The 57,671-nt window shown below is 43.3% G+C and carries 54 protein-coding genes, 5 tRNA genes and 1 riboswitch (2 of these 60 running past the window's edge); of the genes, 16 read left to right on the forward strand and 43 right to left on the reverse strand.

Annotation, left to right across the window (positions count from 1 at the left end; genetic code table 11):
* From cysZ to acuI, 3 genes are all read left to right on the forward strand, one after another.
* Window positions 1–545, forward strand: partial view of a sulfate transporter CysZ gene (gene cysZ, locus B143_RS0107695; RefSeq protein ID WP_018122836.1) — the 3' portion only. The gene continues 214 nt to the left of window position 1, outside the view; 545 of the gene's 759 nt are visible here — the last part of the coding sequence; its start codon lies beyond the left edge, outside the window; its stop codon occupies window positions 543–545.
* A 62-nt stretch (window positions 546–607) separates the two neighbouring features.
* Window positions 608–1,183 carry an RNA pyrophosphohydrolase gene (locus B143_RS0107700; RefSeq protein ID WP_018122837.1) on the forward strand — a complete coding sequence of 192 codons (576 nt, stop codon included), beginning with the start codon at window positions 608–610 and terminating at the stop codon, window positions 1,181–1,183.
* Between the two features lie 107 nt (window positions 1,184–1,290).
* Window positions 1,291–2,274 carry an acrylyl-CoA reductase (NADPH) gene (gene acuI / locus B143_RS0107705; RefSeq protein ID WP_018122838.1) on the forward strand — a complete coding sequence of 328 codons (984 nt, stop codon included), beginning with the start codon at window positions 1,291–1,293 and terminating at the stop codon, window positions 2,272–2,274.
* Window positions 2,275–2,325: 51 nt separating this feature from the next.
* On the opposite strand, the gene B143_RS09985 is transcribed toward acuI, so the two are convergent.
* The 9 genes from B143_RS09985 to gmk form a co-directional block, all read right to left on the reverse strand.
* The gene (locus B143_RS09985) at window positions 2,326–2,499 is read right to left on the reverse strand and encodes a hypothetical protein (protein ID WP_018122839.1); all 174 of its coding nucleotides are present in this window, start codon (window positions 2,497–2,499) and stop codon (window positions 2,326–2,328) included.
* 119 nt (window positions 2,500–2,618) lie between these two features.
* Complete coding sequence (gene pnp / locus B143_RS0107715) at window positions 2,619–4,718, reverse strand: polyribonucleotide nucleotidyltransferase (RefSeq protein WP_018122840.1); 2,100 nt, start codon at window positions 4,716–4,718, stop codon at window positions 2,619–2,621.
* 181 nt (window positions 4,719–4,899) lie between these two features.
* Window positions 4,900–5,166, reverse strand: coding sequence for a 30S ribosomal protein S15 (gene rpsO, locus B143_RS0107720; RefSeq protein WP_008315610.1), 267 nt, complete (start codon window positions 5,164–5,166; stop codon window positions 4,900–4,902).
* 94 nt (window positions 5,167–5,260) lie between these two features.
* Window positions 5,261–5,782, reverse strand: coding sequence for a DUF192 domain-containing protein (locus tag B143_RS0107725; protein ID WP_248647516.1), 522 nt, complete (start codon window positions 5,780–5,782; stop codon window positions 5,261–5,263).
* Window positions 5,736–6,953 carry a ribosomal protein uL16 3-hydroxylase gene (locus B143_RS09755; RefSeq protein ID WP_008315614.1) on the reverse strand — a complete coding sequence of 406 codons (1,218 nt, stop codon included), beginning with the start codon at window positions 6,951–6,953 and terminating at the stop codon, window positions 5,736–5,738. Before B143_RS09755 ends, B143_RS0107725 begins: the two co-directional genes overlap by 47 nt.
* The gene (locus B143_RS0107735) at window positions 6,950–9,307 is read right to left on the reverse strand and encodes a CHASE2 domain-containing protein (protein ID WP_248647517.1); all 2,358 of its coding nucleotides are present in this window, start codon (window positions 9,305–9,307) and stop codon (window positions 6,950–6,952) included. The genes B143_RS09755 and B143_RS0107735 overlap by 4 nt, the downstream gene beginning before the upstream one ends.
* Window positions 9,282–11,480, reverse strand: a complete 2,199-nt coding sequence (locus B143_RS0107740) for a RelA/SpoT family protein (protein ID WP_008315616.1) — start codon at window positions 11,478–11,480, stop codon at window positions 9,282–9,284. The genes B143_RS0107735 and B143_RS0107740 overlap by 26 nt, the downstream gene beginning before the upstream one ends.
* A gap of 18 nt (window positions 11,481–11,498) precedes the next feature.
* Window positions 11,499–11,759 (reverse strand): DNA-directed RNA polymerase subunit omega, encoded by a 261-nt coding sequence (gene rpoZ, locus B143_RS0107745; protein WP_008315617.1) that lies wholly within the window; start codon window positions 11,757–11,759, stop codon window positions 11,499–11,501.
* 77 nt (window positions 11,760–11,836) lie between these two features.
* Window positions 11,837–12,469, reverse strand: a complete 633-nt coding sequence (gene gmk, locus B143_RS0107750) for a guanylate kinase (RefSeq protein ID WP_018122843.1) — start codon at window positions 12,467–12,469, stop codon at window positions 11,837–11,839.
* 182 nt (window positions 12,470–12,651) lie between these two features.
* Here gmk and B143_RS0107755 point away from each other — a divergent pair, with 182 nt between their 5' ends.
* Entirely contained in the window at window positions 12,652–13,293 is a 642-nt protein-coding gene (locus B143_RS0107755) for an invasion associated locus B family protein (protein ID WP_008315619.1), read from the forward strand.
* Window positions 13,294–13,340: 47 nt separating this feature from the next.
* On the opposite strand, the gene B143_RS0107760 is transcribed toward B143_RS0107755, so the two are convergent.
* From B143_RS0107760 to B143_RS0107840, 17 genes are all read right to left on the reverse strand, one after another.
* Window positions 13,341–14,081 (reverse strand): tRNA threonylcarbamoyladenosine dehydratase, encoded by a 741-nt coding sequence (locus B143_RS0107760; RefSeq protein WP_018122844.1) that lies wholly within the window; start codon window positions 14,079–14,081, stop codon window positions 13,341–13,343.
* Between the two features lie 62 nt (window positions 14,082–14,143).
* Window positions 14,144–15,262 carry a PilT/PilU family type 4a pilus ATPase gene (locus B143_RS0107765; protein WP_018122845.1) on the reverse strand — a complete coding sequence of 373 codons (1,119 nt, stop codon included), beginning with the start codon at window positions 15,260–15,262 and terminating at the stop codon, window positions 14,144–14,146.
* Window positions 15,263–15,297: 35 nt separating this feature from the next.
* Entirely contained in the window at window positions 15,298–15,729 is a 432-nt protein-coding gene (nusB, locus tag B143_RS0107770; RefSeq protein WP_018122846.1) for a transcription antitermination factor NusB, read from the reverse strand.
* A 69-nt stretch (window positions 15,730–15,798) separates the two neighbouring features.
* Window positions 15,799–19,956 (reverse strand): DNA-directed RNA polymerase subunit beta', encoded by a 4,158-nt coding sequence (gene rpoC / locus B143_RS0107775; RefSeq protein WP_018122847.1) that lies wholly within the window; start codon window positions 19,954–19,956, stop codon window positions 15,799–15,801.
* Window positions 19,957–20,006: 50 nt separating this feature from the next.
* Entirely contained in the window at window positions 20,007–24,128 is a 4,122-nt protein-coding gene (gene rpoB, locus B143_RS0107780) for a DNA-directed RNA polymerase subunit beta (RefSeq protein ID WP_026165769.1), read from the reverse strand.
* Window positions 24,129–24,343: 215 nt separating this feature from the next.
* Complete coding sequence (rplL, locus tag B143_RS0107785) at window positions 24,344–24,712, reverse strand: 50S ribosomal protein L7/L12 (RefSeq protein ID WP_008315629.1); 369 nt, start codon at window positions 24,710–24,712, stop codon at window positions 24,344–24,346.
* Window positions 24,713–24,769: 57 nt separating this feature from the next.
* The gene (rplJ, locus tag B143_RS0107790) at window positions 24,770–25,273 is read right to left on the reverse strand and encodes a 50S ribosomal protein L10 (RefSeq protein ID WP_008315630.1); all 504 of its coding nucleotides are present in this window, start codon (window positions 25,271–25,273) and stop codon (window positions 24,770–24,772) included.
* A 146-nt stretch (window positions 25,274–25,419) separates the two neighbouring features.
* On the reverse strand, window positions 25,420–26,112 hold the full coding sequence (gene rplA, locus B143_RS0107795; RefSeq protein ID WP_008315631.1) for a 50S ribosomal protein L1: 693 nt from the start codon (window positions 26,110–26,112) through the stop codon (window positions 25,420–25,422).
* The gene (gene rplK / locus B143_RS0107800) at window positions 26,112–26,543 is read right to left on the reverse strand and encodes a 50S ribosomal protein L11 (protein ID WP_008315632.1); all 432 of its coding nucleotides are present in this window, start codon (window positions 26,541–26,543) and stop codon (window positions 26,112–26,114) included. The genes rplA and rplK overlap by 1 nt, the downstream gene beginning before the upstream one ends.
* A gap of 104 nt (window positions 26,544–26,647) precedes the next feature.
* Entirely contained in the window at window positions 26,648–27,175 is a 528-nt protein-coding gene (gene nusG / locus B143_RS0107805; protein ID WP_008315633.1) for a transcription termination/antitermination protein NusG, read from the reverse strand.
* A 2-nt stretch (window positions 27,176–27,177) separates the two neighbouring features.
* Window positions 27,178–27,570 carry a preprotein translocase subunit SecE gene (gene secE / locus B143_RS0107810; protein WP_008315634.1) on the reverse strand — a complete coding sequence of 131 codons (393 nt, stop codon included), beginning with the start codon at window positions 27,568–27,570 and terminating at the stop codon, window positions 27,178–27,180.
* A gap of 82 nt (window positions 27,571–27,652) precedes the next feature.
* Window positions 27,653–27,728 (reverse strand) — tRNA-Trp (locus B143_RS0107815).
* 12 nt (window positions 27,729–27,740) lie between these two features.
* Window positions 27,741–28,931 carry an elongation factor Tu gene (gene tuf / locus B143_RS0107820; RefSeq protein WP_026165770.1) on the reverse strand — a complete coding sequence of 397 codons (1,191 nt, stop codon included), beginning with the start codon at window positions 28,929–28,931 and terminating at the stop codon, window positions 27,741–27,743.
* 33 nt (window positions 28,932–28,964) lie between these two features.
* Window positions 28,965–29,040: transfer RNA gene (locus B143_RS0107825), tRNA-Thr, on the reverse strand.
* A gap of 11 nt (window positions 29,041–29,051) precedes the next feature.
* Window positions 29,052–29,125, reverse strand: a tRNA-Gly gene (locus B143_RS0107830).
* Between the two features lie 19 nt (window positions 29,126–29,144).
* Window positions 29,145–29,229: transfer RNA gene (locus B143_RS0107835), tRNA-Tyr, on the reverse strand.
* A 48-nt stretch (window positions 29,230–29,277) separates the two neighbouring features.
* Window positions 29,278–30,912 (reverse strand): L,D-transpeptidase family protein, encoded by a 1,635-nt coding sequence (locus B143_RS0107840; protein ID WP_018122849.1) that lies wholly within the window; start codon window positions 30,910–30,912, stop codon window positions 29,278–29,280.
* An 87-nt stretch (window positions 30,913–30,999) separates the two neighbouring features.
* Here B143_RS0107840 and B143_RS0107845 point away from each other — a divergent pair, with 87 nt between their 5' ends.
* The 3 genes from B143_RS0107845 to B143_RS0107855 all read left to right on the forward strand — a co-directional run bounded on the left by B143_RS0107845 (window position 31,000) and on the right by B143_RS0107855 (window position 32,669).
* Entirely contained in the window at window positions 31,000–31,521 is a 522-nt protein-coding gene (locus B143_RS0107845; RefSeq protein ID WP_026165771.1) for an RDD family protein, read from the forward strand.
* Window positions 31,522–31,622: 101 nt separating this feature from the next.
* Window positions 31,623–32,237: a superoxide dismutase gene (locus B143_RS0107850; RefSeq protein WP_008316682.1), complete on the forward strand. Its 615-nt coding sequence runs from the start codon at window positions 31,623–31,625 to the stop codon at window positions 32,235–32,237.
* Window positions 32,238–32,360: 123 nt separating this feature from the next.
* A complete protein-coding gene (locus B143_RS0107855) occupies window positions 32,361–32,669 on the forward strand; it encodes a hypothetical protein (protein WP_018122851.1) in 309 nt (102 codons plus the stop codon).
* On the opposite strand, the gene pdxY is transcribed toward B143_RS0107855, so the two are convergent.
* Window positions 32,643–33,521, reverse strand: a complete 879-nt coding sequence (gene pdxY, locus B143_RS0107860) for a pyridoxal kinase (RefSeq protein ID WP_018122852.1) — start codon at window positions 33,519–33,521, stop codon at window positions 32,643–32,645. The two genes, B143_RS0107855 and pdxY, sit on opposite strands and share 27 nt — an antisense overlap.
* A 77-nt stretch (window positions 33,522–33,598) precedes the next feature.
* Between pdxY and B143_RS0107865 the strand changes: the two genes are divergently transcribed.
* The gene (locus B143_RS0107865; RefSeq protein WP_018122853.1) at window positions 33,599–35,230 is read left to right on the forward strand and encodes an amidohydrolase; all 1,632 of its coding nucleotides are present in this window, start codon (window positions 33,599–33,601) and stop codon (window positions 35,228–35,230) included.
* Window positions 35,231–35,280: 50 nt separating this feature from the next.
* Window positions 35,281–35,366, forward strand: a tRNA-Leu gene (locus B143_RS0107870).
* 740 nt (window positions 35,367–36,106) lie between these two features.
* Here B143_RS0107870 and B143_RS09760 read toward each other — a convergent pair.
* Entirely contained in the window at window positions 36,107–37,162 is a 1,056-nt protein-coding gene (locus tag B143_RS09760; protein ID WP_018122854.1) for an HNH endonuclease, read from the reverse strand.
* Between the two features lie 86 nt (window positions 37,163–37,248).
* On the opposite strand from B143_RS09760, the gene B143_RS0107880 reads away from it, so the two are divergent.
* Together B143_RS0107880 and B143_RS0107885 are read left to right on the forward strand one after the other, a co-directional pair.
* Window positions 37,249–37,839, forward strand: a complete 591-nt coding sequence (locus B143_RS0107880) for a class I SAM-dependent methyltransferase (protein ID WP_018122855.1) — start codon at window positions 37,249–37,251, stop codon at window positions 37,837–37,839.
* Between the two features lie 145 nt (window positions 37,840–37,984).
* On the forward strand, window positions 37,985–38,296 hold the full coding sequence (locus B143_RS0107885) for a hypothetical protein (protein ID WP_008316645.1): 312 nt from the start codon (window positions 37,985–37,987) through the stop codon (window positions 38,294–38,296).
* A 64-nt stretch (window positions 38,297–38,360) separates the two neighbouring features.
* On the opposite strand, the gene B143_RS0107890 is transcribed toward B143_RS0107885, so the two are convergent.
* Together B143_RS0107890 and B143_RS0107895 are read right to left on the reverse strand one after the other, a co-directional pair.
* The gene (locus B143_RS0107890; RefSeq protein ID WP_038196245.1) at window positions 38,361–39,446 is read right to left on the reverse strand and encodes a GTP pyrophosphokinase; all 1,086 of its coding nucleotides are present in this window, start codon (window positions 39,444–39,446) and stop codon (window positions 38,361–38,363) included.
* 95 nt (window positions 39,447–39,541) lie between these two features.
* The gene (locus B143_RS0107895) at window positions 39,542–40,243 is read right to left on the reverse strand and encodes a fumarylacetoacetate hydrolase family protein (RefSeq protein WP_018122857.1); all 702 of its coding nucleotides are present in this window, start codon (window positions 40,241–40,243) and stop codon (window positions 39,542–39,544) included.
* 197 nt (window positions 40,244–40,440) lie between these two features.
* On the opposite strand from B143_RS0107895, the gene B143_RS0107900 reads away from it, so the two are divergent.
* Window positions 40,441–40,737 carry an HAD family hydrolase gene (locus tag B143_RS0107900; RefSeq protein WP_018122858.1) on the forward strand — a complete coding sequence of 99 codons (297 nt, stop codon included), beginning with the start codon at window positions 40,441–40,443 and terminating at the stop codon, window positions 40,735–40,737.
* A gap of 72 nt (window positions 40,738–40,809) precedes the next feature.
* A complete protein-coding gene (locus B143_RS0107905) occupies window positions 40,810–41,481 on the forward strand; it encodes an alpha/beta hydrolase (RefSeq protein WP_018122859.1) in 672 nt (223 codons plus the stop codon).
* On the opposite strand, the gene B143_RS0107910 is transcribed toward B143_RS0107905, so the two are convergent.
* The 5 genes from B143_RS0107910 to prpB form a co-directional block, all read right to left on the reverse strand.
* On the reverse strand, window positions 41,461–42,477 hold the full coding sequence (locus B143_RS0107910) for a PTS sugar transporter subunit IIC (RefSeq protein WP_018122860.1): 1,017 nt from the start codon (window positions 42,475–42,477) through the stop codon (window positions 41,461–41,463). The two genes, B143_RS0107905 and B143_RS0107910, sit on opposite strands and share 21 nt — an antisense overlap.
* A gap of 170 nt (window positions 42,478–42,647) precedes the next feature.
* On the reverse strand, window positions 42,648–43,664 hold the full coding sequence (locus B143_RS0107915) for a mechanosensitive ion channel family protein (RefSeq protein WP_008316639.1): 1,017 nt from the start codon (window positions 43,662–43,664) through the stop codon (window positions 42,648–42,650).
* A 100-nt stretch (window positions 43,665–43,764) separates the two neighbouring features.
* Complete coding sequence (locus B143_RS0107920; RefSeq protein ID WP_018122861.1) at window positions 43,765–45,192, reverse strand: bifunctional 2-methylcitrate dehydratase/aconitate hydratase; 1,428 nt, start codon at window positions 45,190–45,192, stop codon at window positions 43,765–43,767.
* 49 nt (window positions 45,193–45,241) lie between these two features.
* The gene (gene prpC, locus B143_RS0107925; protein ID WP_018122862.1) at window positions 45,242–46,402 is read right to left on the reverse strand and encodes a bifunctional 2-methylcitrate synthase/citrate synthase; all 1,161 of its coding nucleotides are present in this window, start codon (window positions 46,400–46,402) and stop codon (window positions 45,242–45,244) included.
* A gap of 34 nt (window positions 46,403–46,436) precedes the next feature.
* Window positions 46,437–47,324: a methylisocitrate lyase gene (gene prpB, locus B143_RS0107930; protein ID WP_008316635.1), complete on the reverse strand. Its 888-nt coding sequence runs from the start codon at window positions 47,322–47,324 to the stop codon at window positions 46,437–46,439.
* A 235-nt stretch (window positions 47,325–47,559) separates the two neighbouring features.
* On the opposite strand from prpB, the gene prpR reads away from it, so the two are divergent.
* Window positions 47,560–49,188: a propionate catabolism operon regulatory protein PrpR gene (gene prpR / locus B143_RS0107935; protein ID WP_018122863.1), complete on the forward strand. Its 1,629-nt coding sequence runs from the start codon at window positions 47,560–47,562 to the stop codon at window positions 49,186–49,188.
* 37 nt (window positions 49,189–49,225) lie between these two features.
* Here prpR and B143_RS0107940 read toward each other — a convergent pair whose 3' ends face one another.
* The 7 genes from B143_RS0107940 to lolA all read right to left on the reverse strand — a co-directional run bounded on the left by B143_RS0107940 (window position 49,226) and on the right by lolA (window position 55,596).
* On the reverse strand, window positions 49,226–50,704 hold the full coding sequence (locus tag B143_RS0107940; protein ID WP_008316631.1) for a DASS family sodium-coupled anion symporter: 1,479 nt from the start codon (window positions 50,702–50,704) through the stop codon (window positions 49,226–49,228).
* Between the two features lie 175 nt (window positions 50,705–50,879).
* On the reverse strand, window positions 50,880–51,902 hold the full coding sequence (locus B143_RS0107945; protein ID WP_026165772.1) for a ThiF family adenylyltransferase: 1,023 nt from the start codon (window positions 51,900–51,902) through the stop codon (window positions 50,880–50,882).
* A gap of 5 nt (window positions 51,903–51,907) precedes the next feature.
* Window positions 51,908–52,675, reverse strand: coding sequence for a thiazole synthase (locus tag B143_RS0107950; protein WP_018122865.1), 768 nt, complete (start codon window positions 52,673–52,675; stop codon window positions 51,908–51,910).
* Between the two features lie 2 nt (window positions 52,676–52,677).
* Window positions 52,678–52,884 carry a sulfur carrier protein ThiS gene (gene thiS, locus B143_RS0107955; protein WP_008316626.1) on the reverse strand — a complete coding sequence of 69 codons (207 nt, stop codon included), beginning with the start codon at window positions 52,882–52,884 and terminating at the stop codon, window positions 52,678–52,680.
* Entirely contained in the window at window positions 52,874–53,506 is a 633-nt protein-coding gene (locus B143_RS0107960; RefSeq protein WP_018122866.1) for a thiamine phosphate synthase, read from the reverse strand. The genes thiS and B143_RS0107960 overlap by 11 nt, the downstream gene beginning before the upstream one ends.
* 21 nt (window positions 53,507–53,527) lie before the next feature.
* Window positions 53,528–53,635, reverse strand: a riboswitch (TPP riboswitch).
* 40 nt (window positions 53,636–53,675) lie between these two features.
* Window positions 53,676–54,992: a replication-associated recombination protein A gene (locus B143_RS0107965; RefSeq protein ID WP_018122867.1), complete on the reverse strand. Its 1,317-nt coding sequence runs from the start codon at window positions 54,990–54,992 to the stop codon at window positions 53,676–53,678.
* On the reverse strand, window positions 54,979–55,596 hold the full coding sequence (lolA, locus tag B143_RS0107970; RefSeq protein WP_018122868.1) for an outer membrane lipoprotein periplasmic chaperone LolA: 618 nt from the start codon (window positions 55,594–55,596) through the stop codon (window positions 54,979–54,981). The genes B143_RS0107965 and lolA overlap by 14 nt, the downstream gene beginning before the upstream one ends.
* Before the next feature lie 243 nt (window positions 55,597–55,839).
* Here lolA and B143_RS0107975 point away from each other — a divergent pair, with 243 nt between their 5' ends.
* Complete coding sequence (locus tag B143_RS0107975) at window positions 55,840–56,160, forward strand: DUF3870 domain-containing protein (RefSeq protein WP_008316621.1); 321 nt, start codon at window positions 55,840–55,842, stop codon at window positions 56,158–56,160.
* A gap of 275 nt (window positions 56,161–56,435) precedes the next feature.
* Window positions 56,436–57,353 carry a glutarate dioxygenase GlaH gene (gene glaH / locus B143_RS0107980; protein ID WP_018122869.1) on the forward strand — a complete coding sequence of 306 codons (918 nt, stop codon included), beginning with the start codon at window positions 56,436–56,438 and terminating at the stop codon, window positions 57,351–57,353.
* Between the two features lie 45 nt (window positions 57,354–57,398).
* On the opposite strand, the gene cadR is transcribed toward glaH, so the two are convergent.
* Window positions 57,399–57,671, reverse strand: partial view of a Cd(II)/Pb(II)-responsive transcriptional regulator gene (gene cadR / locus B143_RS0107985; protein WP_018122870.1) — the 3' portion only. The gene runs 156 nt beyond the window's last position; 273 of the gene's 429 nt are visible here — the last part of the coding sequence; its start codon lies off the right edge, out of view; it ends in the stop codon at window positions 57,399–57,401.

Here is a 57,671-nt window from a genome sequence, read left to right on the forward strand (position 1 = left end):
GGCTGAGCTACCTCATTTGGCCGATTGCTCTATTGTCGATTGTGGCGTTTTTTGGTTACTTCTTTAGCACCTTAGCGAACATCATCGCGGCGCCCTTTAACTCAATGCTTGCGGCGAAAGTTGAGATCATGCTCACAGGACATACGCCAAGCGATGATTCATGGATGAGTTTAGCCAAAGATGTCGGGCGATCCCTTCAGCGCGAGATGCAAAACTTGGCTTATTATCTGCCGCGCCTGATTGGCATTTTACTGCTCTTTTTAGTGCCTGTGATTGGCACCTTCATCGCGCCGATTGTGCTGTTTGCCTTTAACGCATGGATGATGGCGATTCAATATAATGATTACAGTTTTGACAACAACAAAGTGAGTTTTCCCACCATGCGCGCCCGCTTAATGCAGGATCGCACAGATAATTTCATCTTTGGCGCGTTGGTGAATTTAGTGACCATGATTCCCATCATCAATCTCTTCATCATGCCGGCTGCAGTTTGTGGTGGCACCCTACAATGGGTTGAAAAATATCGCCGCGATTTCGTCAAATAAATTTGGTTTTACGTAGCCTTTGTGGAACAATAGAGCCATTAAATTTATTCAAGGTTTACATTATGATTGACAATGACGGCTACCGCGCGAACGTTGGCATCATCTTGTGTAATCGGGACAAAAAACTTTTTTGGGGTCATAGAATAGGGCATTTAGATTCATGGCAATTTCCTCAAGGTGGGATCGATGATAACGAAACTCCCGAAGAGGCAATGTATCGAGAATTGAAGGAAGAGGTAGGTCTCTCTTCTGATGATGTAAAAATTTTAGGAAAAACTAAAAGCTGGTTAAGGTACCGTTTACCACAACGACTGATTCGCAAAAATAACTCTCCGCGCTGTATTGGACAAAAACAGATTTGGTTTCTGTTAGAACTGACGGCGGATGAAGATGCCATTGATTTGGCATTTTTTGACACGCCAGAGTTTGACCATTGGAAATGGGTGGAATATTGGCATCCCATCAATGAAGTCATTTATTTTAAGCGTAAAGTTTACAATCGTGCGCTCGTTGAGTTAGCGCCAGCGCTCTTTAAAGGCATGCCAATTCCTGAAAAGCCTCTGTATGAGAAGCGTTCAGAGTTTCGACCGAAGCAACGCGTGCGCCGCTCTCTCTTTCGTATGAGAAGCAGAAGCTAATTTGATCACTAAACCTGTGCAATGCATGGGTTTTTTTATATGCCCTTGCCCGCAATATTGCTACACTGTATCCATTCAGCTTCAACCATAAAACATAAGGAGTGACCATGACTCATCGCGCCATTGTGATTGATAAAAACCCTGATTATACCGCCACACTCATGACATTAGAGGAAGATGCCTTGCCAGAAGGCGATGTGGCAGTGGATGTATTGGCATCAACCCTCAATTATAAAGATGCCCTAGTCATCACCAATCGTAGCCCGGTGGTGCGTACATTTCCCTTAACACCTGGCATTGATTTAGTGGGCAAAGTGACAACCAGCCACTCAAGCCGTTTTAAAGCAGGCGATTTAGTCTTGCTCAATGGCTTTGGCGTGGGCGAATTGTATTCAGGGGGATTTTCAGAAAAAGCCGTTTTAAAGTCTGAATGGCTCATTCCCTTACCCACTCAATTTAGCGCCATTGATGCCATGACCATTGGCACCGCAGGCTATACTGCCATGCTCTCCATCATTGCACTTGAACAACATGGCATTAAACCTGAATCTGGGAAAATTTTGGTGACCGGCGCAACCGGTGGCGTTGGCAGCTTTGCCGTCTATCTGTTGGCAAAATTGGGTTATCACGTCATTGCAGTGACGGGTAAAGAGCGTGCGCATGATTATTTATATGCCCTTGGCGCAAAAGAAATGATTGCCCGCTCAGAGCTCAGTGAGCCCGGTAAACCCCTTCAAAAAATGCGTTGGATGGGGGCGATTGATACAGTGGGCAGCCATACATTGGTCAATGTGCTTGCCGGCACAGAATATGGCGGCTGCGTTGCCGCGTGCGGCTTAGCTCAAGGCTATGATCTTCCGGGGACAGTGATGCCTTTTATTCTTCGCAATGTCACCCTACGCGGCATTGACAGCGTCATGCGTCCATTGCCTGATCGCATTGAAGCCTGGGATCATTTAGCCACATTGATTCAACCCGGTGCCCTTGAGCACATTCGCACCCTCATCAGTCTTGATGACGTCATAGATGCTGCGCATGAACTCATCGATGGGAAAATCACAGGCCGCCTCGTGGTGGATTTATCCCGCTAACACAAAAAAGCCCTGATCACTCAGGGCTTTTTTTACATCGTTTGATCAAGCTTACAAGGTGCAAGCGCCGCCTGCGCAGCCTTTATCTTCCACTTCTTCATATGCATGTTTTTTTGTGCTTTCGATCGTGATGCGATCATTGGCACAAAAAATGCAATCGTCCCCTGATTGCGCATTAAAGTAAGCTTCCATCAACTCTTTCTCACACGTATGACATTTTTTCATCGCTTGCCTCGATCACTCAAATGATTAGAAAAAATAGATTATACGCGCTCTACAATTTTCAGCACGCAATAAAAAAGCCGAAATCACTTCGGCTTTTGTAACTCATTCAATTGAATGGATTATTCAGCGGCTGCATCTACATCTTTCATGGTTAAGCGAATGCGGCCTTGTTTATCAATTTCCAAGACTTTAACGCGAACCACTTGACCGACTTGAACGTAATCAGAAACGTTTTGAATGCGCTCTTCAGAAGGGATTTGTGATACGTGAACCATACCATCGCGCCCTGGCATCAAGTTGACAAATGCACCAAAGTCCATGATGCGCACAACAGGTGCTTCATACACTGTACCGACTTCGATGTCAGCGGTAATTTCTTCAATGCGTTTTCTTGCTTCTGCTGCTTGATCTGCATTCGATGCTGCAATTTTGATGGTACCATCATCTTCGATTTCAATCACAGCGCCTGTTTCTTCAGTGATGCCACGAATTGTTACGCCACCTTTACCAATGACATCACGGATTTTATCTGGGTTGATGCGGAACACTGTGAAGCGTGGCGCAAATTCAGAGATTTCAGGACGCGCAGTGTTCAACGTTGCACTCATTTCATCAATGATGTGTAAACGCGCAACTTTGGCTTGTGCCAATGCTTGTTCCATGATTTCTTTCGTAATACCTGTGATTTTGATGTCCATTTGAAGGGCAGAAATACCATCCGTTGTACCTGCCACTTTAAAGTCCATGTCACCTAAGTGATCTTCATCACCTAAGATGTCTGTTAAGACAGCAAAGCGTTCACCTTCTTTGATCAAGCCCATTGCAATACCTGCCACTGGCGCTTTTAAAGGAACACCTGCATCCATCAAGGATAAAGATGCACCGCACACAGAAGCCATAGAGCTTGAACCGTTTGATTCAGTGATTTCTGACACAACACGCACTGTGTATGGATATTCATCCATGCTTGGCAATACCGCTTGTACGCCACGTTTTGCTAAACGGCCATGACCAATTTCACGACGCTTAGGTGAACCGACCATGCCAGTTTCGCCCACAGAATATGGAGGGAAGTTGTAATGGAACAAGAATTTATCTTTGTATTCGCCATCTAATGCATCGATGATTTGCGCATCGCGGTCTGTGCCTAATGTGGTCACAACCAATGCTTGTGTTTCACCACGTGTGAACAATGCAGAACCATGTGTGCGTGGTAAAACACCAACGCGTGAATTGATTGGGCGAACGGTTGTTGTGTCACGGCCATCAATGCGTGGTTTACCATCTAAGATGTGGTCACGCACTAAACGATAGCTCATTTCATCAATCACAGCATTGATGGCATCTTTTGTGTAGCCATTGTCTTCTGTGATCAATGTTTCAACAGCTTCTGCTTTCAATGCATCGATTGCAGCATAACGATCTGCTTTCACAGAGATGCTGTAAGCTGCTTCTAATTTATCAGCTGCAAATGCTTTCACTGCTGCTTCTAATTCAGCGTCTTTTTCAACCGTTTGATATTCAAATGTTGTCACGCCCACTTCTGCACACAATGCATTAATGTTTTCAATCACCACTTGCATTGCATCGTGACCGAACATTACAGCGCCAAGCATCACATCTTCGCTCAACAATTCTGCTTCTGATTCAACCATCAATACAGCATCTTTCGTACCTGCAACCACTAAATCTAATTTAGATGTTGCCAATTGTTCTTTCGATGGGTTTAAGAGGTATTCGCCATTTTCATAGCCAACACGTGCAGCACCTAATGGACCTGCAAATGGTAAACCCGCCAAAGAAACCGCAGCAGAAGCACCGATCATCGCAGGGATGTCAGGATTCACTTCAGGATTGATGGAAACAACGGTTGCGATCACTTGTGTTTCGTTCGTAAAACCTTCAGCAAATAACGGACGAAGTGGACGGTCGATCAAACGTGCGATCAATGTTTCACCTTCGGAAGGACGACCTTCACGACGGAAGAAACCGCCCGGGATTTTACCCGCTGCATACGTACGTTCTTGGTAGTTCACAGTGAGTGGGAAAAAGTCACGCGATGGATCAAATTTAGTGGATGCCACACATGTGACAAATACAACCGTACCGTCAACATCAACTTTAACGGCCGCATTCGCTTGACGAGCCATTTCGCCGACTTCTAATACAACCTTTTGGTTGCCATACATAAATTCTTTTTGAATTGCTTTTAATTCCATAATTACCTCAAAATTAAACATTTGCGGTAAAAGCTTTTGATCCAAGGGAGCTGACAAAACATTCTACATAAAACGCTTTATCAGAACCCTTCAAAACACTTTTACCAATGACAAAAGCCCTCACAGCACAACTGCAAGGGCTCGCTAAACTACATAATCATCTGCATCATGTGTGTGCTGATTAACGACGTAATTGTAAACGCTCAATCAAAGTTTGATAACGCGCTAAATCTTTACGTTTTAAGTAGTCTAACAACTTACGACGTTGGTTAACCATTTGTAATAAACCACGACGTGAGTGATGATCTTTTTTGTGTTCATCAAAGTGAGCACGAAGCGCATTGATGTTGTTTGTTAAAAGCGCAACTTGTACTTCAGGAGAACCTGTATCGTTTTCGCCGCGAGCAAATTCAGCAACAATGGCTGCTTTTTTTTCAGTTGTTAACATAAAAAATAAAACTCCAAATAAAATTAATTGTTGTCAATGGCGATGACAGCATAATTGTGGGTGATTATACCGAGAAATTTACCAAAACAAAAGTTTAATCTACTTTTTTCAGGCGATCCCCGATGTTAATTCCCAATCGTGCGCGCTCGCCTTTGCCAATCTCTAAAACATATTGCCCTGGGGCTTTTGATGGATAAGAGGGACAAGGATCCTCAAGACACGGAACGGCTTCAGCATAATCGACGAGCACGCCTTCATTGTCAAAATAGAGAATGTCTAAAGGGATTTTCGTATTCTTCATCCAAAAGCTCAACGGCTGCATTTTATCAAACACAAACAGCATCCCTTGATTTTCCGGAAGAATATAGCGATGCATCAAGCCATACGCCTGGGCGCGCGGTTTTGTTGCCAATTCCACACGAATGGGTTGATCATTGATGGTAACCGTTGCCAATGCTAAGTGCGATTGCGGATGCACTTCATCGAGCGGCTGCCAAAAACTCTGCGACATCGCGCTTGGCAGCAATGCCATTGCCCCAAGCAATGGCATCACCGTTTTAAAGATGCGCTTAGTGATCATGATCGCACTCATCATCACAATCATGGTCGTGATCATCACCATCAAAGAAAGCGAGTAAACCTTGATTCACTAAATCCACAATGAATTCTGCCGCCACTTCATCACGCAAGAACTGCTTCATTTTGCCTGGGCTGTATTGACGGTTTTCACATAAGAATTGCACCAATTTGGTATATTTTTTATCCAATGCAAAGCACTCGCCATTGGCATAGAGCACCACATCATCCAATGTTTCGCGGAAATAAAAGGCAACACTTGGCACGCGCTCAATGTCTGCACCATCTTCTAATAAGCCTAACACTTCATCAGCACTGAATTCTTCTTCAAGCATTTCAGGCTCCTGCCCTTCTTTGCTCTCGCTCATAAAGCGCCCAAACCAATCTGCCACTAGATCACGATTGTGATGCAAACCTTCTTCGATCACTTTCATCACGCGATCAATGTCATCATCATTGAGCTCAGCTGAGAATTCACGCGGTGCTAAATCAGGATCAGAATAACGGGCATCTGCTGCTGTAAATTGTACGATGTCTTCCACAAAATCATGGATCATTTCGCGGTGTTTAGGCGCACGAAAACCCACGGACCATGTCATGCTCTCGCCAATCGCCACACCAAAGTGACCAATGCGCGGCGGCAAATACAATAAATCACCAGGTTCAACAATCCACTCTTCGCTGACGTTAAAGTTTTCAATCAAACGAATGGGTAAACCTTCCACAAAATCATTTTCAGACACTTCATCATAACTGATCTGCCAACGCTTTTTACCCATGCCCTGGATTAAAAATACATCATAATCATCCCAATGCGCGCCCACCGTGCCTTGATCCACCGCATAGCTCACTTGAACGTCATCTAAACGCCATTCCGGAATGAATTTAAATGGATCACTCAAGACACGCATTTGTGGCATGAATTTTTCCACATCATTGACGAGCAATACCCATTTTGTATCCGGTAAATTGGCAAAATCTTTTTCTGCAAACGGGCCACATTTTAATTCCCAGTTGCGCTCTTCAAACACAAAGCGCGAAGGTACACCCTCTTCACAGCTTAAACCGGCCACTTCGTCGGCCGTCATTGGGTCCATAAAATCTTGGAATGCATTTTTCACAAACAATGGTTTTTTTTGCCAATACTCTGCTAAAAATTGCTCAATCGTGAGTCCGCCTAAAAAACGGACGGGCTTATTTGCCTTCATCATAAAAACATATCCTTTTTCGCTTTCTGATCCGAAATATAATTGTTCACCTCTTCCATCGAAGCAAGTGGCAAATAGAAATAAAAGAGCGTGCCGACATTCTCTTGCGACTCATAATGAATCGTGCCGCGCATGCGCTCAATGAATGCTTTAGAAATGCTTAAGCCTAGCCCGGTTCCTTTTGAACGATGCTTTGCATCATCGGCTTGGGCAAACTTCATAAAGACTTTATCTGAAAAACTGTCAGGAATCCCGACGCCATAATCCTCAACATCCACTCGCACGCATTTGCCATCTAGCATCACACGCACATCAACACGGCTGTCTGGCTTTGAAAATTTCGCGGCATTCGATAAAAGGTTACTCATGATCTGTGCTAAGCGATCTGAATCGCCCATCACATAAATGGGATACGAGGGCAAGTGCCCAACAATCGTCACCCCTAAATTTTGTGCATACAACTCATTGACCTCAATCGATTGGCGCACTACGCTCACAATATCGATGGTTTTGAGATGAAAATCAAGGGTGCCGAGCTGAATCTTCTGAATGTCTAAGATATCATTGACCAGACTCAATAACCGGTCACTGTTGCGGGTGGCCAATTCCAATAATTTTTGAGCCTTTTGAGGAATCTCACCGGCAATCCCACTGTTCATTAAACCTAATGAACCTTTAATGGAGGTGATCGGTGTGCGAAGCTCATGAGACACCGTTGCCACAAACTCTTGAGTGATGAATTCTGCACGCTTTTGATCACTGATGTCACGAATGATGCAGGCAAAATTCACCTCACGCTCAGAAGATGCGCTCAAACGGGACAATAAAAGCGATGTCGGAATGCCATTAAAGCGCGGATTACTCGATGCTAACACACATTCGACCTGCGTCGAATCATTGACATCCATTAGGGTTTTAAACAGCTCTCGCGTGCTGATTTTACCACCACCATGGGCAATGTCGAACTGAAAGTATTGATCCAAGCTTTTTGCATTCTCAACGCTGTCTAAATCAAAAAATTCCAGCGCCGTCACATTTGCGGTGATGAGCTCACCATGTTGATCTGTGGACACAATGCCAATTTGTAAACCATCGAGCAAAGCTTTGAGCTGCTCTTCACTGTTACGCAAATCCGCCCAAATTTTCTCTTTCTCATTCATCTCTTGGGCTAAACGTAAGTTTGAGATCACCAATTTTTTGGTGCGGTCAGCAACGTTTAAGTTCAGCGTACGGTTTGCCTCTTTTAAGCTCAAATGAATGCGCACAATGGTGTAGACAAAAATCACACTGATCATGGCAAATGAGAGTGCAATCGGTGAATACCAATAATCATAAAAATAAAACAGCAAGAAAGTCACAGCGGTTAAAAAACCGATGTACAGCAGTAACAGCGCCACCGTCATCACGGGCGTTGCAAAAATCGCCACAATCGTCATGCCCACAACAGAGCTCACCATTGCCAAGGTATTAAACGCTGTGCCAGCATATTCCGTCACCGCATGGGTGCGAAGCGCCTCAAAAATTGAGGCCTGAATCTCAACCCCTGTTTTAAACGTACTGTTTTTTAACGATGAACTGCGCATGCGCTCACCAATGCCAGAGGCACTGACCCCCACAAATACCACTTTATCTTTAAATTCAGACGGCGCAATTTTCCCCATAAATACATCAGAAAATGAGTAGATCGGATAATTGCGATCCAATGAATAGACAAAACGGATGGGATCTTCTAATTCATCACGATAAAGATGTTGTGCGGTGGGCAAGCGATCATCTTTTTGTGCCAAAACATCTAAAATGGCAAATGAGAAACTTCGCATCCCATCTAAATAGGGATCAATCGACCGCACAATCCCATCGCCATCAATGTTGACATCCACATGACCAAAGTGCGCCACATCATTAAAAGGAATCACGCCATCTGAGGATAAAAACAGTGGCTTTGGCAACACCACTGCCCCATGCTGCTCAATGGCTTTAGATAGCAAGGCATCGCCTGAACTGCTTTCGGTGAACAAAATGTCATAGGCGATCACTTTTGCCCCCATTTTCGTGAGCTCACGAATGAGCCCGGCATGATATGCCCTTGGCCATGGCCAAATTTTTTCAAGCGTGCGAATGCTTTTATCATCAATCACAATCATCACAATGTCACTCTCTGCACTCAGCGCTTGTGATTTTTTATCGATGAAATAGTCATACAGCGAATACGATAAATTACTGGTGACGGCGGAAGATTTAAAAAAGAAAAACATCCCCGTCATTGAGAGCATCAAAATGACGGCGATGATGATCAGTCTAAATCGCCCTGTGGTTTGGCCATTTTGGCCATTAACCAACGATTTGGGCCTCATCATTTTGTCGACCGATGCGCACAACGTTTTCAAGTTTTTTCAGGTTACGGAAAACATTAGCTAAAAATTGACGATCCGACACATGAATCACCATCCATAAACGGCTGTAACCTTCATTGATGGTTTGCGAACGCAGATCATTGATATTGATCTCCATATTCATCAATTCATTGGTGATCTGGGCGATCACACCGCGGCGGTTACGAATGATGAAAGAGAGTTGAACAGGGAAAATGCCTTTTTCTTGATGCTTCCATGCCAATGGATAACAGCGTTCCGGATGTTTAGTGGCAGCCTCAATGGCATTGCGGCACTCAATGCGGTGCACCTCTAACTCTCCTAAACGGGGCTGCCAATAGCCCACAATGTTGTCACCAGGAATTGGGTAACAACACTCTGCAAAGACTGTTTTCTTCCCTTGCGCCCCTTCGATGGTTTGCGCATTGTCTGTGGTGTGATGCGAGTGTCGATACTCTTGCGTCACATCTAAGCCATGTGCTTCTAAGCGATTGATGATGAATGATGCAGGACGTTTGCCTGAACCAATTTCAGCATACATATCTTGCACAGACTCAATGCGTAGCTCTTTAGCCAACTTATTGAGAATCTCTTCAGAGAGTTTCGCCACCGGTATATTTTTCTGCTTCATGGCGTTTTCAAGAAGATTTTCCCCGATCACCACGGCATCTTCATAACTCAATTTACTCAAGTAACTGCGAATGGCAGAACGCGCTTTAGCTGTGCGCACAAACTCTAACCACATAGGATTGGGCTGTGCACTTTGGGAGGTTTGAATCTCCACCGTTTGCCCCGTCACCAAAACTTGTGCAACCGGTGCAAATTTTGCATCAATTTTTGTCGAGATGCAGTGATTGCCAATGTCCGAGTGAATTGCATAAGCAAAGTCCACCGCTGTACTGCCTTTTGGCAATTCAATGATGCGACCATTTGGGGTGAAGACATAAATTTCTGATGGGAAGAGATCTTCCTTCATCGACGCCATGAACTCCTCAGAGGAGAGCATGCTGTTTTGTAATTCTGTGACAGAATCTAACCATTCACGCGTTTTATTTTTCGTGTAATTTTGCTCGCGATACACCTCACCATAGCGCCAATGGGCAGCTGCGCCCGCTTCTGCGATGATGTGCATCTCTTTGGTGCGAATCTGTACTTCAACAGGCAACATATTTGCCCCAAACACCACGGTGTGTAAGCTTTGATAACCATTGACCTTAGGGATGGCAATGAAATCTTTAAAGCGACCAATGATGGGCTTATTGAGGCTGTGGACAATCCCTAACACGCGATAACATTCATCCACACTATTGACGATGACGCGAATGGAGAAAATGTCCGACAGTTGCGACAATGAGCCGCGTTTTTTAAGTTTACGATACAAGCTCCATGCGTGCTTTTCACGGATTGCAATGCGGGCAGAAATACCAACGCTTGAGACTTTTTCCTGAATGGCATCACGAATGGCTTGTAAGGTTGGGCCTTGCGAGATGCGTTTTTTATTCACAAACTCTAACAACACACGATGGCGCATCGGATAGATGTTCTCAAAACAGAGGTTTTCAAGCTCCGTTTGTAAGGCAAACATCCCTAAGCGTGCCGCAATCGGTGTATAAATGTCTAAGGTATCTTTTGCAATGCGGCGCTTTTTATAAGGTGCTAAAGCCCCAAGGGTGCGCATATTATGCAAGCGATCGGCCAATTTGACCATAATGACGCGCAGGTCTTTGGTCATCGCTAAAATCATTTTGCGGAAGTTTTCAGCTTTTGCTTCTAACTTTGAGCTGAAACGGATCTTCGTTAATTTACTGACGCCATCAACAATGATGGCCGTTTCGCGGCCAAACTTTTGCGCGATCTCTTCAAACGTGATGTCTGTATCTTCAATCACATCGTGTAGCACAGCGCCCACGATGGAGTCCACATCAAGTTGCACCAATGTTAAGATCAGTGCAACTTCGATGGGATGGAAAATATAGGGTTCGCCAGAACTCCTCGATTGTCCTTGATGCGCCCACGCACCGAAAAAGCAAGCCTCTTTAACCAAAGCAACTTCTGCTTTAGTCATATAACGGCTAACGCATAACTCTAACTCTGCAACTTTGGCAAAAAATGCCTCGTTCCAAAGTGCCATTTCTTCAGGTAGCTTAATCGGTTCCATGTTCACATCCACATTCAATTAAAATTCGAATGCTGTTTCTGGTTTGAAGCTTTCAACGATGACGGGTTTTGGCTTCACATTCAATTTTTTAATCTCATCAATCGTAATGAGTTCTTCGGCAATTTCACGCAACGCTTGAACCGTCACTTTTTCAGTGGAAGGTGGCAATTTTGTTTCTGCACCTAACGCTAACTGATGCGCGCGACGAGAGGCTAACAACACCAATTGGAAACGGTTTTCTACTTTGTCTAAACAATCTTCTACGGTCACACGTGCCATAAACTAAAACTCCTAATATTCTTACAAAAATAACTACATCAATAATAACCAAAATATCGGTTCAGCGTACTGAAATCTTATTGCTCAAGCAAAGAGCTAATCAATAATTTGTGACGCTCTTTTTGTGGGGCTGTTTTTAAACGCTCTGCCATAATGATAGAACGTAAATTTGCCAATGCGAGATCAAAGTCATCATTCACCACTAAATAATCAAAATCTTTATAGTGACTGATCTGATTGCTCGCATCTTTCATGCGATTTTCCACCACTGCAATGCTGTCTTCATTGCGAGCAAATAAACGGGCGCGCAGCGTTTCTAAAGACGGCGGCAAGATGAAAATGCTGATCGCATCCGGATGGCTGATGCGCACTTGCTCAGCGCCTTGCCAATCGATCACGAGCACCACATCCATACCGTGTCTGAGTTTGCTTTTCACCTCTTTCCAAGAAGTGCCGTATTGTGCATTGAACACACGCGCTGTTTCCACAAAGCCGCCTTCTGCTTTTAAGGCTTCAAAGGCTTCATCGGTCACAAAGTGGTAATGCATCCCATCTTTTTCGTTCGGTCTTGCTGCACGAGTGGTATGGGTCACAACACGACAAATATCAGGTGTACATTCAAGTAATTGGCTCACCAATGTTGTTTTACCGCCACCCGATGGCGACGAAATAACATAGAGATTGCCCAAAAACTTTTCGCGCTCACACATTTTTTTCACTCACTTTTATTTGTCTTTTAAGGGGGTGTCATTATACAAAATTTACCTTTCCTTTGTCTGATTAAAACACTGTTATACATACAAGTTGCCACGGATTCACCTTGATTTCGGCCTAAATCTGCGTAAAATAAACAAAGCACAATATTGTCAACTTCATATTCAATGAGGATTTTATGTTTAAAAAAGTACTGGCTGCATCATTATTAACATCATCACTTCTAGTGGCAGCAAATGCTCAACAAGGTCCCGATTCCATCTATAAAAAGAAACATCAAGATTGGACAGTTGAATGCTTTGCGGCACCTAACAATGCAAAAGAGTGCCAAATGTTTCAACAAATCACCATGGTGGCACCTGCGGACGCAAAATTACCAAAAGATCAACAACGCCAAGTGCCGATTTTAAGAACATCTGTGACACTGTTTGACAAACAACCTGTGATGATCTTTGCTGCACCTTTAGACGTTCAATTGAGCGAAGGTTTGCAATTGCGTTTAAACAGCAACAACAACGATGGCAAAATCTTCATCACAGTGAAAGGTCAAGATGACGCAGGTAAAGCGAAAGACATCGATACAGACATCGCACAAATCAACTTTGAGCGCTGCTCTACGTTTGGTTGTATCGCAGCCTTACCGATGGATGTGGATGTGAGTGGTAAATTGATGAGCAAATTCCAAAAAGGTACTAATCTTTTTGTGAACTTCACTTTTGATTCTAATGCTGATAAAAACAGCCCTGCGCACATCAAAGCACAAGTGCCATTAAAAGGCTTCACCGCAGCTTATGATGATTTATTAGAACAATCTAAATAATTTTCAATCTGCTTTAAGAAAACCTGATCAACCTTGATCAGGTTTTTTTATGCCTTCAATAATTTATTGATGACATAACCTGCCATCATCATGCCCATTGTGGCTGTCATCGTGACAATCGATCCGTAACCGGCACAATTTAAACCACCGCTGCCTTTGTGGCTGCCTTGCATATTTTCTGTGGAAAACACCACTGGCACACCAAATTTTGCACCATTTTTTCCAAGTCCATGCTGCTTTTTAAGGTTGGCCTTTAAGCTTGCGCACAAAGGATCATGATAGGTTTTTGATAAATCATCAATCATAAACGATTGCGCATCGATTTTACCACCCGCAGCGCCACTGACAATGATCTTCAATTTACGGCGCTTTGCCCATGCAATCAGGGCTGCTTTGACTTTTACGCTGTCAATGGCATCCACAATCCATGTGCGTTCTGCCGTTAAATGTCCAAGCAGTGCATCCATATTTTCTTCAGATAAAAAATCATCGATCAACGTCACGTTGCAATTTCGATTGATCTCTAAAATGCGATCGGCCATCACACCAATTTTTGATTCGCCAAGGGTGGAGCTCATCGCCGGCAATTGTCGATTGATGTTGCTTTCTGCCACCACATCTAAATCAATCAATGTCAAATGCCCAATCCCTGAGCGTGCCAACGCTTCCACGCACCAAGAGCCCACACCGCCAACGCCAATGACCACCACATGACACTGCGCCAATTGCGCCATGGCATCGGTTTGATATAAACGATCTAATCCTGAAAAACGACGCTCTAAATCCACGGTTAAATTGTCCCCATAAAAAAAGCACTAACTCAATTAGTGCTTTGATTCATTGATTTGCACTAATACTGTTTTAACTCAAACTTCGCCTCGCCGCGAATGTCATCACGCGTCACCGCTCGATTTTCACCCATACGAATGCGAAGAGAGACGTTGTTTTTCGAGTCAGCGTTGTTGATCGCTTCTTCCGCCGAGATCAATCCCTCACGATACAACTCATACAATGCCTGATCAAAAGTACGCATGCCCGTTGTACCGCCATTTTCCATCGCTTCTGGCACAGTGTCTAACTTCCCTTTCATGATGAGCTCTTGCACATAAGGCGTATTGAGCATCACTTCAACGGCGGGCACCAATTTGCCATCTAAACCTTTGACCAAACGCTGAGAAACAATCGCTTTAATGTTTAACGACAGATCCACCAATAACTGCGCACGAGCAGATTCAGGGAAAAAGTTCACGATACGGTCAAGCGCACCCACAGCATTGTTCGCATGCAATGTGGTTAAACATAAGTGACCGGTAATGGAGAAGTTGATCACCGCTTTCATGATCTCGGTGCTGCGCACTTCCCCCACTAAAATCACATCAGGCGCTTCACGCATCGCAGATTGCAATGCATTTTCGTAACTATGAGTATCTAAGCCCACTTCACGCTGCCCGATGATGGATTTTTTGTGTTGATACACAAATTCAATCGGATCTTCCACCGTTAAGATGTGCCCGGGTGAATGAGAGGCACGATAATCAATCATGGAGGCTAAGCTTGTGGATTTACCACTACCGGTTGAACCCACCACCAACACCAAACCGCGCTTTTCCATGATGATCTGTTTAAAGACCTCAGGCACGCGCAGATCTTCCATTTTCGGAATCACAGATTTGATGTAACGAATCACCATGCCATATTCGCCGCGCTGCTTGAAGATATTGACACGAAAACGTGACCCATCTTCTAACTTAATGGCAAAGTTCAACTCTAACTGATGTACGAACTCTTCAGCTTGTGCCTCACTGAGCAGACCAAAAATGGCTGCTTTAACCGTTTCAGCCGACAACACATCACGGCTTAACGGGTGCACCACACCACTGAGTTTGACGCACACAGGGGCATTCGGATACATAAATAAATCCGAACCATTCTTTTGCACCATAAAGCGCAGAAAAGGCGAAATATCCATGATTACTCTCTCATCTCTTATGTTGTTATGATCGCTTAATGATAATCGATTCTCACTTTTTCAGCGACTTTATCTAAGATGCCGTTGATGAATTTATAGCTTTGGTTTGCACCAAATTTTTTCGCTAAATTCACCGATTCATTGATCACCACTTTGTAAGGAATTTCAGGGTGCTCTAACAACTCAAAGCCACCTAACCACAATACTGCACGCTCAACTAAATCTAATTGTTCAATCGGGCGATCGAGTAATGGTGTGATGAGTTCATTCACTTGGCCTTGTGTGCGAATCGAACCGCGCAACAAGTTAGAGAATGCTTCTGTATTTGCTTTCACAAATTCAGGGTTTTCCGCAAAGCCACGCTCGATTTGATCAACCTGCGTTTGAGAGACTTGCCATTCATATAAGCCTTGTAATGCGAAGCGTCTTGCCCACATCATGCGCTCAAATTCACGTTTATTTGACATACTATTTCCTCATAAACAATAAAAGCATCTATGAATAGATGCTTTTATTAAACATTATTAATTTAAGAATTACTCTGCACTGATGAAAAGTTCAGTGCCTTCATGTTCGCGTTCTTTCTCTAAGCGACGCTCATCATGATAGGCTAAACCTGTACCAGCAGGGATCAAACGACCCACAATAACGTTCTCTTTCAAGCCACGTAATTCATCACGTAAACCGCGAACAGATGCTTCTGTCAATACGCGTGTGGTTTCTTGGAACGATGCGGCTGAAATGAAGCTTTCAGTTGCCAATGATGCTTTTGTGATACCCAATAATACAGGTTCATAAGTCGCTGGCACTTTGCCTTCTTTGATCAAGCGTACATTTTCACGAAGCAATTGAGTTTTCTCAACTTGTTCACCTTTGATGAACTCAGAATCGTTCGCTTCCACGATTTCCACTTTACGAAGCATTTGACGCACGATCACTTCAATGTGTTTATCAGAGATCTTAACACCTTGTAAACGGTAAACGTCTTGGATTTCTTTCACTAAGTAAGCTGCCAACTCTTTCACACCTAAGAGGCGTAAAATGTCGTGTGAACTCATTTCACCATCGACGATGATTTCACCTTTCTCAACGCTTTCACCTTCGAATACGTTGATGTGACGCCATTTAGGAATCAATGCTTCATACGTCTGACCTTCACGATCCGTGATGATTAAACGTTGCTTACCTTTGGTTTCCTTACCAAAGCTCACGATGCCTGAGATTTCTGCAAGGATTGCAGCTTCTTTCGGACGACGCGCTTCAAATAAGTCGGCAACGCGTGGCAAACCACCCGTGATGTCGCGTGTTTTTGAAGATTCTTGTGGAATACGTGCTAATACGTCACCTAATGATACCGGTGCATTGTCAGACAAGGAGATGATCGCACCCGCTGGCAATGTGTAGATTGCAGCAATGTCCGTACCTGGCAATGTTAATGGATCACCATTGGCATCCACAACATGAATCGCAGGACGCTTATCTTTACCAGAAGAGCCACGAGATTTAGAATCTAACACGATCAAATGCGTTAAACCTGTAATTTCATCTGTTTGTTTCTGAACGTTGATGCCTTCATCGAAGTCTTCAAATTTCGCGAAACCAGTCACCTCAACGATGACAGGGTAAGTATGCGGATCCCATGTGGCAACGATGTCACCCACGTTCACTGGCTCGCCTTCACCCACAGACAAGATCGCACCATATGGTACTTTATAGCGTTCACGGTTACGGCCGAATTCATCCGTGATGATGATTTCACCAGAACGTGACGTAGATACCAATTGGTTATCCTTGTTCTTCACAGTTTTCATTTTCACAAGTTTGAGCAAACCTTTGGTTTTCACTTGTACGCTTGAAACTGCGGCTGTACTCGATGCCGTACCACCGATGTGGAACGTACGCATTGTTAACTGTGTACCTGGCTCACCGATGGATTGTGCAGCGATAACGCCCACAGACTCACCAGGATTGACCAAGTGACCACGACCAAGATCGCGACCGTAACATTTCGCACACAAGCCATGTAAGTTTTCACATGTGATGGCAGAGCGAACGATCATTTCATCCACACCTTTTTCATCGAGGATTTCAGCGGCGGCTTCATCGATCAATGTACCCGCTGGGAACAATACTTCATCGCTGCCTGGAATGAATACATCTTGTGCAGTCACTAAACCTAATACGCGCTCACTTAAACGCTCGATCACATCACCACCTTCTACGGTTGGTGTCATGAGTAAGCCGTCTGTTGTGCCACAATCTTCATTGATGACCACTAAGTCTTGTGCAACGTCTACTAAACGACGGGTTAAGTAACCTGAGTTCGCTGTTTTCAACGCCGTATCCGCCAAACCTTTACGAGCACCATGCGTGGATACGAAGTATTGAAGAACGTCTAGACCTTCACGGAAGTTCGCTGTGATTGGCGTTTCGATGATCGAACCATCTGGTTTTGCCATCAAACCACGCATACCCGCTAACTGACGAATCTGTGCGGCACTACCACGCGCACCGGAGTCGGCCATCATAAAGATTGAGTTGAATGAATCTTCTAAGATTTCATTGCCATTCTCATCAATGTGACGATCTTTACTCAAGTTTTTCATCATCACTTTGGCCACTTCTTCGTTTGTACGAGACCAAATATCGATGACTTTGTTGTAACGCTCACCGTTTGTCACCAAACCTTGTGCGTATTGTTCTTGAACTTCTTTCACTTCTGCTTCTGCAGCATGAATGATGCCAGCTTTTTCAGCAGGGATCACCATGTCTTCATAACCCACAGAAGAACCAGAACGCATCGCGTAGTAGAAGCCTGTATACATCAAGCGATCGGCAAAGATCACGGTGTCTTTCAAGCCTAAACGACGATAAGATTGGTTGATCAAGTTAGAGATCGCTTTTTTCGTCAAAGCACGATCAATGAACGCAAATGGGAAACCTTTTGGCAAGATGTCAGACAACAAGACACGGCCAACGGTTGTTTCTACGCGGCGCAATACTTCGCCTTCTTTCATGTCTTCGAACATGTGCGCAGGTAAACGCACTTGAATGCGCGCATGTACGCCCACTTCTTTGTTCAAATATGCACGAAGCACTTCAGCGTAATCAGCGAAGATCATGCCTTCACCTTTCGCACGTGCGCGATCACGCGTCATGTAGTACAAGCCTAATACAACGTCCTGAGATGGCACGATGATTGGCTCACCATTTGCAGGTGATAAGATGTTGTTTGAAGACATCATCAATGCACGCGCTTCTAACTGTGCTTCGATGGACAATGGAACGTGTACCGCCATTTGGTCACCATCGAAGTCGGCGTTGAACGCTGTACATACGAGTGGATGCAACTGAATCGCTTTACCTTCAATCAAGATCGGTTCAAATGCTTGAATACCCAATCTATGCAATGTCGGTGCACGGTTCAATAATACTGGATGCTCAGAGATCACCTCTTCTAAAACGTCCCAAACTTCAGGCGCTTCACGCTCAACCATTTTCTTCGCTGCTTTGATTTTCACAGCGATGCCGCGAGAGATCAATTTAGAGAAAATGAATGGTTTGAAGAGTTCTAAAGCCATTTTCTTCGGTAAACCACATTGGTGTAAACGCAATGTTGGTCCAACCACGATCACAGAACGACCAGAGTAGTCAACACGCTTACCTAATAAGTTCTGACGGAAACGACCTTGTTTACCTTTGATCATGTCTGCTAAAGATTTCAATGGACGCTTGTTCGTGCCAGTGATCGCGCGACCACGACGACCGTTGTCTAACAATGAATCCACAGCTTCTTGCAACATACGTTTTTCGTTACGTACGATGATGTCAGGTGCGCTTAACTCTAACAAACGTCTTAAACGGTTGTTACGGTTAATAACGCGACGATACAAGTCATTTAAGTCAGACGTTGCAAAGCGGCCGCCATCCAATGCAACCAATGGACGTAAATCTGGTGGCAACACAGGCAATACTGTGAGGATCATCCACTCTGGTTTATTACCAGACTGAATGAAAGATTCAATCAATTTTAAACGCTTCGATAAACGTTTAAATTTAGTTTCAGAACCTGTTTCTGCCAATTCTTCACGTAAACGTGAGACTTCTTGTTCTAAATCAAGGGCTCTTAACAACTCTAAAATGGCTTCTGCACCCATTTTAGCGTCGAATTCATCACCGTGTTCTTCGATGATGTCTAAGTATTCTTCATCCGTTAAGATTTGACCTTGTTCTAAAGGCGTCATCCCTGGATCGGTCACCACGAAAGATTCAAAGTAGAGAATCTTTTCGATGTCACGCAATGTCATGTCTAATAACAAACCGATGCGGCTTGGCAATGATTTCAAATACCAAATGTGTGCCACAGGTGAAGCCAATTCGATGTGACCCATGCGCTCACGACGCACTTTAGCCACTGTCACTTCTACGCCACACTTTTCACACACCACGCCGCGGTGTTTCAAACGCTTATACTTACCGCATAAGCATTCATAATCCTTCACTGGCCCGAAGATACGAGCACAGAACAGACCATCACGTTCTGGTCTGAATGTACGGTAGTTGATGGTCTCTGGCTTTTTCACTTCACCAAATGACCATGAACGGATCATTTCAGGAGACGCTAAGCCGATTTTAATCGCATCAAAGTTCTTAACGTTGTCCGAATTTTTAAATAAATTCATTAAATCTTTCATTGTTCAATAGTTCCTATGTTTAGAGAGAAGTAGTTGTTAGTAATCGACAATTACTCACCATCTAACTCTACATTGATACCAAGAGAACGGATCTCTTTGACGAGAACGTTGAATGATTCTGGCATTCCTGTATCCATTCGATGCTCTCCATTCACAATACTCTTATAAACTTCCGTACGACCGACAACGTCATCCGATTTCACTGTCAACATTTCTTGAAGTGTATAGGATGCACCATAAGCTTCCAGTGCCCACACCTCCATCTCACCAAAGCGCTGACCACCAAATTGTGCTTTACCACCCAATGGTTGTTGCGTCACTAATGAGTAAGGACCTGTTGAACGCGCATGCATTTTGTCATCCACTAAGTGGTTCAATTTAAGCATGTACATGTAACCGATGGTTACTGGACGGTCAAACGCATCACCTGTGCGACCATCGTAAAGCGTGATTTGACCAGATTCTGGCAAGTCCGCTAAACGGAGCATACGACGCATCTCCTCTTCAGAGGCACCATCAAATACTGGTGTTGCCATTGGCACACCTTTCTTCAAGTTGTGACACAACTCTAAGAACTCATTGTCAGAGAATTCAGCTAAATCAACTTTTTGTGCACTTTCATCTTTGTTATAGATTTCGTCCACAAAGCTGCGAAGATCACTCATTGCTGATTTTTCTTCCAACATGCGTTGAATCTTGTTACCTAAGCCTTTTGCTGCCCAACCTAAGTGAGTTTCTAAAATCTGACCGATGTTCATACGTGATGGAACGCCCAGTGGATTCAAACAGATGTCCACAGGTGTACCATCTTCCATGTATGGCATGTCTTCTTCAGGAACGATCATGGACACAACACCTTTGTTACCATGACGACCGGCCATTTTATCACCCGGTTGAATGCGACGTTTAACGGCTAAGTAAACTTTAACCATTTTCAATACGCCCGGCGCTAATTCATCGCTTTGCGTTAATTTTTCGCGTTTCTCTTCAAATTGCTTATCAAACTCTTTGCGTTGTTGTGATAACAATTCTTTCAATTGCGCTAAATCATTGGCAGCATCTTCTTCTTTCAATGCTAAGTTCAACCAATCTTCACGATCTAAACTCATTAAGTAGTCTTCTGTGAAGTTTGCACCGGCTTTGAAACCTTTGTTGCCAGAAGCCGCAGCATTGGCCATCAATAAGCGCTGTGCACGGTCAAATAAGTCATCTTCTAAGATGCGCAATTGATCGTTCAAATCTTTACGGATGCGTTTTAATTCAGCCGCTTCGATTTCACGTGTACGGCTATCTTTTTCGATGCCATCACGAGTAAATACGCGAACGTCAATCACCGTACCATCCATACCTGTTGGCACACGTAAAGAGGTATCTTTAACATCTGACGCTTTATCACCAAAGATTGCGCGCAATAATTTTTCTTCAGGGGTTAATTGTGTTTCACCTTTTGGCGAAACTTTACCCACTAAGATGTCACCGGCTTTCACTTCAGCACCGATGAACGCCATACCAGCTTCATCTAATTTTGTTAATGCAGCTTCTGATACATTTGGAATGTCAGAGGTGATTTCTTCAGGCCCTAACTTCGTATCACGCGCCACACATGTTAATTCTTCAATGTGAATGGTTGTGAAACGATCTTCACGCACCACACGCTCAGAGATTAAGATGGAATCTTCGTAGTTATAACCATTCCATGGCATGAACGCCACTAAGATGTTTTGACCCAATGCCAATTCACCTAAGTCAGTGGAAGGACCATCCGCCATCACGTCTTTTGCAGAGACACGATCACCCACACGCACCAATGTACGTTGGTTGATACATGTACTTTGGTTAGAACGCATGTATTTCGTTAAGTTATAAATGTCAACGCCCGCTTCACCTGGCTTGGTTTCGTCTTCGTTCACACGAACAACGATGCGCGTAGCATCCACATAATCAACAATACCACCACGTTTAGCCACGATACATACGCCAGAGTCACGTGCCACAGTGCTTTCAATACCAGTACCCACTAAAGGTTTGTCTGAACGCAAAGTTGGAACGGCTTGTCGTTGCATGTTCGATCCCATCAAGGCACGGTTAGCATCGTCGTGCTCAAGGAATGGAATCAAGGCTGCGGCCACAGATACGATTTGGCGAGGTGATACGTCCATGTATTGGATTTGATCACGCGTCAAGAGGATGAACTCACCATTCACGTGAGAGGCAATTAAATCATCTTTAAATTCGCCAGTTTCCGTCAAACGTGCGTTTGCCTGAGCAATACCAAATTCCATCTCTTCATAAGCAGATAAGTATTCGATTTCATTGGTCACATGACCATCCACCACTTTACGATAAGGCGTTTCTAAGAAGCCATATTCGTTTGTACGTGCATAACATGCCAATGAGTTGATCAAACCGATGTTTGGACCTTCAGGTGTTTCGATTGGGCACACACGACCATAGTGAGTGGTGTGAACGTCTCGAACTTCGAAGCCTGCGCGTTCGCGCGTCAAACCACCTGGACCTAATGCAGAGATACGACGTTTATGCGTGATTTCTGACAATGGGTTATTCTGATCCATGAACTGAGACAACTGAGAAGAACCAAAGAATTCTTTCATTGCCGCTGCCACAGGTTTAGCATTGATGAGCTCGTGTGGTGTTAAGCCTTCTGCTTCTGCAAGCAATAAGCGCTCTTTCACTGCACGTTCAATGCGCACCAAACCAATGCGGAATACGTTTTCAGCCATTTCGCCCACACAACGTACGCGACGGTTACCTAAGTGATCCACGTCATCTACATTGCCGTTACCATTACGGATGTCCACCAATGTTTTGATCACATCAATGATGTCTTGGTTAGACAACGTACCTTCGCCCACATCCGTACCGCGGTTTAAACGACGATTGAACTTCATGCGGCCAACGGCAGATAAGTCATAACGATCAATGTCAAAGAATAAGCTGTGGAACAATGTTTCAGCCACTTCTTTCGCAGGTGGTTCACCAGGACGCATCATACGGTAGATTTCTACTTGCGCTTCTAACTGAGTTTTCGTGATGTCTGCACGCAACGTGTCAGAGATATAAGAACCACGATCCACATCATTTGTATACAATACATTGATGCGTTTAATATTTTTCTGTGCTAAGCGCTCAACAATTAAGTCGTACGTCAATACTTCATTGGCTAGCAACAATACTTCGCCTGTATCTTCATCAAAGATGTCTTCTGCGATCACTTTGCCAATTAAGTATTCAACCGGTACTTCTAATTTTTCAACGCCTGCCTTGGTCAATTCACGGATGTGTTTTGCTGTGATACGGCGGCCACGTTCAGCGATTAACTGATCATTCACCACAATGTCAAAGGCAGCGATTTCACCACGTAAACGATCTGCGATTAATTCTAAGTAAATTTTGCCATCTTCGAAGAGGAATGTATTTTTATCGAAGAAAGTGTCTAAGATTTCTGTATCGCTCAAGCCTAATGCGCGTAACAATACAGTTGCGTGTAATTTACGACGACGGTCAATGCGCACGTACAATAAATCTTTCACGTCAAATTCAAAGTCTAACCAAGAGCCACGGTAAGGAATCACACGTGCTGAGAATAATAATTTGCCTGAAGAATGGCTTTTACCTTTGTCATGATCAAAGAATACACCCGGAGAACGGTGCAACTGAGAAACCACAACACGCTCAGTCCCGTTGATCACAAATGTACCGTTTTCGGTCATGAGGGGTAACTCACCTAAATACACACCACCACGGCCAAAACGGTCGATGGCTGCTTCGCGAACTTCTTTGATCGCGTTTGTATCAGCATCAGAAATACGTAAGCGCATACCCACACGTAAAGGCGCAGAATACGTGACACCACGCAACTGGCATTCGCGCACATCAAATTCAGGCTCACCTAAGTGATAATCCATATACTCAAGGCTTAAAGTATAACCTGGAGCCGTTGGCGTTTTTGCCTTCGTTGTTGTGATGGGGAAAATAGATTCAAAGGCAGCTTGTAAGCCTTGGTTTTTACGCTTCTTACGATTTTCACCTTGTTGTAGGAAGTTTTCGTATGAATCTAATTGAATCGATAAAAGATATGGGACGTCTAAAACGCTCGACTGCTTCCCAAAATCTTTACGGATACGCTTTTTTTCTGTAAAAGAATACATTATCAAATCCTCAAGGCTTACTTAGTTAAAAGGCAAACTAGAAAAAGAACATCATTGATCATAATCCACTTTTTCTAGCTTACAGATCAACAAGCTACTAAAGGCCAGTGGTTCACCACTAGCCTTTGGTTAAAAATTATATCTAAATATAGATCTTCAAATTACAAATTTCCTAAACAGGTTTACTGAATAATTCAGCTCGTTCAAAGAAATTGTAATTATTTCAATTCAACTGTTGCACCAGCTTCTTCAAGTTGTTTCTTAACTTCTTCAGCTTCAGCTTTTTCAACGCCTTCTTTAACAGTTGCAGGTACGCCTTCAACCATTGCTTTCGCTTCACCTAAGCCTAAGCCAGTGATTGCGCGAACAACTTTGATTACGTTTACTTTGTTAGAACCAAAGCTTGTCATTACAACGTCAAAGTCAGTTTTTTCTTCAGCAGCAGCAGCGCCAGCAGCAGGACCAGCCGCTACAGCAACAGCAGCAGTTACGCCGAATTTTTCTTCGATTGCAGAGATCAATTCCATGATTTCAGCAGTTTTCATTTCTTCAATTGCATTTAAAATATCATCTTTAGACACAGACATTTTAGACTCCTAAAAAATTTATAAATAATCTTCTATATAAAACAAATAGCGTTAAGCTTAAGCCGCTTCTTTCTGATCGCGAACTGCTGCCAAAGTTGCTGCCAATTTTTGTACAGGCGCTTTGAGCACAGCCAAGAACATAGAGATGGCTTGGTCTTTTGTTGGTAGTGAAGCGATGCGTTCTAATTCGCTGCCTTCATAGAGGGCACCATCATGAACGATTGCTTTAACAGCCATTTTCTCGTTCGCTTTATCTTTCAAGAATTCGTGAATTGCACGAACGCCTGAAACTGGATCTTCTTCATCCATAGAGAATGCAAGAATAATCGGGCCAACAAGATGATCATTAATGCTTTCAAAATTGCTATTTGCTAACGCACGCTTAGCTAAGCTGTTTTTAATAACGCGTAAGTATACATCACCTGCACGAGCTTTTTCACGTAAAGCTGTCAATTGAGCTACTGTTAAACCACGGTATTCAGCTGCAACTAATGAATGCGCACGACTTGCAATTTCAGAAACTTCAGCAACAACTGCTTGTTTCTCTTGTAAAGTTAACATACGTCACCATAAGTAGTTATTAAACATCCCTTTTTCAAGGGGCCTTACGGATCACTATAGTTAGGTCACCGTCTACGTAGAATATTAAGCCTTTTAGCCTCTACGGTCTCAGACACTTCCTGCCGAAGCAGGAAGTTCTAATCTGATTAGATTGACGCTACGTCAACCAATAAGCCTGGACCCATCGTTGAAGATACAGTCACACGCTTCAAATAGATACCTTTCGCTGAAGAAGGCTTCAAACGATTCACTTCAGTGATCAATGCTTTTAAGTTTTCTTGCAATTTAGCTGCGTCGAAATCTACTTTACCGATTGAACAATGAATGATACCGTTTTTGTCAGTTCTGAAACGAACTTGACCAGATTTAGCATTGTTTACAGCGCCAGCAACATCAGGTGTTACTGTACCAACTTTAGGGTTAGGCATTAAACCACGTGGGCCTAATACTTGACCTAATTGACCCACGATGCGCATTGCATCAGGAGATGCGATCACAACGTCAAAGTCTAAGTTACCTGCTTTGATGCTTTCTGCTAAATCTTCAAAACCCACAACGTCAGCGCCAGCTGCTTTAGCTGCTTCTGCGTTTGCGCCTTGAGCGAATACTGCAACGCGTACAGTTTTACCTGTACCGTTTGGCATTACTGTTGCACCGCGGACAACTTGATCACTTTTACGTGGATCAACGCCTAAGTTCAACGCAACGTCTACTGATTCTAAGAATTTTGCACGTGGAATTTCAGACAATAATTTGAACGCTTCGTCTGCAGAATAGATTTTCTGTGCATCAACCATTTCGTTGATTGCTTTTGCGCGTTTAGTTAATTGCTTAGCCATTATAGACCCTCCACTTCAATACCCATTGAGCGAGCACTGCCTGCTAATGTGCGTACTTTCGCTTCCATTGTTGCACCAGAAAGGTCAGCGCCTTTAGTTTCAGCGATTTCTTCTAATTGCTGACGCGTCACTTTACCCACTTTCTTAGTGTTAGGGTTTGAGCTACCAGATTTTAAACCTGCAGCTTTTTTCAACAAGTAAGCCGCTGGAGGGGTTTTCTTGATGAAAGTGAATGAACGGTCGTTGTAAACTGTAATCACAACTGGCAATGGCATGCCAACTTCCATTTGCTGAGTTTCAGCATTGAAAGCTTTACAGAATTCCATGATGTTTACACCGTGTTGACCCAATGCTGGACCAATTGGTGGCGCAGGGTTAGCTTTACCAGCTGGAACCTGCAATTTGATATAAGCCGTTACTTTCTTGGCCATGATTATCTCCTAAAAATGGGTCAGCGCAAAAATTTGCTCCCCAATAACAAAAGGTTTGAAATTATACACAATATAATCCCAAACCACAATAGATATTTTATGAATTAGCTTTTTTCGACTTGGAAAAATTCTAATTCCACTGGCGTTGCACGACCAAAAATCATTACAGATACGATCAAACGACCTTTATCTGCCAACACTTCTTCCACAACACCATTGAATTCTGCAAATGGACCATCTGTCACACGAACAGACTCACCCACTTCAAACAATACTTTTAATTTAGGACCTTCTTCCGCCTCTGCCATTCTGTTTAGAATGTGGCTGGCTTCTTTCTCAGTGATGGGCATCGGACGATCGCCTGTGCCACCAATGAAACCGATCACTTTTGGCGTATTTTTCACCAAATGCCATGTATCATCGTTCATATCCATTTGAACCAATACATAACCTGGGAAGAATTTACGCTCACTTTTACGTTTTTTACCATCGCGAACATCGACCACTTCTTCCGAAGGCACAATAATTTCGCCAAAAAACTCATCCAAACCTGCACGAGCAACGTATTCCTTCAGCGCTTTCATTACCTGATTTTCATAACCAGAGTAAGCCTGAATAACATACCAACGCATGATTAACCCCCAAAGCGTGCTAACAAGAATGACACGATTCCACCTAAAATCCAGTCGGATAGGAGTAAGAAAATCAAGAAAAGCGCCATCACAACTAAAACCATCAATGTCATCTTTTTGGTCTCATCCCAGCTTGGCCATACAACACGGCGAAGCTCAATGCGAGACTCTTTAAAGAATAGGATCAAATTCTTCCCAGTCACTGATGTTAAAAAAGTTGCCAAAAAAAGTACGACGCCAGCACCTAATGACACAAAGGCCAATGCCAACTTCGTATCCATCAAGTAATAGTATCCAAAAATGCCAGCCAATAACAGAATGACAGACAACCATACCTGCAACTTGCCTTTTTCAGCCTTTTCCTTGGCCACAACCTGATTTTCTTTTTTACTCATAGTCATTTCTCGGAAACAAATTACCCATTATACATATTTTTCTCAAATTAAAAAAGCAGCGTAGTGCTGCTTTCTTAAATGATGGCGGGCTGGGAAGGACTCGAACCCTCAACTTACGGTTTTGGAAACCGTTGCTCTACCAATTGAACTACCAACCCTTAATCTTTTTCTTACGCGATGATCTTAGCTACAACACCAGCACCAACAGTACGGCCACCTTCGCGAATTGCGAAACGTAAACCTTCATCCATTGCGATTGGGTTGATCAACTCAACAACCATCTTGATGTTGTCACCAGGCATAACCATTTCTACGCCTTCTGGTAATTCAACAGCGCCAGTTACGTCAGTTGTACGGAAGTAGAACTGTGGACGGTAACCTTTGAAGAATGGAGTATGACGGCCGCCTTCATCTTTAGACAATACGTATACTTCAGCTTCGAATTTAGTGTGAGGCTTGATTGAACCTGGTTTAGCTAATACTTGACCACGTTGTACTTCTTCACGTTTTGTACCACGTAAAAGAACGCCCACGTTATCACCAGCTTGACCTTGATCCAATAATTTACGGAACATTTCAACACCAGTACAAGTTGTTTTCATAGTTGGTGTAATACCAACGATTTCCAACTCTTCACCCACTTTAACGATACCAGATTCGATACGACCAGTGATTACTGTACCACGACCAGAAATAGAGAACACATCTTCGATAGGCATCAAGAATGGTTTGTCGATTTCACGTACTGGCTCAGGGATGTAAGTATCTAATGCTTCTACTAATTTAATGATTGCAGGTACGCCGATTTCTGATTCATCGCCTTCTAAAGCTTTCAATGCAGAACCAACGATGATTGGTGTATCATCACCTGGGAAATCATAAGTGCTCAATAAGTCGCGAACTTCCATTTCAACCAATTCGATCAACTCAGCGTCATCTACCATGTCTGCTTTGTTCAAGAATACAACGATGTATGGAACACCTACTTGACGAGACAATAAGATGTGTTCGCGCGTTTGTGGCATAGGGCCATCCGCTGCAGAACATACTAAGATAGCGCCATCCATTTGGGCAGCACCTGTGATCATGTTTTTAACATAGTCAGCATGTCCAGGACAGTCAACGTGCGCGTAGTGACGACCTTCTGATTCGTACTCAACGTGTGAAGTAGAGATCGTGATACCACGTGCTCTTTCTTCTGGAGCCTTGTCGATTTGGTCATAAGCTTGAGAAGCGCCACCGAAACGGTCAGCACCTACTTTAGTCAACGCAGCTGTTAAGGTTGTTTTACCGTGATCAACGTGACCAATTGTACCCACGTTTACGTGTGGTTTACTACGACTAAATTTTTCCTTTGACATACTCAAATCACTCTATGTTAAAAAGGGAAGTAATGGTGCTCATAGCCGGAATCGAACTGGCGACCTCACCCTTACCAAGGGTGTGCTCTACCAACTGAGCTATATGAGCGCTTAAACGAATGGAGCGGGTGAAGGGAATCGAACCCTCACAATCAGCTTGGAAGGCTGAGGTTCTACCATTGAACTACACCCGCTTTTTTCAATCTTATAATTTGGTGGTGGGAGAAGGATTCGAACCTTCGAAGGCTTAGCCAGCAGATTTACAGTCTGCCCTCGTTGACCGCTTGAGTATCCCACCCGAGAGAGTTGCCATTATAGGCAACATTTCTTTTATGTCAATTTTTTTTTAGAGATTGCCTATTAATTTATCAATCGCCTTTTGCATTGCCGGATCACGATCATAAATATCTGAGCGATAAACCGTCTGTCCATCAGGATTCACAGCCGCTGTCATATAGATTGTGTACACCGGAAAACGCATGTCTTCTTTTAAACGCACGGTGCGCTCTTTATCACCATCGTACGCTTTTTTCACCTGATCCACTTTCCAATCCTGATCTTTTAAGAAGTATTCTGCAAGCTCCACAGGATTTTCAATGCGGATACAGCCCGAACTAAAGGTGCGCTCTGTTTTACCAAAGAGGCTTTTTTGTGGTGTATCGTGCAAATAAATCGCGTGTTTATTCGGGAACATGAATTTCACCTTACCAAGCGCATTGTAATTGCCGGGATCTTGGCGCAATTGATACGGGAAGTTACTCGTATTATATTGTGACCAATCCACCATTGTTGGATCAATTTCATTGCCTGCTTTATCATAAATGCGGATCTTAGAACGCGCTAAACGCTCAGGATCTTGCTTTAACTTCGGCAATTGATCTTTCACCGCCATCGAACGTGGCACATGCCAATAAGGTGCAAACACGATGTGATTCATGGGCGCCATAAACACCGGCGTAGAGCGCTGTGCTTTACCCACAATGGTTTTAGCACGCACCGTTTCTTGTCCATCTTTCACCACATAATATTCAAAGCTTGGAATGTCCACCACTAAATAGTGTTGCCCCAAATCTTTGGGCATCCAGCGCCATCTTTCGATATTCGCCATCAATTGCGTGACGCGATCACGATTCGTTTTATTGAGCTCAAGCTGCGTTCTGCGACCCACAACGCCATCAGGCTCTAATAAATGGGCACGTTGAAAGGCTTGCACAGCTGCTTTTGTTTTTGCATCAAATGTTTTTTGATCATGATGACTTTCCGCTAAAAAGCCGAGCTCAATCAAGCGATTATTGAGTGCCATAACATTTGCACCACTGTCATTTAAAGAGAGCTTACCGCCCACTTTAACTTGTGTTTCTGGCGCGGAAAAATCAGTATTGTCGAGTAATTGCCCTAAACTTTTCACCAATTGCTGATATTGCGTGTGATTCGGTTCAAAGAGCGCCACTTCTGATGCCATATCATCAGAGGCTAACACCAATTTTAATGCCGCAACTGCATCAAATGGATCACGTGGCAATAACCAATTTTTGGTTTCAATGGCAATCAGTTCAGGCTGCCCGACAGAGATGTCACGCAAGTAACTGAGCATTGCATCCGTCATGAGTAAATCTAAGGTTTGTTGATTGTTCGCATCCGTTAAATCTGAAGCGAGCAATGCATCAATCGCCGCAACGTGATAACGTGCAGGAAATAGTCCTTTATGGTGACTTGCACGCAACATTTCTAATGCTTTTTCAGCGCGTGGCGTCATTTTGCCTTGATCTAACCACACAAAGCTCGCATCAGGATGAGCCGCATAAAAGCTTTGATAAAACTGCCCTACGTTGCCTTTATTTGCGCGCAATTGCGCCTTATTTTGTTGTGTTAAACTTTTAACCACAGATTGTGACAACACAGGCTCTTGCCCCACATTTGAGTTGGCAAGCACAATGGGTGATGTTAAAGCTAATACACAGAATAATATTGTTTTTTTCATAACTGTCCACAATCTAAAAAGTTAGCCCCACAAAGAAGCATGTTATTATACGATTCATTTAATTTTATAGTATAGCGGTTATTTACAATGTCACCACAATCGATACCAAAAGCGACTGCGCTTAAAAGAATGTTGGCCTTTGTCTACGATCTGTTTTTGATCATCCCATTAATGATGCTGGTGACCTTAATTTGGTTACCGTTTAATCATGGCGTGGCCATTGAACCGGGTCATGCATTGTATCCATTAATGATCACAACGTGCACCATTTTTACACCGATTGTTTTCTATACTTACTTTTGGCACAAAGGCGGTCAAACTTTAGGCATGCGCAGCTGGCGTTTACGCGTTGTCACAACGCACGGTGAAACTCTCTCCCCAAAAATCAGTGCAACGCGCGCCGTTTTATTTGTGCTTGCCATTGCGATTGCCTTTTTTGGCATCAATTATGCCATCGGCGTACAATGGACAACGGCAGCCATGATTCCTATGGCCTCTGCCCTCCTTGCCCTTTATGGCTTAGGTATGGCATTTTTTAACAATCGCACCACGTTCTATGATCTATGGACACAAACGCGTGTGGTGCAGTTGCCAAAAACCAAAAAATAATCACGGATGCACGCCATGCGTGATTTTGTATCTGCTCTAGAAACTGATACACTAGAGCGGTTGAAATGACCATCAATTCATTCATTAAACGGAGATTAATTATGGCTTATACATTACCTGATTTACCTTATGCACACGATGCTTTAGAACCACACATCGATACAGAAACCATGCATTTACATCACGATAAGCATCACAATACTTACGTGAACAACTTAAACAATGCGATTGCAAATCATCCTGAATTGGCTCAATTGCCAATCGATGAGTTGATCGCAAAATTGAACGATGTTGTGCCTGAAGAGATCCGTAACGCTGTGCGTAACAACGGTGGCGGTCACGCAAACCACACATTATTCTGGGAAATCATGGCACCTAACGCAGGTGGCGAACCGACGGGCGAAATCAAAGCCGCGATCGAAAAAGCATTCGGTAGCTTTGATGCATTCAAAGAAAAATTCGCAGCAGCAGCCACAGGCCAATTCGGTTCAGGTTGGGCATGGTTGGTTGTGAACAAAGATGGCGACTTAGAAGTCATGTCAACCTCTAATCAAGATTCTCCATTAACGATTGGTAAAACACCTGTATTGACAATCGACGTTTGGGAACACGCTTACTACAAAAAATTCAGCAACGTGCGTCCTGACTACATCAAAGCATTCTGGAACGTTGTAAACTGGAACGAAGTGAACCGTCGTTTCTTAGCAGCTAAATAATTTAGCCTGCATCCTAATGACGATGAAAGCCCTCAATTGAGGGCTTTTTTTATGGCTTCATATCATTGTCACATTTCTTTTTTATAGTGAACCTAACAATTATAACCCTCACCAAGGATCATTATGGAACGCTCAACCCTCATCACAACACAGCTCACTCATTGGAATGCGGCCATGCAGGCACATACTTTTTGCCCCATGACAGATGCTGTGATGATAACCTTCATCACCTTTAATCTTCCCCTGAATTTATCAATTTTGTATGACACTGCCCTGCCCTTAGGTTCTCGTGCACATATCGAGGCTTTATTATTCTCTGCCGCCATTGCACAAGCATGGCACGCAGAATATGGTTTTGCGCCCACTGATTGCGATGTCACAACGCTTCATGAGTTGATTGAGTTTTTATACAATCGGCAGTGCATCAAATAAAACCAAAAGCTCAATCATCTGGGCTTGCTCGCGAATGATGGAAAGATCACGCGCGCCATTGTCTGTATCCATCACAAAAGCATACAATGCTGAAGTGGTATAACTGATGGCATATTCAATGGATCGACCATTTAAAATGTGGCCTAAATACAAGGCAGAAAATGTATCGCCCATTCCGCTGGGCATTGGAAGATAATCACAGCGCGGCGTTGTGACACACCAAGCCTCTGATGGTGTAATCGCTAAAGTCATCAATTCATCGGCTGCGTCATCTTCCCGAAAACTGGTGATGAGCACGGTATGCAATGCATCATGTTGAGCCATCAAAGCCCGCGCCGCTGTGACAGCATCTGCCAATGTATTGATCAAGCGGCCACACAACACTTCAAATTCAAAATGATTCGGCGTAATGATCGAAGCTTTTGCCAATGTTTTTTGCATAAAGGGCGGAATGGTGTCATCCACAAAAAATCCGCCCACATCATCTTTATCCCCCATGACAGGATCACACACATAAATGGCCTGTGGATTGTGGCTGCGCACAATGTCCAGCGCCCGATGAATCACCCGCCCTATGGCAACGCTGCCTAAATAGCCAGACAATACGGCATCCACACCATTTAATAAATCATTTTGTATCAAGCCATCCATCACCGCTTCAATATGATCCGCCCCAAACACTTCACCCGTAAAAATCTCATAACCTGTGTGATTAGAAAATTGCACCGTATGAATGGGCATCGCCTCAATGCCAAGGCGTTGCAAAGTAAAGACGGCGGCGTCATTCCCCACATGCCCAAAGGTGACATGGGATTGAATGGTTAAAACTCGTTGAGGCGCTGATTTTGCCATGGTTAAATTCCGTTATTGTCATCATCGCTATATACTAACCAAATTTAGCCCATTATTAAAACAAAGAGGAGCCTTCTATGATTGCTGACTTAATTGTCCACAATGGCACCATTTTCAGTGCAGATGCTAACAACGCCATCTACAGTGCAATGGCGATGAATGAAGGCTGCATTGTCGCCATTGGAGATGATGCCACCATCCTTGCCCTCGCCGGCCAAACAACAGACATCATCAATTTGCATGGGCAATTTGTGATGCCAGGACTCATTGATGCGCATTTGCATCCTTTTTGGGGCGCTTCGCAATCCTTAAGCTGCGACTTAAAACATCTGATTTTAACGAAGGATGAAGTGTTAACCCACATCAAAACTTATACACAAGATTACCTTACTGAACATGGTGACGGTTGGATCATTGTGCGCGGTTGGATGCAACCGGACATGCTGCCGATTGGCAGTGAATTGACGCGAGCGGACTTAGATGCCATTGCCAATAATGTGCCCATCATCGTCTTTTCCAATGATTGCCACATTTTAGTGTGCAATGGCTGCGCGCTCTCTGCTTTTAAAACCGTGACATTGCCAAGCAATGCATATGATCACGGTATTTTAGAAGATGGCCCTGCCATGCAAGCATTTGATGAAGTGACGCGCTATTCTGAAGATTATGCCCTCACGGTGGCAAGGCGCGCACAAAAACTCCTTAACGCCCAAGGCGTCACCACTGTCATGGATGCACGCGTTGATGAAGTTTCTCTCAAAGCTTTTAAGGCATTGATGCATAGCAATGAATTAACGCTGCGTGTTTTTGGTGCCCGTGAAATCCCTGCGAAAAATTTTCCAACGGTGGATGACATTCCAAAGGCCATTGAGGACGTTTCAAGCTTTATGGCAACCTTTTCCCTTCCCCAAACGGCAACTGCACCCACCACCACAGTCACGCACATTAAATTTTTTATTGATGGCGTGATGCAAGCGCCACTGCATACGGCATTATTGCGTGAACCTTATCAGATTGATGCCAATGATCATCATGGGGATTGTTATTATGATCACACCTTGCTCAGCGCATTATTAACGGCCACTTATCCGCTCGGTTGGCATCCACACATGCATACAGTGGGCGATGCCGGCATTGATTTTGCTTTAAATGTCATTGAAAGCGCCCACACAGCAGCGCCTAATCCTGCGGTGCGCCCTGCCTTTGCACACAATGAATTAACTGCACCCGATCAATATGCGCGCTACCGTGACTTAAATGTCATCGCGGCGCAATCTCTACAATGGGCGGGCATGGATCAAGCAACGCATGAGAGCTTCACTGAGCTCCTTGGCGCTACGCGCATGCAAGGCTTTGAGTGCGCCGGTCAGTTGTATGATCATGGCATTCGGGTGGCATATGGCAGCGATTGGCCGATTGATCCACTCGATTTATGGGGACATTTTCAAGTGGGGATGACACGCACTTTATTAGACGATGACTTTAAACATGACAATGATCGTGATCTCTCCATTCTTGAGGTTTTGCGCTCTGTCACGATCGATGCGGCATATATGCTCGGCAGTGAGTCCATTATTGGTTCATTAGAAGTGGATAAATTTGCTGATTTTGTCATCCTGAATCAAAATCCATTGGCCATAGAACCTAAAGCAATTCATACAATTAAGCCAATCGCTGTCTATATGGGTGGAAAAAATATCACGATTTGATAAAAAATCATTGACAATCTCTGAGAAGATCTTAAAATAGCTTCTCACTTGCCGGAGTGGTGGAATGGTAGACACGGAGGATTCAAAATCCTCTGCCTTTAAAAGCGTGAGAGTTCGAGTCTCTCCTTCGGTACCAAATAAAAGCTCTAGAGCCCGCTAAACAGCGGGCTTTTTTGCATCTGGAAGTTCAGTTGTTCAATAAACTGTTCACTAAAATGACTACTTTTTGATCATTCTCTGATTTTGATGGTTTGTTTCTGATTTAAAACCGTTTTTAAACCCAAAATTATTTTATATTTTAAGTTACACAATTATCCACTTAATGTTCGTATAATTATAGATTGATACTCTAAATATCAAGAGATATCTCATGATCGAAAAATAGAAAAACAGAGTGAGGGTTTTACCAGAAATGAAAAAATTAATTGAACGTGCAGCTTCAGCAAGTGGCATGATCTTAACAGAGTAATTATCTAAGTTATGACAAAATCACACCAAACATACTCAAGACCTATGATTAAGTCATATTAACTCATAGAAAATTTAATGATTTCCTAGCAGCTTGTGAAGTCATCAAACAAACAGTGGCATTTTTAGAAAAACTTAAACAATAGTTGCGATACTTATTTCCCTAACAGAGACTTATTAATATTTTCAATGAGTAGGATTTTGGGGAGTGGTATCCCCAAAATATTTGATAATCTAGTAAATTGCTATATGTATTTATATAAAAATAATTAAAAAATTTGTAAATTTACATATAATTATTAAATTAATTTTTTAGTATATTTCATTTCAATAGTGTCTAAATAGTTGCCCATTAGTTCAGATATCAACTCTCATACGTCTATAATTTATCTATAAATACTAGGCACTTTACTGAAAATATTCCTGAATCGTATCTCTTCCATTATCAATATTTAATTGAACTAATTCTTTTGGTGGTGTCCAGACTAATGCTTCATTATTAATTGCTCGCTGATATGCCCATTGAGCAATATTTATTGTAGTCTCTAAATTACTAATAATACCTATATCTTCAGATGCAGAATGAATAGTATCACCATATTTTTTATTTCTTTCTAACCATTTTCTTAATAATTGAGGATCTGCTAAAAAATTACTCTTTGCACCATTACATTTTTTATCGGCAATCACAAAATTATGTAATGTATCTTGTTGATAATATGACCATGGAATAAAATGATCCACTTCAGCAATACCATTTATTTTTTGCTGGCAATAAAAACAACAATTATTTTGCAACTCCATATATATATCAGAAACTTTTTTTAAAGATGTCCGCTGTTCATCAAATAAAAACATTTGTATATCATGCTGATCCTTCAAAATCTCCTTATTTTTTGGTAGCTTACATACAAAATCAGCCCATTTTTTTTGAACTAACTGTCTAATTATATAGTTAAATTGGCGCAAACAATACATAATATTTTTATTTAACTGTAAATGCGTTCCTGTTGCTTGCCAAGTATATAAAAAATTAAAACTTTGTCCTTCAATATTTTGTAAAAATCGTGCTGGATAAGTCTTAATTGTTCTTGCTGCCTTCTGAATAAGATTATTCCACTCAATACTCTTCATAGCCTTTGATAAAGTTGGATATTTACATATTAATTTTTGAATATCCTGAATAATAACAATTTGCTTACCTGTATTTTGTTGTAATACAAAACCCTTTTTTTCAACATATTCAAAAGGTAAACTTTGCTTCCAATATTGGATAATAAACTGTTCCGCGATATCATTATAGCTTAACGTTAGAGTATTATTGTTATCTTCACCCTGTATAATTGCTAAATTTGTGATCGCTAGTAATAATGCAAATTTATATGTTGATGTAGTATTGCCAGTTTCTAAAATCAGATGTATCTTCTGCAAAAAATCTAATTGTTCTTCTGCCTTTGGTAGCATGACATTATTATCCTATAATTTATTTTAACTCCTTTAATACTTTAAATATTAAAAATACTTTAATCAATCTAATATTGGTAATTTTTATGCGTAAAACACAAGATTTTTATGAACAAAATGCAAAAATATTTATAGAGAATACATTTACAATCAATATGACTAATCTTTATGAACCTTTTTTGACATTAATGCCCAAATCTGGAAAAATTTTAGATATTGGCTGTGGCTCAGGTAGAGATGCTATATATTTTAAAACCTTAGGATTTGATGTTGATGCATTTGATTATTCTAAAAGTCTTGTGAAATTAGCTAAAATTAAAACAGGTCTTAATATTCAACATAAAAGTTTTTATGATTTAAATATTGTCGATACATACAATGGCATTTGGGCCTGTGCTTCATTACTACACTGCGAACGTTCTAGATTACCTGAAGTCATCAAAAAAATTATTAATGCATTAAAAAATCATGGTATTTGTTACCTTTCATTTAAATATGGAAATCAAGATCGTGTTAATGACACTCGATTATTTATCGATATGAATGAAACACAAAGCTTAAAATTATTAGATTATGATAATATTTTATTGTTTAAGATGTGGCGAACAGAAGATAATCGTCCAGCTAGAAAAGAACAATGGTTAAATATTTTATTTATCAAGCGAAACATAGTCTAATACTAACAATCTGCATATATTTATCAATGATGACAATTGAAAAAATAATATAAATACATTCTGCCAATTGCTCATGCCCATCTTGGTTTACACCCAAAAATCGTTTACATTAAAGATCCATTAGAAAATTTTAAGGAGGCATTGAATGAAAAAAACCATCCTATTGAGCTTAACCTTATTGATGGCATCTGCAATTGCGCACGCCCAATCTGTGGAAACCATTTTTACCGTCAAAGATACCAAAGACGGCACAGAAGTGATTGATGTACAGTACAGAACAGTGGAGCCAAATTTTCAAATCGACACTTTTGCGCAAGCAGATAAAAACGGCGATGGCTGTTTAGATCGTGCTGAGGCAAAAGACATGGGCATTTTAAACTTTGATCGTTTTGCCGTGACGAAAAAAGGCTGCCTCAATGAAGAAGAGTATCTACGCGCGATGCATTCGGCAGATTAATCTCACCCTCATCAAAAGAAAAGGCAGAACACATGTTCTGCCTTTTTACAATTGATGGATCAAACTACATCCCTTGTTTTAACCACTGATCAAAGTTTTCTTTTGTCGAACGCGTTAATAACGAAGCATACAGTGATGCATCGGTCAGATATAGACAATGGCGAATCAATGTATAAGGATTCATACTTTTAATGCCACCATTTTCTTTTTCATAATGAGCTTTATAGACTTTGACCTTTGCGATATGATTTTTCATGGCTTCATTAAATTGCATGCGCGTCATATTCGGTGCTAAAGAGACGATTTCTTGCGTAAAACCATCGACCTTATGAGGTTCAAAATCATCATTACTAAAAAAGTGTTTCGCAATTTTTAAAAATCCAAATGCGGTTAACTCTCCACCGGCGCCGTACACTTTATGAGGATGCATATTTGTTTGCAACAATTGCGCATCATCCTCCATGGCTTCGGCTTTTTTAATTTCATCCTCTGTTGCTGAACGAATCTCCCGAAACTCTCGATCAGCAAGCTCAAAAAGGGCGGCTAAAGTATTAATCCGACGTTTTAAAGGCGTTGGAATGGATTTTTTATATTTAATTTTATGATCTAACACGCTCCATGAATCTTGAATGATCGTGCGGATTTGTAACTCAAAATTAAAGTCCACAAATGATTTATACTCTGGCATTTCTTGGCGTGCACTGCCTAAACGTAAATCTAAATGTAAGCCCTTATAGCCAAATGAACCTTCAGTACTCTCCATTTGTGCCGATTTATTGGTCACCTCAATGGTATCAAAGTGCTGCTCAAGCACTGTGCGGATCACATCAATGTCATCCTCATACAGACACACCACCCGAATGCCAATCAAATCAGAGATGTGTTCTTTAATCATGTACGGTATTTCATCGGCTTCGAGTGCTTTGCGATATTTTAAATTAAATTTATGCATGCACTCTTCACGATCTTTAATCCGACCCTCAATTTTAGAAATTGGAATGGTTTGTGAATGCGTCAAAAGCGCGTTAATTAATGCACAAAATGCTGTTTTTGCCTCTTCTAAACGCTGAAATTGTTCAGCATAAAATTTACCAAAACGTCTTTTTTCAATCTCATAATCTAATGTACGAGAACATTGTGTTAATTCTATCGAATTTGTAATAATAATGATCCTAATCTTTCTGTTAAATAGATCTATGGCGATAGTCTACGTGATCCCTGTAAACTATGCCATAGTCATGCGATCTATTCCCCTATTTTCAGCGTAATGTCGCCAATGCCATCAATGTGTCCTGTCAATTCATCCCCAGCCACCACAGCGCCCACACCTTCTGGCGTGCCAGTCATAATAACATCGCCCGGCATTAACGTATAAAGCGTGGATAAATGGGCAATGATCTCATCCACTGACCAGATCATTTGTGCCAAATCAGAGGATTGCTTCACCTCTCCATTGACGGACAACTCAATCTTGCCGCTCGTTAATTCACCGCACTCAGCAATTGGCACCACTTCTGAGATAATGGCGCCATTTTCAAAATCCTTGGCAATGTCCCAAGAGAGGCGGCGCTCTTTCATTTGTGCTTGTAGATCACGGCGCGTCATATCTAGCGCACATGCATAACCAAAAATATAATGTTTTGCCGCTTCGACAGGAATGTTCGCACCCTCTTTCCCGATGATGACGGCAAGCTCCATTTCGTGGTGTAAATTTTGTGTGCGCGATGGATAAGGAATCGTGCTGCCACTCGGTGCATAATGGCTTGGATGCTTTAAAAAATAAAAGGGCTCTTGCGTCGCTTTATCCACAGAGCTGCCCATCTCATTGGCATGGGCAAGATAATTGCGCCCCACACAAAAAATGCGATGAATGGGCATCGTTAATTGATATTTTTTAATGGGTAAAGCCACCACGCTGTGGGGTGGGAAAATGTATTCAGCAAACATAGAATCCTCCTAATTTTTATGGTGATTCTGCATCATATAATGATGCGGCACATTTCGCACGTACTATCATTTTTTGATAAAAAATCGCCACTTTTTCATTTTTGTACTATCATTATAACCGTTGACGGTCAATTCAACCCTTTGATCTTATTGTCAACACGCTCTATCATCTATGCGAGATTACTCAGGAAGCCTCAATGCAACACACTCTTAGCAGCACAACTGCCATCAACCATCAAGGTGAAAATGTGAACCATAAATACACTGAAATGATGAACATCCTTGTTGAACTCTTCGAAGCCTTTAACATCAAATTAACCTCAGAACAAGCGCACGGCTCAATGGCATTGCCTTTTTCAGGTCGCGTGCAGTATTTATTGTCTCTCCCTAGCATTGTGAACTCATGGCGCACACAATATGGCGCTGAACCCACCGCAGAAAACATTCGCCGCATGAACATCGTCTTAACACAAATGAGCATGCGTGTAGACTAATGGTGTGATGCCATGAGATTCTATCGCCGCATCATCCTCTTTTTTTGTATGATTCCCTTAGGAGCATTCACCATGGCAAAAGCCCCATTAATCATTGATTCGCCCATCACTGCTGACTCAGCAGTGATCTGGCTCCACGGTCTTGGCGCCTCTCAACAGGACTTTGCACCGGTTGCCCATTATTTACAAGATCGTTATACACCTTCAACCCGTTACATTTTGCCCCAAGCGCCGGATTTACCGGTGACACTCAACGGCGGCTATGTCATGCCCGCTTGGTATGACTTGATTGATTTAACGCATCCGCGCACCGTCAAAGTTGAAGAGCTCGATGCAGCTGCACGTACAATTCGCGCATTGATTGATGATATGGTCAATCAAGGCATTGCCATCGATCGCATCTTTTTGGCAGGATTTTCCCAAGGGGGCGCCGTTGTGTTACACACAGCTTATGTGCATGAAGATTTACCCCTTGGCGGCGTTTTAGCACTGTCCACCTACTTCCCCACAAGTTCTGATCAACCCTTAACCGAGATTCAGAAAAATATCCCGAGCATTCATCTGCATGGCACGCTTGATCCTGTGGTTCCGATTGAATATGGGAAAGCCGCCAAAGATGGACTGGAAAATCTTGGCGTCAATGCAGCATGGCACACCTATCCGATGCGCCATGAAGCTTCAGAAGCTGAGATTCAACAAATTGGCCAATGGCTGTCTGAACAATTAACGCAAAGTGAGGGTTAAATCCCCTGTGTTGATGAGTCCTTTTTGACGCATCAGCATCGCAATGCCAAGGCTCAATACAATGGGTAAAATGATGTGAAACACCAACACTAAACTTGCGGTGTGCACAGAAAATCCCATGGTTTCAAATGCCATGAATTGCCCCACAAAACCACTGGTACCCATGCCAGCGCCCGCTTTGTTGTTGAGCATCTCAAAGCCCACAATCGCAATCGGCGCACAGATGAGCCCTGCGAGCGTTGGCGGCACTAAAATCCATGGGTTTTTCACAATGTTGCCAATTTGCAACATCGAGGTGCCAATGCCTTGCGCAACCGCTCCCGAGAAACCATTTTCCCGATAACTGATGGCAGCAAAGCCCACCATTTGTGCCGAGCAACCAATCACCGCAGCACCAGCAGCAACGCCTTCTAACCCCAACATAAATGAGAGCGCTGCACTTGAAATGGGCGCTGTGAGTGCAAGTCCCATAATGGTGGCCACAATCATGGACATAATGAGTGGATGCTGCATCGTTGCCCAGTTAATGGTATTGCCTAAATAACTCATCAATTCTTGAATGGGTAAGCCAATCAATTGTGCACTGCCATAGCCCATCAAAATCATGCTAAACGGCACCACTAAAATATCCAGTTGAGTGGTTTGATAGAGAAGTTTAACGAGCTCAACGGTCACTAAAACAGCAAAATAGCTGCCCGCCACGCCACCGACTTGATTGCCCATCGCGCCCACAAAAATGGCACTGAACAACAATAATGGCGGTGCTTTCAAGGCATATGCCACCGCAACGCCAATGGCCGCGCCCACCACTTTGCCATCCATCGCAAAAGTGCCAAGCTCCACAAATAGCTCAATACCAAGCTGCGTGCCAATCGTTTTGATGATGAGCCCGATTAACAATGATGAAAACAGCCCAAGCGCCATATAACTCAAGGCATCCACGAAATAAGTGCGCGCTGACCATTGCACCCCTTTTCGCTTCATCCACTCCAACATGATCTCCTCCAAAATGCATAAAAGATAAGCAAAATCGCTTGGAAAAATACTCTAACATTTAATATATAAAATTCAAGATAATAATTTATTAAAAATTGTTTAATACATAAAACAATTGAACCATAAAAAAATCCCGCCCGAAGGCAGGATTAAAAATACAGTCATCAAATTTATGCAGATTTTTGCATGTACAACGTTTGTGTTGGGAAGGCAAAATCTGCACCATGTTTATGCACGATGCTGATCATCTCTAAATAGACTTCTTGCTGCGCTTCTAACCACTCCGCCCATACCGTAGTTTTAGTAAAGCAATAAATCATGATGTTTAACGAAGAGTCTGCAAACTCATTGAAATACACCAATAATGTTTGTGTGGCATCAATTTTGGGATGCTGCTGCAACATGGTGCGAATGTCATTGACAATGTCACCCACCTTATCGGCATCATCATAACGCAAACCAAGCTCAGTTTTGATGCGTCGATTGGTCATACGCCCAGGGTTTTCCACACTGATGGCGGAAAATACAGCATTTGGGACATACAAAGGACGATGATCAAACGTCATGATTTTGGTAATGCGCCAGCCCACTTCCACCACAGTGCCTTCAATCTGGCGATCCGGCGAGCTCACCCAATCACCAATATTAAAGGGGCGATCAAAATAGAGCATGATGCCGGAAAAGAAGTTACTTAAAATGTCTTTACCCGCCATACCAATGGCGATCCCACCGATCCCGCCAAATGCCAATAAGCCGGATAAACTTAAGCCAAAATGCTCACCAAACATCAACACGATGATGCCGAAAATGATGATTTTTAATACGCGATTAATGATGCGGGCAGAAGTTGGATCACCATGTTTGCGCACTTGGGCTTTTTCTAAGCGATTCATCACTTTAAATAAACGATTGGTGATGATCAACACCAGCCAAAAAACAGCGATCAACTGTACAGTCGCTGCCGAAATGAAATGTAATTTAAAATCCACGAGCGCAAATTGAACATATTGAGAGATGATCAGCACCACGCCGCATAAAATTGCCGATTGTAATAAACGAGAGATGATCCCTTTTTTACTGTCTTTAAAGCGGCGGCCACAAAATGCACTGATCAAATAGGCCACTAAGCCCACGCAAATGATCCCGCCCCCCACAGCATATTTCATTAATAATGTTTCTGTGATCATGGTTTATCCTTCTGTTATGAAATTATCCCGCCATTTTACAGAAAAAAAGCCCGCATAGCGCGGGCAAAGGACTGGAATCAAATTTATTGTTATGGAGAGATTAGATTACATAAAGATCCACATATTCATTGACAGGAATCTCTAAGATTTTATCTAAATCAAGCGATGCATCAAGAATGGTGTTTTGTTGTTTCTCAGGGAAACGGCGCGCTAAATTCACTTTGAATTTTTCGATGAGCAATGGAATGCCATCGGTTCTGCGGCGCTTGTGGCCAATGGGGTATTCCACCACCACTTCATCTAACACCGTGCCATCTTTAAAAGTAACGGTCAAAGCATTGGCGATCGAGCGCTTTTCAGGATCATGGTAATCTGCGGTAAATTGTGGATCTTCCACACATTCCATTTTGTCACGTAAAGCATCAATGGCAGGATTTTTCGCAATTGTATCTTCATAATCCGCAGCCGTTAAGCGACCATAAATCAATGGGACTGCCACCATGTATTGAATGCAGTGATCACGATCCGCTGGGTTATTCAATGGACCTTTCTTATCAATGATGCGAATGCATGCTTCATGTGTGCGAATGGTGATTTTCTCGATGTCCTCATAGGTTTTACCCATGACATCTAATGTGCCTTTTAAGGTCATTGCAGCTTCTACAGCCGTTTGTGAATGGAATTCCGCTGGGAATGAGATCTTAAAGAGCACATTTTCCATCACATAGCTGCCATAAGGGCGCTGGAATTTAAATGCTTGACCTTTAAAAGAGACATCATAAAAGCCCCAAGTTTTCGCCGTCAATACAGAGGGATAACCCATTTCGCCTTTTTTCGCCATCAAGGCTAAGCGAACGGCGCGAGATGTTGCATCACCGGCTGCCCATGATTTACGAGAACCTGTATTTGGCGCATGGCGATATGTTCTTAAGGATTGCCCATCAACCCATGCTAAGGACACCGCATTTAAGATCTCTTCACGGGTTAAATCCAGCATTTGTGCAACCACTGCGGTGGATGCCACTTTCACTAAAATCACGTGATCTAAGCCCACTTTGTTAAAGGAGTTTTCAAGGGCAATGCAGCCTTGAATTTCATGTGCTTTGATCATGCCCGTTAAGACTGCTTTCATGGTTAAAGGCGCTTTACCATTGGCAATCGCTACGCGAGAGAGCCAATCGGCCACTGCTAAAATACCGCCTAAGTTATCAGAAGGATGACCCCATTCTGCCGCTAACCATGTGTCATTAAAATCGAGCCAGCGGATCATGGCACCAATGTTAAACGCCGCTTGCACAGGATCTAACTGAAATTGTGTGCCCGGTACTTTTGCACCATTTGGCACCACAGTTCCCGGGACAATAGGTCCCATCAATTTTGTACATGCCGGATAATCTAATGCCTCTAATCCACAGCCTAAAGTATCTAACAAACAGTAATGAGCCGTTTGATACGCCAAGGGCGATTGAATTTCATAATTGGTGACGTAATCGACGATGTCCACTAAAACTTGATCAAATTTTTGCATTGTACTTCCCTATTTTCTAAATTTTGTGTGAATGAATGTTTGCATGCCCTTAACGCTCGTTAATGAATACAAACTCCATCGGCTCAGGGCCGTTGTAATGGGCAGATGGACGGATGATTTTGTTATCTTTGCGTTGCTCAATGATGTGTGCTGCCCAGCCTGCAGAACGCGCAATGGCAAACAATGGGGTAAACATCGCCGTTGGCACGCCCATCATGTGATAAGACACTGCAGAGAACCAGTCTAAGTTCGGGAACATATTTTTCTCGCGCTGCATGAACTCTTCTAAACGTTCAGCGATGTTGAACATCTTCATAGAGCCGGCTTCCATCGACAAATCATGCGCCACTTTTTTGATCACGATGTTGCGAGGATCTGCAATCGTATACACAGGATGACCAAAGCCAATGATGATCTCTTTACGTGCTACGCGTTCGGCAATGTCAGCTTCGGCTTCATCGGGTGAGTCATAGCGCTGCTGAATTTCAAAAGAAACTTCATTGGCCCCACCATGTTTTGGTCCACGTAAAGCACCGATGGCGCCAGAGATGGCAGAATACATATCCGATCCCGTCCCTGCAATCACGCGGCTTGTAAAGGTTGATGCATTGAACTCATGCTCTGCATATAAAATCAATGAGATGTGCATGGCTTTGACATGTTCAGGCGAAGGTTTGTGGCCATGCAATAAATACAAGAAATGGCCACCTAATGAATCTTCTTCTGTTTCAAGTTCAATACGCACACCATTGTGGCTATAGTGATACCAATACACCAACATTGAACCGAGCGACGCCATTAAGCGATCGGCAATGTCTTTCGCCGCAGCGCAATCTTGATTATCCTTCTCAGGCAAAATACAGCCCATCAAAGAGACGCCCGTTCTTAATACATCCATCGGATGGGAGGAGGCAGGTAAAGTTTCTAAGGCTTTTTGCACAGCCTTTGGTAAACCACGCAATGCCTTCAATTTCTTTTTATATAAATTGAGTTCATTTTGTGTGGGTAACTTACCATGAATGAGAAGATAAGCGACCTCTTCAAACTCACAATGTTCGGCTAAATCCAAAATGTCATATCCGCGGTAATGCAATTCATTGCCGTTGATGCCGACGGTGCACAATCCTGTGGAACCGGCGATCATGCCAGATAAGGCAACGGATTTTTTGGGCCTAAAACTTGGTGCAATAACCTCTAATACTTTACTCATGATATTCTCCTCCTAAGATTGAACATCGCGCTCTTTATTTTTTCTGCGATGAGAACAACGAATCTAAATAATCTTCATATTGGTAATAATTAATGCTCTGATATAACTCTTCACGCGTTTGCATGGTGTCCACCACGCTTTGTTGCGTGCCCTTCTCACGAAGTGTTTGATAGACGTTCAATGCAGCTTTATTCATGGCACGAAATGCCGACAATGGATAAAGAGCAATCGCAACATCTACACTGCGTAATTCATCTAATGTAAACAGTGGCGTTTTGCCGAACTCCGTTAAGTTCGCAAGCACCGGTACGCGGGTTTTATCCACAAATTGCTTGTACATCGACAACTCAGTCACCGCCTCTGGAAAGAGCACATCTGCCCCAGCTTCAATGTACGCATGGGCGCGCTCTAAAGTTTTCTCTAAACCTTCCACTGCTAATGCATCGGTTCTTGCGATGATCACAAAATCAGGATCAGTCTTTGCATCGACGGCAGCTTTGATGCGATCAACCATTTCCGAAGTTGAGACGATCTCTTTATTCGGACGATGGCCACAGCGTTTTGCGGTCACTTGATCTTCTAAATGAAGACCGGCTGCACCCGCTTTAATGAACGATTTGACTGTACGCGCAATGTTTAATGCGGTGGTGCCAAGACCGCTGTCAGCGTCTGCAATTAAAGGGAGATCACACACATTTGTGATGCGCTCGATGTCCACTAAAAAATCGTGCAAAGTGGCAATCCCTAAATCCGGTACGCCCAGTGAACCTGCCGATACGCCGCCACCGGATAAATAAATGCTTTTAAAGCCAGATTGCTGTGCCAATAGCGCATGATTCGCATTGATCACGCCCACCAACTGTAATGGTGATTCCACCGCTAACGCCTCTTTAAAACGTTTGCCTTGAGAATTGACTGCCATACTTCACTCCTTTATTTGATAACTGTATTGATGCAACCGCTATCAGTGATAGAGCAATTAGCGTGCCAACTTTTATTTTTTTGTAGTCTTTTTGTAATTATTTTTCTATCTATCTGTTTATGTTAAGGTTAAATTTTAAAAACTGAGGTCATGAAAATAATTCATGCATTTCAAAATGTTGCATTTTTATCATTTCTGTGCAACAAATGAATAAATTGAAACAATATTGGAACAAATGACCATGCCAACCAAAACCACCACTGAAAAACCGATTATTTGGACAGTTTCCATCACACATTTGTATGAAACTTTCCAAGAAATGAGCAATGAATTTTCTGAAATTGCTGAAATAACCCCAATAAAACAAAGCTTTGAAGAAGCTGTACAATACATCAGATCCGCTACAAAAGAGCATCACTGTGATGCCATTATTTCCGCAGGTTCTAATGGTGCTTATTTGAAAGATCGCCTATCGATTCCTGTCATCAATGTGCGTGAAAGTGGCTTTGATGTGATGCATGCCCTAGCGACAGCGCGAGAAATCAGCCCAAAGATTGGCATCATCAATTATCGTAAACCCTTACCTGCATTAGAAAAATTCAAACAAGCGTTTAATATCCCGATCGAAGAGCGCATCTACATCACACGTGATGATGCCAAAGCCGCCATCAATGAGCTTAAACGCAAAGGCATTGGCGTTATTGTGGGCGCGGGCTTAATCACGGAAATGGCGAATGCTGCGGGCATTCCCTCCGTTTTTCTCTATTCCACAGAAACCATCCGCGAAGCCTTTCGCCATGCCATTAAGATTGCCAAGCAGTCGATTCATCTACGCAAAAACAGACTCAATGAAACGAAATTATCGTTAGATGCCAAATATCATGTGGGAGACATCAAAGGATTTTCTCCCGAAATTGAGCGCGTGCGCGCAGCGGTTTTGCTCTACTCAAAAACCAAAGCCCCTACTCTCATTCAAGGTGAAAGCGGCACAGGTAAAGAGCTCATTGCCCATGCCATTCACCATGAATATACCGCGCACTTTCAACATAAAACTGGGCAGCAAAAGCGCCCCTTTGTGGCAATTAACTGTAGCGCCATTCCTGAATCCCTTTTAGAGTCCGAGCTCTTTGGCTATGAGGAAGGCGCTTTTACGGGTTCACTTCGCGGTGGGAAAGCCGGTGTATTTGAAGTGGCCAACAATGGCACGCTCTTTTTAGACGAAATTGGGGAAATGCCATTATCGCTACAAAATCGCCTCTTGCGCGTATTGGAAGAAAAGAGCATTGTGCGCGTCGGCGGTTATCATCCGATTCCTGTGGATGTCAAAATCATCGCCGCCACGCATGCTAAGCTCGATGAATGGGTTAAAGCGGGGAAATTTAGGCTAGATCTCTTTTATCGTTTAAGTGTGCTCAGAATCTTCAATCCGCCCCTTCGTAAACGCGGGCGCGACATCATTTTATTGGCAGAAACCTTATTAAAACAGGCGCTCACTTCGCTGAATTTACCCATTCGTCATGAATATTTAGCTGCATTGCCAAAGTGTGACGAAGCGCTCCTCAATTATCATTGGCCGGGCAATATCCGCGAGCTGCGCAACATCACCGAGCGCATTGCCCTCTACCTAAAAGCCAACCCCAATCAAGTGCCGAACAATCGCATGATTCTTGATCTCTCAGATGAGCGCCACATTCATTATGATGAGCCAAGCATTCTCACGGATCCGCCCTTAATCAGCGAAGAGCCGGATCTTGCCGCCTTATTAAAATACTTTAAAGGCGATAAACAGGCCGTGGCCAATTACCTTGGCATCAGCCGCACCACTTTATGGCGCAAGATGAAAGCCCTTCACAATCATGCATAAAAAAAGCAGCCCAGAGGCTGCTTTTTGATTCGCTCGATTACCAATAACCCAACATTTTCCACCAAAGCCCACCAATGTAGAACCAGATGGCTAAGTTCACCACACTTGTGGCAAAGCCCACTTTCCACCATTCACCCAAGGTTGTATAGCCTGAACCATAAATGATGGGCGCGGTGCCTGTACCATAGTGAGTTAAGGACATCATCAAAGATGATGAGAATGCCAAAGTTAATGCCAATAACATTTGTGGTGCGCCTAGAGCAATCCCTGCTGCTAAGAAAGCTGCAAACATCGCGGTGATGTGCGCGGTTGTGCTCGCAAAAAAGTAGTGCGAGTAAACATACACCAACACTAAAATCAGCATGCCAAGAATCCAGTTAAAGCCAAAGTCATCAATGCCATTGCCAACCGTCACCGCTAACCACGAGACTAAGCCCAATTTACCTAAGAAGCCTGCCATCATCACCAAAGCAGAGAACCACACAACGGTATCCCATGCGCCTTTATTGCCGAGCACTTCGTTCCACTCTAACACGCCCGTAATTAATAAAATGGATAAGCCGATGAATGCTGCAGTTGTTGGGCTGATGGTAAATGCTGCCCCAAAGATCATGGCTGGCACGCCTGCCCACATAAATAGTAAGAGACCAAACACACCCAACGTAATTTTTTCAGGCAACGATAATGGCCCCAATTCTTTTAATTGTTCTTTCGCAAAGTTTGGCGCATCAGGCGTTTTCTTAATTTCTGGCGGACAGATGAGATACACCACCCACGGCATCACCAAAAGGGAAATAATGCCCGGTACAAATGCAGCCACTGCCCACATGCCCCAAGTTAAATGAAAACTTGGATCAGTGCCTTCATAAATCAATGCCACAATTAAGGGGTTTGGCGCCGTTGCCGTGATGAACATCGCGGATGTAATTGGGTTGGTGTTATAGTTCACAAGTGCTAAATAACGTCCAATTTTTTCAGTAGAACCACGCTCAGGCTTTGAGCCAAAGCTTGTGGCAATCGAGCGCATGATGGGGTGAATGATGCCACCGCCTCGCGCTGTATTACTTGGTGTCACGGGCGCTAAAATCGTCTCTGCAAATGCAAGGGCATACGCAATTCCCACGGTGCGCTTACCAAATAACGAAATTAAAAAGTAACCAATGCGCGCACCTAAACCCGTTTTCGTTAAGCTCATAGAGATCATGATGGAGATCCCGATCAACCAAATGAGCTCATTAGAAAAGCCGCTTAACGCATCGCCAAGCGCAGCTTTGGGATTGCCAGGATTGGTGACGCCTGTAATCGCCACCAAACTGATGGAGATGATGGAGATCGCACCAATGGGCAATGCTTTGCCAATGATGGCCGCAATCGTACCCACAAAGAGCGCCAGCAGTTGCCATGCATTCTCGCTGACGCCTTCAGGCGTTGGAATGATGAACCAAATAATTAACGTTAAGGCAACCGCAACCAGAGCCGGTATCGGTTTGATGGGGGCTAGCTGAGTATTCTTCATAGTCATCCCTTCTTTTTTTGATGATAGAATTATTCATATCATGGCTCAGCCCTCTCTGACAAATGGGATCACTCATCGAATGATCCGCCTCAAGAAAGGGCCAAATGCTGCCTGATTAGGCATCACCATAACAGATACACTCAGCTTGTAAAGGGTTGATGAAATCAATCAATGACTAGATTAAATTGATGAGATTTTGATACAGCGCTAAAGCTTCATCCACATCATGCGTACCATAGACAATCGCGCGCCCATCCTTAAAAAGAATGATGCGATTGTCCCCTTCGATGTTTAAAAAATACTCGTTAAATCGATGAGCAATGCCCTGCTTGATTAATATTTTTTCTAGGGCGGCTAAATCTAAGGGTTGCATTTCACGGATCATCACAGAACCATCACCACACAAGCGCTGCGCCTCTCGTTGAACATGCATTAAAGCGGGATAGGTTGGGTTTTCACCACACGTTGGGCACTGTTTTTGTTTGAATTTTGCAAGATTAATTGCTTGAGAATGTGATGACCATAGATCCATCGTCCATAAAGTTTCACGCATAGCGCTAGGCTCGACAAAGAATTTAATGGCTTCTGTGGTTTGAATGCTGGAAATCAATTGCAAAATCGGCTGAATGACGCCCACAGAGCTACATGTATCGCCACTTTCTAAAGGAATCGCGCCTAAAATGCAGCGAAGGCACGGTAAATCCTGCCGATGAGGCACATTAAAATTGTGGCTCATGCCATAACTTTCAAGTGCTGAACCAAAAATCCACGGAATGTTTTGCTGATAACACGCATCATTGATGATCATGCGAAGCGGCAAATTGTCCGTGCCATCAAGCACCAAATCCGCGCCTTTAATCAAATCGACAATGTTGTCGCTCGACACATCCACCAAATGCGTGGTGATGTGTGTTGTGTGGTTAATGGCCGTCAAATGCTGTTTTAATGCCACCACTTTCGGTAAAGCAGCCGCAGCGTCCGCCTCCGTAAAGAGGGTTTGACGCTGCAAATTGCTCAATTCGACAAAGTCGCGATCCACCAATATCAAATGCCCGATGCCGCTTCGCGTTAATGTTTCAGCGTGCTGCGCACCTAAAGCGCCGCAACCGATGATGACAACCGTTGCTTGATTGAGGCGCTCAACGCCCGCTGTTTGAATGCGCGCAAAGCGTGCAAGGCGGTGATATCTGGAATCCATGCTCATTAACCGATCAATCCTGTCAATGGGCTACTCGCTGTCGCAGTGAGTTTTTTCGGCATGCGTTTTGCTTCAAAACCTAAGCGACCTGCCACACACGCCATGCTCATCGCGCGGCTCATTTTAATCGGATCTTGTGCATAAGCAACAGCGCTGTTGAGTAATACGCCATCTGCGCCCAACTCCATCGCCATCGCCACATCACGCGGTGAACCTAGGCCTGCATCCACAATCACGGGCACTTTGGCATCCTCAATGATGTAACTTAAATTATATGGGTTCACAATCCCTAAACCTGTGCCAATGGGGGATGCTCCCGGCATGATGGCATGGCAACCTAATTCCTGAAGTTTACGGGCAAGCACCACATCATCCGATGTATACACCAACACGGTCATGCCCTCTTCTAACAACATTTCTGTGGCTTTGAGGGTCTCCACAGGATCAGGCAACAATGTTTTTGGGCAACCGATGATCTCAACTTTGATCATGTCACATAAGCCAGAGGCTTTTGCCAATTTAGCGGTACGCACTGCCTCTTCTGCGGTGCTTGCACCTGCCGTATTTGGCAATAATTTATATTTGGTTAAATCCAATTGCTCCAATAAATTGGGTTGATTGGCATCAAAAATATCCATGCGGCGCACCGCAAAGGTTAAGACTTCTGTGTCACTCGCCTCAACTGCACCTTTTTGTTCTTCAAATGTGCGATATTTCCCTGTGCCTAAAAATAGGCGTGATTGGAATTCAAAATCCCCAATTTTTAATGTCATCGTTAGCCTCCACCAACAAAATGGACAATCTCAAAGCAGTCATTCGCGCGGACTGGTTCTGTGGCATAGTCCTCTTTCATCACCACTTCGCGATTTTTTTCTATAATAAAATATTTACGATGTGCAATGTCCAATCGATCGATCAACGCAGCCACTGTTGTTACGTCCGCGGGCACTGTCATCACTTCACCATTCACACTAATTTCCACAGGTTCTCCTTGCGTCAATAATGGCCTGCTCTGCCAACAATTTGAGGGATTTTGCATGGGCAATGCTTTGTGCAATGGAACGCTCAAACAATCCTGACATCACAGCAACGCCATCCACAATGGGAGCGATGCTTGCAATGTTTGCCTCATCAATGCCGCCAATGGCGATCAATGTGCCTGCCCGCTTTTCTTTTGCGATGGCGGTTAAGCCTGCTAAGCCAAGCGGCGGATCTGTTTTTAAGCGTGTTTGAAAAATGTGTCCAATGTATCCATACGCATACTCAGGCAATTGCGCACGAATTTGCGCACCATTGTGAAAGGATCGCCCAAATTGCATCAACGGAAATGCATTTTTTAACAAAGCTAACGGTAAGCTAGATTCTGTTAAATGCACGCGTTCGATGCCCATTGCCAAAGCAATGTCTGTGCGATCATTGAGGATGAGTTGATGCGTTGGCGCATGCTGAGCAATCAGATCGATCAAAGCGGCAATCGCTTTGGGGGATCGAGATTTTTCACGAATCTGTACATAATCCACATAGGGCAAGAGCGCCACAATGTGCTCGCTTAATTGCTCAATGGATTGCGCTTGATTCGCTGTCACAGCATGAATTTGAAACATATTTCTCCATTGCGGAGTTGTGCTGTGCCCAAATCACTTGCCTCCGCTAGTACTAACTAGATCAGGTCATAAGAGTCCCGAAGTTTACTTCAATCTCAGCTGTTCACAACAGCACCTCTAGTGGAATGGAGAAAGTATAGAGAATGCCCATTCAATTGGCAAATTTAGTTTATTCAGTCCGTGCGGATTGATCAAGCTCTGCTAAAAATGCCAATTTCTCTTGGATTTTTCGCTCTAAGCCGCGATCTGTGGGTTGATACCATTGTTGATCTGGTAGATCATCTGGGAAATATTTCTCCCCCGCTGCATAGGCATAAGGCTCATTATGCGCATAACGATACGCTTTGCCATAATCCATATCCGCCATCAATTGTGTGGGTGCATTGCGTAAATGCAGCGGCACTTCACGGGATTGATCTTGACGCACAAAGGCGCGCGCTTGATTAAAAGCATTGTAAGCAGCATTTGACTTAGCGGCACAGGCTAAATACACAAGCGCTGTACCCAGGGCGAGCTCCCCTTCTGGCGAACCTAAGCGCTCATATGTCGTGGCTGCATCATTGGCAATTTGCATCGCGCGTGGATCGGCAATGCCAATGTCTTCCCAAGCGATGCGCACAATTCTGCGCGCTAAATAACGAGGATCTGCGCCACCTTCTAACATGCGCATGAACCAATACAATGCAGCATCCGGATCAGAGCCGCGCACCGATTTATGGAGCGCTGAAATCAAATCATAAAACTGATCGCCGCCTTTATCCATGGCTTTTGGCTGTGCGGTGAGCACTTTACCCAAAAACGCTGTCGTCACCTGATGAACGCCTTCTGACGCAGCGATATTGAGCACCTGCTCTAAACGATTGAGTAAGCGGCGCGCATCTCCATCTGCATAGGTGACAAGCTGCTCCGCAGCATCTTCTGCCAATTGAATGTGCGGATAATGCTGCGTTAATACGCGCTCAACGAGTAAAGTTAATGCCTCTGTATCGATCGGCTTTAAGGGATAAACCGTGGCACGCGATAACAAGGCACGATTGATCTCAAAGGAGGGGTTTTCTGTGGTTGCCCCCACAAATACCACCAAGCCGGATTCAATGTAAGGCAATAAGGCATCCTGCTGACTTTTATTAAAGCGATGAATCTCATCGATGAATAAAATTGTCTGTTTGCCTTGCAACTGATAATTTTTCGCCGTTTCGATGGCTTCCCGAATCTCTTTAACACCTGAAAACACCGCAGATAATGCAATGAATTGGCAATCATAAGCATGAGCCAATAAGCGCGCCAATGTGGTTTTGCCAACGCCGGGCGGCCCCCAAAAGATCATGGAATGGGGTTTTGTGGCATTGAGGGCTAAAGTCAGGGGTTTATCTTTCCCAATCAAATGGCGCTGCCCCACCACATCTTCTAAAGATTGCGGGCGTAAGCGATCGGCTAACGGCGCAAAATCATCACCTTGCGTGCTAAAGAGATCATTTTGTCTCATCGATCACATCCACGCCTTTTGGCACCTTTAATGTGAACACATTCGGATTGATGGTTTGATTGATCACTACATCAGAGAGCGTCAAACTCAATGTACCATTGGCTTGTTTTGCATACACGTTGCTGATATTGCCGCGCTTAAATTCAATTTCGATGAATTCAACATCACCTTTTTTCTTAGGCATTAGGCGGTATTTTTGCTCATTTTTAAGGGTTTTAATGGAAAATTGTGCATTTAACGGTTGATCATTAAAGATCATGAACATTGGGGAATCTTGCTCAAAAATGGCCAAATTTTTAATCACCACTTGCTCTAAATCCACATCATAATGCCAAAGCTTTTGCCCATTGCTGATGATCTTTTGTTCAAAAGGCGATGTGTAATTAAAATAAAAACCTGCCGTGGCATCGCGGCCATTTTTTTTACGAATTTGCAAAATACCATCGGAGATCTCTTTATTTTTTTGTTGCGTCACCGTCTGTTCAAAATCCGCCTGCAATGATGTCAGATCATTGAAATACTTCACCACAAAAGCTTCATTTGCCAAGCTTGGCACCACTAAAGATGCCGTTAAAATCGACCATAGACTCACTGTTTTTAACATACCGCCTCCTACAATTGAGGCTTTATTATACAGGGCAATGAATCATTTGGCACAAAAGCCATCGGCGTCCCATACAAAATGCCCCAAAAGTTTGTCATGCATGCATCACTAAAAATAGTTTTTTTGTTGCTCATTTTAATCATCAATTGTGACACAGTGATGACAGTCGAGTGCTTGACAATCCCCGTAGAATGGCTTTTGATAAGCATGATGCAGGCTTGCATCATCGCGTATGGAGAGAATATGGGTGTCACAAAAACAGTTTTTATTGCAGGTTATGCACGTTTGCCTCAAGGCATGGCGGCAAAACATATGTTTGAATCAATGACCATCACGGCTGAAATTGAGCCAAAATATGGCGTCATTTTAGCGGCAGATTGCACATTGATTACAGAATTGGGGAAAAATTTCATTCGCCAATTACTCAGAGGCTACAGCCTCAATGATGGTATTGAAGGGCTGATTGACGCGGTTCATCAAAGTTATAAAGGCAAGGCCACAAGCGCTTTAATCGCCGCGTTAAGGGATTTAGATCATCAATATCATTCGATGCACAAAGGATGATAAAAAAGTTGCCTTTATGAAAGTTGCATGCTACATTCTACGAAACTCAGCCAGAAAAGAGAGCCTACAATCACCCTACATGATTGATCCCCTTTCTTTCTCATGAGTCACGTAAATGAACTGCCCATCTGTTTGAGATCATCCCCCATGATGACGTAAGAGAACAGATGACACCAGTAATGCTTTTTGCGCTTTATTTTAGAGTGTAGAGGGTGTTGCTGGTTTTTTTTTGAAAAATTTTTATTACCACTCAAAGCTTGATCCCGGAGGATACCATGTCACAATTCATTCAAAAAAATGATCAATTTTCCATTGAAGAAAATGCTCAATCTAAACGCATCTTAAACATTACTTTATCTAAAGCGGTGATCGAGCAGTTTTTACAGAAAATCAAAGATGAAGGCATCAGCATTCAACATTTAGAATACACGCCATATGAGCGCCAAGTGATTGCTGATTATTTAGATCAAATCGCAGGGCATAACTTTGGCAACATTTTACGTGACATCGTCAATGACCGTGCAACTGGTGGTTTTACAATTGGCTTAGAAGGCGTGTCTAAGTGCACTGATGAATACGTGATTTTCTCCACCGCCATCGCGCATTTAGTGGGCATCTCTAACTTTGACTCCATGACGGGCAAATATTATGCGCGCTTCTCTGTTAAAGACACCGACAGCAGTGACTCTTACTTACGCCAAGCGTACCGTTTATTCACACTTCACACCGATGGTACATTCGTGAGCGAAGCCACAGATTGGTTGCTCATGATGAAAATGGTGGAAGAGAATGCCAAAGGCGGCGAAAGTCGTTTATTACACTTAGATGATTGGGAAGAGTTAGAAAAATTCAGCTCAAACTCTTTAGGCCAACATAAATTCCAATACATCGCGCCACCGAGCAAAAATGTGCAAGAAATCGTCCATCGCCAATTGTTCTTCTTGAAAAACAATCGCCCATGCATCTGCTTCATTGATCAGTTTGCGTATCCTGAAAGCATTGAAGAGGCTAAATTCTTAAAAGCGCTGTCGCAATCCATGGAAAGTGACAAACACGTGATCGAATTAACATTGCCTGTGGGCAGTTTAGTGGTGTTGAACAATGAGTTCTGGCTCCATGGCCGTGCACCTTTTGAAAAACACCCTGAGTTAAATCGTGAGTTGCTCCGCCAACGTGGTCGCTTTTATCACTAACTCATCTAAAGAATTAAGGAGCTTCGGCTCCTTTTTTTATGTGCCTTAACCCACGTGCGTGGTGCGTGTTGGCATGGCATCGAGTTTAGCGATGTCCTCAATGATGGTGCATTGATCCGCCGTATGGACACGCCGGCAACGCTGCTCAATCGCCGTCAAACGGTCTTTAAGATCCATCAACTCCTCAATGCGCGCCTCTAAATGCAATAAATGCTGCTGAATGATGTGATTAATCGGGCGGCAATCGGATGTTGATGGCGCATTGACCTCATCTAACAGTTGATGAATCTCTTCATGCGTCATGTCAAAGGCGCGACA

Source organism: Wohlfahrtiimonas chitiniclastica DSM 18708 (assembly GCF_000375345.1).
In the GTDB taxonomy this organism is placed as follows: Bacteria; Pseudomonadota; Gammaproteobacteria; order Cardiobacteriales; family Wohlfahrtiimonadaceae; genus Wohlfahrtiimonas; species Wohlfahrtiimonas chitiniclastica.

Coding starts and splice junctions, on each gene's coding strand:
- B143_RS0107700 (WP_018122837.1), top strand. CDS start 608: ATGATTGACAATGACGGCTACCGCGCGAACGTTGGCATCATCTTGTGT.
- acuI (WP_018122838.1), top strand. CDS start 1,291: ATGACTCATCGCGCCATTGTGATTGATAAAAACCCTGATTATACCGCC.
- B143_RS09985 (WP_018122839.1), bottom strand. CDS start 2,499: ATGAAAAAATGTCATACGTGTGAGAAAGAGTTGATGGAAGCTTACTTT.
- pnp (WP_018122840.1), bottom strand. CDS start 4,718: ATGGAATTAAAAGCAATTCAAAAAGAATTTATGTATGGCAACCAAAAG.
- rpsO (WP_008315610.1), bottom strand. CDS start 5,166: ATGTTAACAACTGAAAAAAAAGCAGCCATTGTTGCTGAATTTGCTCGC.
- B143_RS0107725 (WP_248647516.1), bottom strand. CDS start 5,782: ATGATCACGACCATGATTGTGATGATGAGTGCGATCATGATCACTAAG.
- B143_RS09755 (WP_008315614.1), bottom strand. CDS start 6,953: ATGATGAAGGCAAATAAGCCCGTCCGTTTTTTAGGCGGACTCACGATT.
- B143_RS0107735 (WP_248647517.1), bottom strand. CDS start 9,307: ATGATGAGGCCCAAATCGTTGGTTAATGGCCAAAATGGCCAAACCACA.
- B143_RS0107740 (WP_008315616.1), bottom strand. CDS start 11,480: ATGGAACCGATTAAGCTACCTGAAGAAATGGCACTTTGGAACGAGGCA.
- rpoZ (WP_008315617.1), bottom strand. CDS start 11,759: ATGGCACGTGTGACCGTAGAAGATTGTTTAGACAAAGTAGAAAACCGT.
- gmk (WP_018122843.1), bottom strand. CDS start 12,469: ATGTGTGAGCGCGAAAAGTTTTTGGGCAATCTCTATGTTATTTCGTCG.
- B143_RS0107755 (WP_008315619.1), top strand. CDS start 12,652: ATGTTTAAAAAAGTACTGGCTGCATCATTATTAACATCATCACTTCTA.
- B143_RS0107765 (WP_018122845.1), bottom strand. CDS start 15,262: ATGGATATTTCGCCTTTTCTGCGCTTTATGGTGCAAAAGAATGGTTCG.
- nusB (WP_018122846.1), bottom strand. CDS start 15,729: ATGTCAAATAAACGTGAATTTGAGCGCATGATGTGGGCAAGACGCTTC.
- rpoC (WP_018122847.1), bottom strand. CDS start 19,956: ATGAAAGATTTAATGAATTTATTTAAAAATTCGGACAACGTTAAGAAC.
- rplL (WP_008315629.1), bottom strand. CDS start 24,712: ATGTCTGTGTCTAAAGATGATATTTTAAATGCAATTGAAGAAATGAAA.
- rplJ (WP_008315630.1), bottom strand. CDS start 25,273: ATGTTAACTTTACAAGAGAAACAAGCAGTTGTTGCTGAAGTTTCTGAA.
- rplA (WP_008315631.1), bottom strand. CDS start 26,112: ATGGCTAAGCAATTAACTAAACGCGCAAAAGCAATCAACGAAATGGTT.
- rplK (WP_008315632.1), bottom strand. CDS start 26,543: ATGGCCAAGAAAGTAACGGCTTATATCAAATTGCAGGTTCCAGCTGGT.
- nusG (WP_008315633.1), bottom strand. CDS start 27,175: ATGCGTTGGTATGTTATTCAGGCTTACTCTGGTTATGAAAATCAGGTA.
- secE (WP_008315634.1), bottom strand. CDS start 27,570: ATGAGTAAAAAAGAAAATCAGGTTGTGGCCAAGGAAAAGGCTGAAAAA.
- tuf (WP_026165770.1), bottom strand. CDS start 28,931: ATGTCAAAGGAAAAATTTAGTCGTAGTAAACCACACGTAAACGTGGGT.
- B143_RS0107840 (WP_018122849.1), bottom strand. CDS start 30,912: ATGAAAAAAACAATATTATTCTGTGTATTAGCTTTAACATCACCCATT.
- B143_RS0107845 (WP_026165771.1), top strand. CDS start 31,000: ATGTCACCACAATCGATACCAAAAGCGACTGCGCTTAAAAGAATGTTG.
- B143_RS0107850 (WP_008316682.1), top strand. CDS start 31,623: ATGGCTTATACATTACCTGATTTACCTTATGCACACGATGCTTTAGAA.
- B143_RS0107855 (WP_018122851.1), top strand. CDS start 32,361: ATGGAACGCTCAACCCTCATCACAACACAGCTCACTCATTGGAATGCG.
- pdxY (WP_018122852.1), bottom strand. CDS start 33,521: ATGGCAAAATCAGCGCCTCAACGAGTTTTAACCATTCAATCCCATGTC.
- B143_RS0107865 (WP_018122853.1), top strand. CDS start 33,599: ATGATTGCTGACTTAATTGTCCACAATGGCACCATTTTCAGTGCAGAT.
- B143_RS09760 (WP_018122854.1), bottom strand. CDS start 37,162: ATGCTACCAAAGGCAGAAGAACAATTAGATTTTTTGCAGAAGATACAT.
- B143_RS0107880 (WP_018122855.1), top strand. CDS start 37,249: ATGCGTAAAACACAAGATTTTTATGAACAAAATGCAAAAATATTTATA.
- B143_RS0107885 (WP_008316645.1), top strand. CDS start 37,985: ATGAAAAAAACCATCCTATTGAGCTTAACCTTATTGATGGCATCTGCA.
- B143_RS0107895 (WP_018122857.1), bottom strand. CDS start 40,243: ATGTTTGCTGAATACATTTTCCCACCCCACAGCGTGGTGGCTTTACCC.
- B143_RS0107900 (WP_018122858.1), top strand. CDS start 40,441: ATGCAACACACTCTTAGCAGCACAACTGCCATCAACCATCAAGGTGAA.
- B143_RS0107905 (WP_018122859.1), top strand. CDS start 40,810: ATGGCAAAAGCCCCATTAATCATTGATTCGCCCATCACTGCTGACTCA.
- B143_RS0107910 (WP_018122860.1), bottom strand. CDS start 42,477: ATGTTGGAGTGGATGAAGCGAAAAGGGGTGCAATGGTCAGCGCGCACT.
- B143_RS0107915 (WP_008316639.1), bottom strand. CDS start 43,664: ATGATCACAGAAACATTATTAATGAAATATGCTGTGGGGGGCGGGATC.
- B143_RS0107920 (WP_018122861.1), bottom strand. CDS start 45,192: ATGCAAAAATTTGATCAAGTTTTAGTGGACATCGTCGATTACGTCACC.
- prpC (WP_018122862.1), bottom strand. CDS start 46,402: ATGAGTAAAGTATTAGAGGTTATTGCACCAAGTTTTAGGCCCAAAAAA.
- prpB (WP_008316635.1), bottom strand. CDS start 47,324: ATGGCAGTCAATTCTCAAGGCAAACGTTTTAAAGAGGCGTTAGCGGTG.
- prpR (WP_018122863.1), top strand. CDS start 47,560: ATGACCATGCCAACCAAAACCACCACTGAAAAACCGATTATTTGGACA.
- B143_RS0107940 (WP_008316631.1), bottom strand. CDS start 50,704: ATGAAGAATACTCAGCTAGCCCCCATCAAACCGATACCGGCTCTGGTT.
- B143_RS0107945 (WP_026165772.1), bottom strand. CDS start 51,902: ATGGATTCCAGATATCACCGCCTTGCACGCTTTGCGCGCATTCAAACA.
- B143_RS0107950 (WP_018122865.1), bottom strand. CDS start 52,675: ATGACATTAAAAATTGGGGATTTTGAATTCCAATCACGCCTATTTTTA.
- B143_RS0107960 (WP_018122866.1), bottom strand. CDS start 53,506: ATGTTTCAAATTCATGCTGTGACAGCGAATCAAGCGCAATCCATTGAG.
- B143_RS0107965 (WP_018122867.1), bottom strand. CDS start 54,992: ATGAGACAAAATGATCTCTTTAGCACGCAAGGTGATGATTTTGCGCCG.
- lolA (WP_018122868.1), bottom strand. CDS start 55,596: ATGTTAAAAACAGTGAGTCTATGGTCGATTTTAACGGCATCTTTAGTG.
- B143_RS0107975 (WP_008316621.1), top strand. CDS start 55,840: ATGGGTGTCACAAAAACAGTTTTTATTGCAGGTTATGCACGTTTGCCT.
- glaH (WP_018122869.1), top strand. CDS start 56,436: ATGTCACAATTCATTCAAAAAAATGATCAATTTTCCATTGAAGAAAAT.